The sequence below is a fragment of the Bradyrhizobium sp. BRP56 genome (assembly GCF_020194035.1).
GTDB classification, from domain to species: domain Bacteria; phylum Pseudomonadota; class Alphaproteobacteria; order Rhizobiales; family Xanthobacteraceae; genus Bradyrhizobium; species Bradyrhizobium australafricanum.
On the sequence record NZ_JADYVV010000070.1, the window covers coordinates 1 to 52,132 of the forward strand.

The following is a 52,132-nucleotide window of genomic DNA, read 5'->3' on the forward strand; positions in this document are numbered from 1 at the left end:
CCCCGTCAACAGAGTCGCCGACCTGCTCCCGTGGAATTGGAAGGCGACCCAACAGCCCAATGCGGCTGCTGCCTGAGGCGCCGCGGCAGACCGGCGCGACTGCCCGGGGTGCTGGCCGGATGCGTACTTTGCGCCTCGCATTGCGCCGAAATGAAAAGCTAGCCCTTGTGCTTCCATCGATCCCAGCGCCAAATAAGAGCGTCATGATGCGGCTTCGCGGAGAGAGAGGCAATACTGGTCTTTGTTATTCCTAGTTCGTCGAAAGACGGCTGCTTGGGAGCGCATTTCAGGTTGTAGGTCCCGGGTTCGATTGCGATCATTTGAGCATCGTATGCCCTATGATGGTTTGCACAGAGTATCAAACCGTTTCTGGGATCATCGGTCCCGTCGTGCTGGACATCAATGATGTGAGCGGCGTCCAGCAAGCGGAGCGCACGCACCTCGCACAGGCAACATGCGACGTCACCATAGTGACTAAGGACATCAAACTTGAACCCGGGATGGCGTTTGGACCGGTTTGTTGTCTTCTCCTCTTTGGTGCGTGGAGCGGTTAATAAAAAGGCACGCTGGTTATCTTGTTTGCTTTCCTGAGCTGGTCGTTGCTCGGCATACGTCAATTTGAACTGCTTCAGGATATCCTCGCAGGATTCGACCCAAGCCAGCTTCACATCGCGCAGTCCGGTAGACCGGTTTAGAATTGATAAAAATACCGGCAATGCAAACTCTTGGGCCGCCTTGGTTGCTGCAATCTCCGCAGCGTCACGTCCAGGCACTTCCGTTGTTGGGTAGTGATAAATTGCACCGTCCGCAAACAGATCGTCTTCGTAGATAGCTCCTGAATGAAGTAACCCAACGGTGACCCCATCGCGACTTCCTCCGACATTCTGTGTTTTGGCTTTGTCGACCCAGATGCCACGTCCCCCGTAAAAAATCTTAAGCTCATTTAGCAGCGCTGCCGATACCGAGGATGGCCCTCCCGCTGCGCTCAGTTTCGTCCACAACTCTTCGCGTCGTTCGCGCTCGCCTTCAACGGTCTTCGGTTGCTCTATCATTTCCTGAACAGTCCACTAAATGCGGTTTCGATAGCAGAAGCATTCAGAACTCTTCTTATGAGCAGCGTCAGCTAAACTCATTTCTCGATACGCTGAATGTCTACTCATCGTCCTCAACGAGAAGCCATGTCTTCTTCAAAGGGATCTCCGCTTGTATTTCCTTGGGCAGCTTTTCGTAATCGGCTTGAATGGCGCTTACGACATCACCTGAGTCCCAGAGCCGCACTTTGAAAAATAGTTGCCGCGCTTCTCTAACCACGGCGTTATTGAAACCGGACCATGACACGAGCAAGCCATAGTCCGCACCAAATCGCGGCATGACTCCCTGAAGCTCCCGAAGTACGCTTACGTCAGCAACGTTGCTTCCAGACTTTACCTGAACAGCAATTTTTGGATGATCAAACCCCATTGGGCCGCTGCCAGCAATAATATCCACTCCGCCGTCCGCCCCCGGTGGTGACACTTCGATCTTGTATCCCTGCGCCTGAAGAATTGCTCCAACGAGCCGGGCGAGATCATGACCCCTGAAGTTCTGCTGGATATGTCCCGCTATCTTGTCAGCTGCGGCTTGCTCTAGATCGAGAGGCTCTTCCGAAATTGATGAGTCCGTCTGCATACTCGTTCGAGGCACCGTAGCCTCGCGACCTAACACTAGCGACGAAAGGCGATCTTCGGCATTGTTCCTGGTGACACTAAACACGGTCAAGGTACTCCCCAGGGATGACAAGAGATCGGAGTCCACATCAGACCTCGGCAAGTCAGTCCTCGTCCATTCAACTCGACGCTGGTGACGAGCCCCTTGCGGCGCCTCGGGCACGTATTGGTAGGGTCCAACTATTCGGCCTATTGCGATCGCCGATCTCTGCTTAAGTGGAAGTGCGACCCAATCCCCTACTTGTATTCGGTCCTTAAAGGCCCAGAGCTCGCCGGTCCAGACGCGGATAGTCGCTACTGATTTGTCTGGCCGCAGTGTCTCTATGTGCCGTTGCAAGCTCTCCCGATCTGGAATCGTGCTTAGATCACCAAATTCATGCCAGCCAATTGCAACGATGTTGTTTTCGATGGCGTAATTCTCTGTTTCCCCGTGCCTTCCAGCACGCACGACCCAAAACGTCATTGTGAGAATTCCTTGCAATGTGACATCCACCAGCCTCTGTGGCATTTGGCAGGATCAAGCAGCGACAGACGTTGCTCTGAACAGGACAGCACTGCGAGCGTCTGATAGACGCCTCAAGCGCTCGAGTGACTCAGTATCCGTCGCTTGCAGCAATGGATCGCCGATCCAACACATCGCAAAATCGCGGAACAAGATATCGATGTTATAGGTAGGTATACTGTAAACATCGTTCGATTTGGATGCGGCAATCGCCACCGCCGACACCACGTGGATCTTTTCTTTGCTATAGAGAAACACCATACTCGCCGGAGTGATCGAAAGCATTTTTGCGCATTGTTCTCGCAACTCTTTCATCGCCCCATTGTTCATCCAGTCGCCATAGACAAGACGTTTCGCCTGAGCGAGAAAGCCTTTTTTCGCGACGTAGTCGCGGAGCTCAATATCGAGGCAGAAGACAATATCGGCTCCGTACCGGGTTTCTTCACTATCTCCACCTTGGGACGTGAGTTGTCGGGCTCTTAGTCGTACGCGCCCCTTCGCTTCGGGTGCAGTGTCGACTTGCCAACGGACGTTTTCAGTCTCGAAGCCAGTTAGAGATTCCTTAATGCGGCCCGTGAGCTGACCGGAGATTGGATTTTCGTGCACCGCATCGCCGCTAGCGATATCTTCTGCGACACGTGATACCGCTTCGGAAACCCGCTCTCCAAAAGCATTTACGTCATCAAACGAAAGCATTTTTGCACACTCGATATGGACGGCAGAAACTGCTAATTGGTCAGATTATTACGAAGGTGGCTCGGCATTTTTCCGATCACTAATCGTTTTCGTTCTGCATCCCAGAAGTAGTACATGCGAAACTGGTTGGCATTGTCGTAGCCATTGCCGTACTTGAAATGGTCGTAAAGGACTCGAGTGTCGTCGTTGCCGTACGGCACTGAGTACCCGGCTGTGCGTTTTGCTTCTTCCCGCTTAACGAAACAGGGCGTGTCTTCTACCCCGAGCTCACCAAGTTTTTCTGCGGCTAATCTGGCCGCTTCAAGAGAATTGGTCGTTCGAGCAGGAACAACATAATCCCGAATAATCTTCAAAGTGGCTTCGATTCTGCCTCGCATGCCGTCGTGGCCATTCTTCCTACAGTCCTTGATTGCCGCCGGATGAATGTAGAGGGCATCACCCAGAACCTCCTCAGCCCAATCCTCGAGGTCTTCGTAGGAGTCCAAGATACGTTCGGTGGGTTGCTTTTCCTCCTGTTCCGTTGTCTTGTTTTTCAAGGCATAGTCGAGAGCAGAATTCTTCGACTCAAGCCGAGCCACTTCTGATTTCAGTCGTTCAATTTCTGAGTCAAGTGCTCGGGTCCGCTCCTGCTCGCTGATGGCCAAGCCTTGCCAGGTGTCGCGATCCTCTTCGAGCTCCTCGATTTGGAGTTGGAGACCGTCAACGCGATTTACGCTCCGAGAGGTTGCTCCCCTGGTTTGGACGAGATCGCGCACCGCTGAAAATCTAGGAAACTCGGCAGCTGCGTTGGGACGTAAGAAGTCGAAGGGCAAGACCCTTCTGACGAGCTCTCGCCGAAGTTGGTCCTCCCGGACATTGTTTGGAAGCCAAAGCGGATGTCGGTATGGGTCCTCATTATCTTCGGCAAGCCCCGGCATATAGATGCGGGTTGCGCCGTTGAACACGGACATTCGCTTGCCCACCTCTCGGGTGAGAGCCCATGCGGTCGGCATTGGGAGATAAAAAAGATGGGCCGCACCTGCACAGTGGCGACCGAGGGTGTCGCTCGAGATCTGCACATTTCCGCTCTGATCTTCCGCGACAACAATTACTGGAAGCCGGCGGTCCGGGTTATAGACTAGGTCAAGAAAAGAGGAGAGATCCTCGATCACCAGTTGGTGGGGAGTTTCGGAGAGCTGCCAGCCATCTGCTTCAGCGGAAAGACTCTCCAGCACTCGTCGGACAGCGGTTGGCCTAGTTATTTCGAATTCAGGCGATTCCCCGCGTATGACGCAGGTCAACTGCGCACCGAATCGCGCAAGCTGTCCTTGTCGCTTCTCGACGAAGAACTCGGTAACCCATAGCCGAGGAAACTCTGGATCGGGATAGTCTGACCTAGCTGCCCAGATAGATCCATCTTTTGCCGTTAGTCGAACAGCTCGGGTTGGATTAGCCCCAAGTACATCGGTAACGTCAAAAGCCTGCCCTTCTAACGCTCCTTTTGGAAGTTTTATGCCCGCCCTTGTCCCCATCCATTGAGTTGACAGTCGGATGCATTCGTCGAAGGCCTTCTTGTCAGTCAGTTCGAACCACACTCGCGAAACTGACCGAATAGTGGCTGTGGAGCGCGGATAGCGCACTATGCTCGACGCTTCGCGTTTAGGCGGTACTTTTTCTCCCCCTTGCCCCATTTCACTTTCCTGCCCAAGCGAACGGATTGTCGTAGAGGATCCAGCATATGACCGAGGGGAATGCTGATTCGTCGGGTGCCCGATCTGTTCGAGGGAGGAGAATCGGACGATCTACTTACAGTTGTCAATACTACTGAGGTCCGGGCTGAAGGGTGAGCTGGTATTAGGCGTATAGGGGAAATGTACCACACCGAATGGCGAGTTTGCCGGCGGGAAAAGATTAGCTCCCTGAGTGACCCGTTTGGGAATCTTTATTTCCCGTCGAGCGTTCGCTCGTCGGCTGGCATTTGGACAACGGTGCCATCAGCGAAAACAGGTCGAAATCAGGCGCCCGTCCACTGGCCTTCTGAATGAACTTCGCTGGGTCTTCTGGATCAGCGAGCAGCGTCATGGCCTGCCCCCCGGAAGACGGCCTCAATCCGTTGCGTGTCAGGGTCGACGATCAGGCGCAGCTCGGATTAAGGACTGAAGCCTCGAGGCAATCTGAGCACTTGTTACGCTCCCACCAGAGATTGCCGACACGCGCATCGCGAATGTCGATCAGCCCTTCATGATCTTGTTCGCGACGGGATCAGTCGCGAGGAAGTGCTCCAAGAGGAAATCACGATCGTCGTCGGTCAGGGTCGCCAAGAACGCCACCTTCGCTTTCGAAAAGCTGATTCCGGGATGCTCGGCGAGCCACTTGTTAAAGCGTGCGATCATCGCTTCATTTCTGGCCTTGAGGTCGTCAGTCATTGTGCTCTTTCCTTTAAAACCTAGTCCAAGATAGTATTTGGCGCGTGCTGATGGTCAAGATTGCCCCTCTTTGCTGGCGCAAATAGGCTCTGTTTTGCAGCCATTTTCGAAGTAGGCGCTGCGCGTTCGTCTATGCGAGCAGCTTCGCGTCTGTGCACCCCTACGCGGTCCCTGACCGGTCATAAACAGGGTGGGTCGATGCCGAGGCGATAATCTGCTGCTCATACTTGAACGCATCCTTTGCGTCCGGAAGGACGATCCTCACGCGTCCATCCCGAAATCCGACAGAAAAATAGCGAAGCGATTGCTCAGGGGCGAGAGCGCGACGAGCGATGTAGTCTGCCACGTGCATAGCTTCGTTCCCAAACGCTTCTCGGGTTTTGTTAGCGATTTGCGCCAACCGGGGCTGCCCTCCTTGTGGCGCAACGCTCAATGTTGAGATCATCGATCTGAGATGAGCGGCAATCTTGGCCCGCAATTCGAAAACGTCCCGTTGGTTGGCGTTCTGAAGACGCTGCAGCAGACCTTTGATTTCGTCCCTGTTCTGCGAGAGTCTCTCTCTCCCAGACCGAAGTTTCTCTAATGTGGCGCGCGCTTGAGTGAGGCCTGCAGCGAGTTCGTCCTTACGCAATTGAAGCTCGCGCAATTTCGACGAAACAAAATCTGGAGGAGCGCCGGATTCCAAGAGTTGATAGGTCTTATCCATAAGCGCTGTTACACTGCTCAGTTCTCCTTCGAGAGAAGAAAGCTTTAGTGCTGCTTGCTTCTGCTCGCCCTGACCACCATCAGAATCGATCAAAGCGGCCAGCTCAATCTCGCTTACGAAAGCCAGGAACGATGCCTCAAAATCACTGTATCTCCACCGCTTCCCTTGGCATCCAAGCCGTCGTTTTGAGTTTGTGCAGACGAGATATCGATTGCCTTTCGGCCCGCTCCCCTTGTTGTCGTACGTCATCGATGCCCCGCAATATGCGCAGCTCGCAAGCCCCGAAAATAGATTGCTGAATCCCGTGCCCTTGCGACCGGCTCCGTTGCGCTGTCGCTGCGACTTTGCTTGGCGAGCGCGGTAGAACAGCTCTTCATTGATGATTGCCGGAAAGTAGTTCTTGATGGACTCACCTTCGCTGGTGCGCTTACCTTCCAGCCGAACGCCGGGCTGAAATTCGCCGATGACAGCACGGTTTGCCAGTATCTTAGCGATGTAAGACTGATGCCACCCGTCCGAGTCGTTGAACGTAGGCGTGTTCGACTGATTTAGACGATGCGCGATCTTGTAGATGCCGATCCCATTTGCGCTGTCGTTGAAAATCCGTCGAACGACCTCAACACGATCCGGGATTGGAGCGTAACCGCTTCTATCATCCGAGAGTCGAAGCCAGGCCGGACACCACTTCGTCATCGGCTTTAAGGTGGATGCCGCCGCCCTCTTGTTCTTCCATGCGGCAGAAAGACGCAGGCTCTTCGTCTGAGATTCCTCATGCGCTCGGCTCATAATCACGAGGGACATGATTAGGTCGCCCAAATCGGTCGTTCCTGCACGATAAACCCGATTGTCGGTGAGGGTGACGAGATTGATTCCCGCCTGGATGATACTGAGGAATAGCGACTGAGCCACGAGGACCTGCTCTCGACTCAGTCGGTCCAGCGATTCAACAATCAGGTATGAGCCGGGCTTGATGCGGCCAGACCGAACCGCTTCCAGGAACCGCCCGAGTGCACCCTCCCGAGCGTTCGCCCCCTTGAAAGCAGAAACGCCGATGTCCTCAAGCTCCCCGTCCTCGGCAAGTTCGAGTCCGTTAGCGTCGGCATAGGCTCGAGACGCCTCCAACTGACGCTTCCGGCCATGGCCCTTCTGCTGCAGGTCGGTTGATATTCTCAAATAAGAATAAGCTAATGATTTCAACATGTTCAATGTCGCAATAAATTTCTGCGACATTGGCCGATAGCAGAGCTGGGTTAATAGTCAACACCTCCGCGAACGCGGGCAATCCCGGCGCGACCTGCACCTGCACGTCGACCGCGCGGGCCTCGATCCCCTCGAATGCGACGGTGGAAACGCGCTGGACCATGCTGCCCCTATTCTTCCGCAATCGAAGGTAGCGGAACCGGGCGACAAGTGCAAGAACATTACAGGAACATTCGCGGCGCCAAGGGCTGGTCGCCCGGTACCAGTTCACGGCGCGGCGCATCCGCTTCCGGCCGGCGCGGAAGCGTCAGGCGTCGCTCGCGATGATGCGCGCCTCGCGCGATCGAACACAGCTCGCGTCGTCGACAACTGCAGGAATCATTTTCAAGAATCATTCCAGCACGACGAGCATCGCGCGCTTATTGTCGCAGCGCGCTGTCGATTTCCCTGCTGTTTCAGCGATCGCACACTGATCGCGCGCGCAGTCTCGATCTATTCCAACTGCCGAGGTCTGTACTCGCGAGCCCCGCGCTGTAGAGCCGGATCACAAATCCATCCAGGCTGACATCAGGGGCGCCTTCGCGTGATCGATCGACTTGCTTCGCATTCCACCCGTCAACATCCAGCGCTGCGAACGATCGGTCTGTGTACCGCCGCCGTCCTTGCCGCAGGAGTCACGATCGAACGTGCCGACGCGCAATCGGAACTGCCGCCGGTGAGCGTGGACGCGCCTCAGCAGCGCGCGGCAGCTGCGAATGCAAAACCGGTTCGTCGTCCGGTGACCGCACGCACGAGCCGCACCAACCGCGTGGCTCGATCCCAGCAAGCGACGCCGCTACCGGCGGCACGATCCGGTGCCGGCGCCGGCGAGCGCGCCGGCGGTCCGGTGGTCGGGTTCGTTGCCACACGTTCGGGCACGGCGACCAAGACCGACACGCCGCTCATCGAAATCCCGCAATCGATCTCGGTCGTCACGACGGACCAGATCAGGAGCCAGGGCGCGGAATCGGTGGGCGCGGCATTGCGCTACACCGCAGGCGTCAGCGGCGACGTGAATGGCGGCTCGGACACCCGCTTCGGCGGCCTGCAGATCCGCGGCTTCGACATGACGATGCCGGGCCTCTATCTCGACGGCCTGCGGCTGCCGAGCAGCAACTATGTGCACTTCCTCGGGCTCGATCCGTACGGAGCCGAGCGCCTCGAGGTCCTGAAGGGGCCATCGTCGGCGATGTTCGGCGGCAGCGGCACCGGCGGCATCCTCAACTATGTCAGCAAGCTGCCGACTGCACGCGAGTTCGGGGAAGTGTCGCTGTCGGGCGGCAGCTTCAACCGCTATCAGGGCGAGTTCGATATCGGCGGCCGCGCCAACAAGGAAGGGACGGTGCTGTGGCGCCTGACCGGCGTCGCGCGCGATGGTGAGACCCAGGTCGACTACACCAAGGACAATCGCGTCTTCATCGCGCCCGCCGTCACCGTGAAGCCGAACGAGGACACCACGATCACCTTCCTCGCGAACTACCAGAAGGAACGCACCGGCTGGGGCCTGCAATTCCTGCCGCCGTCCGGCACCGTCTGGGCCAATAACGGACGCTACATTCCGAACACCCGCTTCGTCGGCGAGCCCGGCTTCAACCAGTTCGACACCGAGCAATCGTCGGTCGGCTACATGCTGTCGCACGACATCAACGACGCGCTGACCTTCCGCCAGAACCTGCGTTACTCGTGGATGCACAACGAGCAGAAGAGCTTCTACGGCACCGGCTATGCATCGGCGGCCGACGAGGCCGCGGGCCTGCTGTCGCGCGGCGGCGCCGGCGGCAGCTCGACGATCGATTCCTTCGCGGTCGACAACCAGCTGCAGGGCAAGTTCGTCACCGGCCTGCTGAGCCACACGACGCTGTTCGGCGTCGATTACCGCAACACCTCGTTCCGCGACATGGCCTCGAGCTACAGCACCGGCAAGCTCAACGTCTTCGCGCCGGTCTATACCAACAGCTGGACCAACAACGGACCGTATGACGACACCGGCATCAAGCAGTCGCAGGCCGGCCTCTATCTGCAGGACCAGATCCGGCTCGGCCGGCTGTCGTTTCTGCTTGGCGGGCGGCAGGATTTCGTCACCACCGACCTCGACAACAATCTCGCGAAAACGTCGACGTCGACCGACGCCTCGGCATTCACCGGCCGCGCCGCCGTGATGTACAATTTCGACAACGGCATCGCGCCCTATTTCAGCTATTCGGAATCATTCCTGCCGGTGCTGAGCATCAACGCCGCCGGCGATCTGCTGAAGCCGGAGTCCGGCGTGCAGTACGAAGTCGGTGTCAAGTACCAGCCGGTCGGCATCAATGCGCTGATCACGCTGGCTGCGTTCGATCTGACCCGATCCAACGTCGTCACCTACGCGCCGCCGTTCTATTTCGCCGAGCAGACCGGCGAAGTCAGGTCGCGCGGCGTCGAGCTCGAAGGCACCGCGACGCTGGTCGAGGGCGTCAACATCCGTGGCGGCTATGCCTATGTCGACGCTGAAGTCACCAAGGATCCCGTCAATGTCGGCAAGGCGCCGACCACGGTGCCGCTCAATCGCTTCTCGCTGTGGGGCGATTACACCGTTCAGGGCGGGCCGCTCGCCGGCGTCCAGTTCGGGGCCGGCGTCCGCTATGTCGGATCGACGTTCGGCGACGACGCCAACACCTTCAAGGTGCCGGCGTCGACGGTCGTCGATGCGCTCGTCGCCTATACCAGGGACAATTATCGCCTCTCGCTCAACGTCACCAACCTCGCCGACACGCGCTACGTGGCAGCCTGCTACGGCAACACCAGCTGCTTCTACGCGGAGGGCCGCAAGGCGATCGCGAAGCTGACCTATCGCTGGTGATCACCCCACAACTTGCTGAAATCCCCATGAGACCCATCTTCGGACGACTGCATCGCTGGGCGGGCCTTCTCACCGCGGCCTTCCTGTTCTTCTCGGGCGTCACCGGCGCGATCATCTCGTGGGATCACGAGATCGACGATGTGCTCAATAGGAAGCTGTTCGAGGTGACGAGCTCCGGACCGGCGATCCCGTCGGTCGAGCTCGCCCGGCTGATCGAGCAGCGCGATCATCGCGCCCGCGTCGTCCACATGTTCATGACGGCGGAGAAAGGCGAGTCGCTGTGGTTCTTCGTGCTGCCGCGGATCGATCCGGCGACCGGCAAGCGCTACGCGCTCGACTACAACCAGGTCTTCCTCGATCCAAACACCGGCGCCGAGCTCGGACGCCGCTATTGGGGCGCGGTCTGGCCGGTGACCCGCGAAAACTTCGTCTCGTTCCTCTACAAGCTGCACTACACGATGCATATTCCCGAATTCTGGGGCAGCGATCGCTGGGGCATGCGCTTCCTCGGCGTCATCGCCGTTATCTGGACGATCGATTGTTTCGTCGGCTTCTACCTGACCCTGCCGTCGCGGCGGCGCGCCAGGGCGGAGCGGGCGGCGGCGATACCGGGCCCGCGCGGCAAGAGTTTCTGGACCCGCTGGGCACCGGCCTGGAAGATCAAGACCTCAGGCAGCGCCTATCGAATCAATTTCGACATTCATCGCGCCTTCAGCCTGTGGACCTGGGCCTTGCTGTTCGTGATCGCGTTCACGGCATTCTCGCTGAACCTCTATTTCGAGGTGTTCTCGCCGTTGATGAAGACCGTGTCCAACTACACGCCGACACCCTACGAGCAGCGGCCATACCGTCATCTCGACGATCCGATCGAGCCGAGGATGACCTATGCGGAGATCGCCGCGCGGGCCGCGGCCGACGGCAAGGCGCGCGGCTGGACCACACCGATCGGTTCGATCAATTATGGTCCGGCCCACGGCGTCTATGCGGTCGCATTCTTCGAGCCGGGCGACGAACATGGCGCCGCGGGAGTCGGGCCGGCGCAGCTTTACTACGACAGCGAGGACGGCCGTCCGCTCGGCGAGCGGCTGCCATGGGTCGGCACCGCGGCCGATGTGTTCGTGCAGATGCAGTTTCCGTTGCATTCCGGCCGGATCGCCGGCTTGCCCGGGCGCATCCTGATCTCGCTGATGGGATTGGTGGTCGCGGCGCTGTCGGTGACGGGCGTCGTGATCTGGTGGCGCAAACGTCGTGCGCGGATTGGCGCGCGAGAGACGATGCGCACACGCCCCGAGAACCGCCTTGCGCCGGCGGAATAGGCCGGGCGCCCCGTGGGCACCTTACTCCGGGCGGCAAATGCATTCGGGAGCGGCGGCGGCCGCTCCCGAGGCAGTCCGTCTTCCCAATCAGTCCGTCACAGGTTCATCTGCATCGGCTCTGGATAGTAGTGGAAGCCTTCGCCGACCTTGGCGACGTGGCCGTAGCCCGGCCAGGCGAAGTGATAGGACATCACGGCCGTCTTGTTCGCGGCCAGCATCTCCAGCAGCTTGACCCGCGACGCCGCCGCCTGCTTCGGATCGGTGTCGTAGGAGAACTCCATCCGCGGACGCTCCAGCAGCAGCACCGCGTGATGCGAGAGGTCGCCGAGGAAGGCGAAGGATTTGCCACCCGAGCTCACCATGAAGATGGTGTGGCCCACGGTGTGGCCGGGCGCGGCGATTGCCGTCACGCCGGGCAGGAATTCCTGGCCGTCCTTGAAGAACACGATGCGGTCGCGCACCGGCAGCAGGTTCTTGCGGGCATGCACGATGAAATCCTTCAACGGACTGCCCATCTTGCCTTCGTCGGTCCAGAACTCGAGATCGCTCTGCGCGATGTAGTATTGCGCATTCGGGAACAACGGCTTGTCGTTGGCGCCGACGATGCCGCCGATATGATCGATATGCGCGTGCGACAGCACGACGGCGTCGATGTCCTCCGGCTTGATGCCGGCTTCCTGCATGCTCTTCTGCTGCCGCCCGGTGGTCTTGCCGAACAGTTGCGACGTGCCCATGCCGGTGTCGAACAGGATCAGCTTGTCGCCGGTGTTGACGATCGGCGAATTCTGCTCGAGCACGACATTGTCGGGCGAGAGGAAGTTGTCGGAGAGCATCTTCTTCACCTCCTCCTTCGGCACACCGGTGAAGGTGCCGGAGGGATCGCCGAGCGGAAGCGGCCCGTCGGATACGACGGTCACTTCGGCTTCGCCGAGCATGAAGCGGTGCCAATAGGGTGTCTGCGTGCCGAGCTTCGGCGCGCGTGCCTGTGCGGTGCCCCCGATCAGGGTGCTGGCGCCGAGACCGGCACCGAGCGCGAGCAAGGATCGTCGTGAGACATTGAGCGTCATAACGTCTTCCTCCACATTTTTTATGAGATTTTCGCGTTGTTGCCCGCGCGTTGACCCGCCGCTTGACCTGACGCAGGCAAGCGGATGCTGCCCTCGCCCGCGCAAGCTGGCAAGAAGAATAAGGAGAACGCATGCGCGATCGAACGCTGGCTAAATTTCAGCCAGCTGTGCGGCGCACAAGGGAGGGTTATCTGGCGGCGCGCTTCTTCTCGATGGTATCCCAGATCATCGCAGCGACGTCGGGGCCATTGAGCCGTTGGATTGCGCGGATGCCGGTCGGCGAGGTGACGTTGATCTCGGTCAAATTGCCGTCGATCACGTCGAGGCCGACGAACATCAGACCAAGTTCGCGCAACGAGGGCCCAACGGCGGCGCAGATTTCGCGCTCGCGATCCGAGAGCTCGGTCGCCTTGGCCGCGCCGCCGCGCACCATGTTGGAGCGCAGATCGTCCGCTGCCGGCACGCGATTGACGGCGCCGGCGAACTCGCCATCCACCAGGATGATGCGCTTGTCGCCATGCTTCACCTCGGGGAGGAAGCGCTGGATCACCCAGGGCTCCTTGAAGGTGACCGAGAACATGTCGAACAGCGAGCCGAAATTCATGTCCTGCGGCATCACGCGGAAGACGGCGGCGCCGCCATGGCCGTGCAACGGCTTCATGACGACGGCGCCGTGCTGGTCGCGGAATGCGTTGATCTCGTCGAGATCGCGCGAGATCAGGGTTGGCGGCATCAGCTGCGGGAAGTTCATCACGAACAGCTTTTCCGGCGCGTTGCGTACGCTGGCCGGGTCGTTGACGACCAAGGTCTTCGGATGGATGCGCTCGAGCAAATGGGTCGAGGTGATGTAGGCGAGGTCGAACGGCGGATCCTGGCGCAGCAGCACGACGTCGAAGCCGTTGAGCGGCTCGCGCTTCGCCTCGCCCAGCGCGAAGTGATCGCCGACCTCGTCGCGCACGGTGAGAGGCTGCACCGGCGCCACCAGCTCTTCGCCGCGCAGCGACAGCTTGTCGGGCGTGTAGTAGGAAATGCCGTGGCCGCGCTTCTGCGCCTCGAGCAGCAGCGCAAAGGTCGAATCGCCGCGGATGTTGATGCGCGCGATGGGATCCATCTGGACGGCGATCTTCAATTTCATAAGCGTGTCCCGCGAGGTCTTGAGGTTAATTAGGGCTGGCGTCGAATGCCGCTAACAGATGGCGCGGCAGGCTCTTCGGCGCAATCAGCACGGCGTCGAATCTGAGATCGAATTCGGCATGTTCGGGATGCGCCATCAGCCAGGCCTGGGCGGCATTGATGATGCGCAGCTGCTGCCGCGGCGTCACCGCATAGGCGGCGTCGTCGAGGCTGGCACGGGCCTTGACCTCGACGAAGGCCAGCAAATTGCGCCGGCGCACCACGAGGTCGATCTCGCCAAAGGGGGTGCGGAAGCGTCGTGCCAGGATGCGATAGCCCTTGGCGATCAGAAGGGCTGCGGCGCGGCTCTCCGCCGAGATGCCGGTCCGGAACGCCGCGACGCGCTCCGGCGAGGCGCTGTCAGTCTTCGCCATTGCCGTCCCCGGTGGTCTTCGCAAGCTCGAGGGCGCGGGCATAGACCTCGCGGCGCGGCCGGCCCGACAGCTCGACTGCATGGGCGACCGCATCCTTGACGCTGCCGCGGGCGAGCTGCGCCCGCAGGAGATCGTCGAGCGTATCCTGGTCCATCACCCCGGCATCATCGGCCGGAGGTCCGATGACCAGCACGAACTCGCCGCGTGTTTCCAGCGCGTCCGCGCTTGCCGCCAGCTCGACGACCGGCGCGCGCGTGATCTCCTCGTGCAGCTTGGTCAGCTCGCGGCAGATCGCGGCATCGCGGCCGGCCATGATCGCGGCGAGATCGCGCAGCGTGTCCTGTACGCGATTGCCTGATTCGAACATCACGAGCGTCGAATCGACCCTCGCCAGCTCGTTGAGCCGGGCGCGACGCGCGTGCTCCTTGGCGGGTAAAAATCCCTCGAAGAAAAACCGATCGGTCGGCAATGCCGCGACCGACAACGCCGTCAGCACCGATGATGGCCCCGGCACCGCGATGACGGCATGCCCGGCGGCGCAGACGTCGCGCACCAGCTTGAAGCCGGGATCGGAGATCAGCGGCGTGCCGGCGTCCGAAACCAGCGCGATCGCGGCGCCCTGCGCCAGGCGCTCCAGGATTTTGGGGCGGGCCTGGGCCGCGTTGTGCTCGTGGTAGAGCGCGAGCTCGGCGGCGATCGCATAACGCTCGGTCAGCCGCCGGGTGATCCTCGTGTCCTCGCAGGCGATGACGTCGACACCGGCCAGCGTCTCCAGCGCGCGCAGGGTGATGTCGGCGAGATTTCCGATCGGGGTCGCGACCAGATGGAGCCCGGGTGCTGCCCTTGGCGCGGCCAATTGCTGGCCGCCGATCGAAAATGTTCTGGCCGCAGCGCCTGTCGTGGCATCCGAACTGTGGAGGGAACTGGCTTTTGCGCGCATAATGCCAATCTAGAGGGATGGCGGCGCTTGCGCCACATCCGCAAACGGCGGTGACGGAACGCTGACCGACGGGGGAAATGGAGGCCGCGGCAAGGGCGCCGCGGGGCCATAATCCTATTGTTTTAGTTAACTATTCGCCGACAATATGCCTGAATCCACCCGCCTCATCAGAGCTGGATGGAGTCCTGGCTGATCACGGTCGGCCAAGAGAAGAGAGACGATGGAAGGCCCGCATCACCGCAAGTCCCCGCCGTCGGGCACCACCCGGCGGACCGCGCTCGGCCTCATCGTGGGCGCGCCGCTGCTGACGGCCTGTTCCGGCGTGCAGCAAAGCTTGAGCCAGTTTTCCAGCCCGTTCGGGGGCAACCAGGAAGGCGGTCCTGCCGGCCCGCAGCAGCAGCCGCAGGCGGTCGGCACCGGGCAGGTCAAGATCGGGCTGATCCTGCCGCTTTCGGCGTCCGGCAATGCCGGGCTTGCCGCCCAGTCGATGCGGAACGCGGCCGAAATGGCGCTGGCGGAATTTCAGAACCCGAACATCCAGCTCCTGATCAAGGACGATGGCGGCAGCGCGCAGGGTGCATCGCAAGGTGCCCAGCAGGCACTGTCCGAAGGCGCCGAGATCATTCTGGGACCGCTGTTCGCAGGCTCGGTGCCGGCCGTCGCGCAACTGACGCGGCCGCGCGGAACCTCGGTGATCGCGTTCTCGACCGATTCGAGCGTGGCCGGGCGCGGCGTCTATCTGCTGAGCTTCCTGCCGGAGTCCGACATCAATCGCATCGTCGACTACTCCGCCGGGATCGGAAAGCGTTCGTTCGCCGCGATGGTGCCGGACAATGCCTATGGCAATGTGGTCGAGGCCGCGTTCAAGCAGGCGGTCGGCCGCAAGAACGGCCGCGTCGTCGCCTTCGAGAAATATGGCGCCGATCGCGCGACGCCGGCGCGAACCGTGGCGCAGGCGCTCGGCCAGGCCGACGCGCTGCTGATCGCCGACGATGGTGATTCGGTCGTCGCGACCGCCGATGCCTTGACCGCAGCCGGCGCCAATCTGCGCAATATCCAGCTGCTCGGCACCGGGCTGTGGGACAATCCGCGGGTGTTCGCGAGCCCCGTCTTGCAGGGCGGCCTCTACGCCGCGCCCGATCCGTCCGGCTTCCGCAGCTTCGCCGGCCGCTACCGCAGCAAATATGGCGGCGAGCCGGTGCGCACCGCAACGCTTGCCTATGATGCGGTGGCGCTGATGGCGGCGCTCGCGCGCACGCAAGGGGCGCAGCGCTTTGCGCCGGAGACGTTGACCAATCCGTCCGGCTTTGCCGGTATCGACGGTCTGTTCCGCTTCCGCTCCGACGGCACCAATGAGCGTGGCCTTGCGGTCATGAAGGTGGCCTCGGGCGGCAGCACGCCGGTCGCAGGCTCGCCGAAGAGTTTTGGCGCTTGATTTTCGTCGGGCGGTCAAGCTGCCTTGTCGAGCGCCGGCACCCGCCAGCTCCTTTGCATGGGGTTGTTTTCGATATTTTGGCAGCGTGCACCTAGAGCGTTTTCGAGCGAAGTGGATACCGGTTCGCGTGAAGAAAACGCGTCAAAACAAGAATCTAGAGCCCCGTTCCGATTCAATCGGAACGGGATAGGCTCTAGGCGGCGAGATCGGCGACGACCGCGTCGAGCACCGGGAATCCCGACTTGGTCACGCGGAGCCGTCCGTCGGCGTCGACGGCGATCGCGCCTTCCTCGCGCAGCAGGGCGATCCGGTGCGGGTCGAGCTGGCGACCGGAGAGCTTCGCATAGCGCTTGGGATCGATGCCCTCGGCGAGCCGCAATCCCATCAGCAGAAACTCGTCGGCGCGTTCTTCACTGTTGAGGCTGTCATCGCTGACGACGCCGTGACCGCGCTCCTCGACGTTCAACAGCCACGCCTCGGGGCGCCGCTCGGTTGCGGTCGCGTGCCTGACGCCATCGATGTCGAGCCGGCCATGTGCGCCAGGGCCGATGCCGGCATATTCCTCACCGCGCCAGTAGACGAGGTTGTGCTTGCACTCCGCGCCGGCGCGGGCGTGATTGGAGATCTCATAGGCCGGCAACCCTTCGCGGGCGCAGACCTCCTGCGTCACGTCGTAGAGCGCGCGCGCGGTCGCCTCATCCGGCGTCTGCAATTTGCCGGCGGCATGCAGTCCGAAGAACGGCGTGCCTTCCTCGATCGTGAGCTGGTAGAGCGACAGATGCTCGGCCGCTTCCGAGATCGCCTGCTTCAATTCATCGGCCCACATCCGCGGCGTCTGGTCGGGCCGCGCATAGATCAGATCGAACGAGTAACGGTCGAACGCGCTTCGCGCGATCGCGACCGCGTCGAGCGCCTCGCGCGCGGTGTGCAGGCGGCCTAGCGCCTTCAGCGAGGCGTCATCGAGCGCCTGCACGCCGAGCGAGACGCGGTTGACGCCGGCTGCGCGATAGCCGCGAAAGCGCGTCGCCTCGACGCTGGTCGGATTGGCCTCGAGCGTGACCTCGACATCGCGCGAGACCTGCCAGTGCTTGCCGATCGCATCGAGCACGGCGCCGACGGTCTGCGGCTGCATCAGCGACGGCGTGCCGCCGCCGAGGAAGATCGAGGACACCTGACGCCCCGGCACGCGCGCGGCCGTCGTCTCGATCTCGCGGGCGAACGCGCGCACGAAACGCTCCTCGTCGACGGGCGCATACCGCACGTGGCTGTTGAAATCACAATACGGGCATTTCGACAGGCAGAACGGCCAGTGCACATAGACGCCGAAGGCTTCTCGGTCAGCGTGGCTCAAGGCAGATCTCCGCGAGCTTCACGAAGGCGCGGGCGCGATGCGACAGGCCGAGCCCGAGCGGCGGCAGGCCGTGCTTCTCGATGCTGGTCATCTCGCCGAAGGTCCGCGTGTAGCCGTCCGGCAGGAAGGCCGGATCGTAGCCGAAGCCGGCAGTGCCGCGCGGCGGCCAGACCAGGGTTCCATCGGCGCGCGCCTCGACCTCCTCGAGATGATCGTCGGGCCAGGCCACGCACAACGCCGACACGAAGTGTGCCTTGCGCCGGTCCGGCGTGGTGGCGCCGCGTTCCTGCAGCAGCCGCTCGATCCGCGTCATCGCCGCCATGAAATCCTTGCCCTCGCCAGCCCAGCGCGCCGAGTAGATCCCGGGCGCGCCGTCGAGCGCGTCGACCACGAGGCCGGAATCGTCGGCGAAGGCTGGCAGTCCGGTCGCCTTCGCTGCCGCGATCGCCTTGATCGCCGCGTTGGCGCGAAAATTGTCTCCGGTCTCCTCGGGCTCGGCGAGGTCGAGCTCGCCGGCCGACACCACCTCCACGCCGTGCGGCGCCAGCAGTTCCCGCATCTCGGCAAGCTTGCCGGGATTATGGGTGGCGATGACGAGCCTTCCGGTGATTCGGCGGTGCATGACCAATCTGACTACGCCACCGCGATCTTTTGCAAGTCGACCAGACGCGCGACACCTTTGCGCGCCAGCGCCATCAGCGCCAGGAATTCACCTTCCGAGAACGGCGTCTTCTCGGCGGTGCCCTGCACCTCGATGATCCGGCCGTCCCCGGTCATGACGAAATTGGCGTCGGTGTCGGCTTCGGAATCCTCGGCATAGTCGAGATCGAGCACCGGCGTGCCCTGGTAGATGCCACAGGAGATCGCCGCCACATTGTCGCGCAACACATTGGTCTTCAGCATGTTGCGGGTCTTCATCCAGTTGATGCAGTCGGCCAGCGCCACCCAGGCACCGGTGATCGAGGCGGTGCGGGTGCCGCCGTCGGCCTGGATGACGTCGCAATCGACCGTGATCTGGCGCTCGCCGAGCGCCTCCAGATCGACGGCCGCGCGCAGCGAGCGGCCGATCAGCCGCTGGATCTCGACCGTCCGGCCGCCCTGCTTGCCGGCCGAGGCCTCGCGGCGGGTGCGCTCCAGGGTGGCACGCGGCAACATGCCGTATTCGGCGGTGACCCAGCCGCGGCCCTGGCCCTTCAGCCACGGCGGCAGCCGCTCTTCCAGCGTGGCGGTCACCAGCACATGGGTGTCGCCGAACTTCACCATGCAGGAACCCTCGGCATATTTGACGACGCCGCGTTCCAGCGACACGGGACGCAGTTCATCGGGTGCACGGCGGCTTGGCCGCATGAAATCCTCCAGAAATCCGAGAAAATTGGCTGGCCGTGCTTGTAGGAGCGGGAAGGGGCAGCGGCAAGGGTTTTCGGCCCCGGTATGGTCCGGTACGAGGGGACCGAATGCATGCTTGTCATCGGCCTCCCGGATCGACAAATTATGCAGTAATTGTGAGGGACTGGAGTGTGACTCACCACGATCCGATTGGCCTGATCGCGCCGCATGCCGGGCTCGCCCAGCTCAACGAGCGTTCGCGCGACATTTTTCGTCAAATCGTCGAAAGCTATCTCGCGACCGGCGAGCCGGTCGGTTCGCGCAACATTTCGCGCCTGATCGCATTACCGCTGTCGCCGGCCTCGGTCCGCAACGTGATGTCGGATCTCGAGCAACTCGGCCTGATCTATGCGCCGCACACCTCCGCCGGCCGGTTGCCGACCGAACTCGGGCTACGCTTCTTCGTCGACGCGCTGATGCAGGTCGGCGACCTCACCGAGGCCGAGCGTCAGTCGATCCAGACCCAGCTTGCGGCCGTCGGCCGCGCGCAATCCGTCGAGGCCGCGCTCGGCGAGGCCTTGACGCGGCTGTCGGGACTGACCCGCGCCGCGGCGGTGGTGCTGACGCAGAAGTCGAATGCACGGCTGAAGCATATCGAGTTCGTCCGGCTGGAGCCGGAAAAGGCGCTGGTCGTGTTGGTCGGCGAAGACGGCCAGGTCGAAAACCGCGTCCTGGCGCTGCCGCCGGGTGTTCCATCCTCGGCCCTGACCGAGGCGACGAATTTCCTCAATGCGCGGATTCGCGGCCGGACGCTGGCTGAAGCGCGGCTCGAGCTCGAGACGGCATTGACGCAAAACCGCGCCGAGCTCGATCAGCTCACGCAAAAGGTGGTCGCGGCGGGCATCGCGAGCTGGTCCGGCGGCGAGAACGAGGACCGCCAGCTGATCGTGCGCGGTCACGCCAATCTGCTGGAGGACCTGCATGCGCTCGACGACCTGGAGCGCATCAAGTCGCTGTTCGACGATCTCGAAACCAAGCGCGGCGTGATCGATCTGCTCGGCCGCGCCGAGCGCGGCGAGGGCGTGCGGATCTTCATCGGCTCGGAGAACAAGCTGTTCTCGCTGTCGGGTTCCTCGACCATCATCGCGCCCTACGGCGACGCCCAGGGCCGGATCGTGGGCGTCCTCGGCGTGATCGGACCGACGCGGCTGAACTATGCGCGGGTGATCCCGACCGTCGATTATGCCGCGCGCATCGTCAGCAAGATGCTGGGCGGCTGACCGGAGGGGCGATTTCGCTTTCATTTGACGGGTTTTCTTCACCCAAGCCGGAGATCCCGGTTCCCGAGACCGGTATGTTGCGCTTGATTTTCGCCGCCCAAAGCACGATATCCCGGCAAGCAATCCCCAAGATTTGAACCGACGCGAGTTTTCGAGAAGGCAAGCCATGACCGATCCGAACCGGGCCAATGACAACACCGAGAATTCGGCGCCGACGGGTGAGCCCGTGGTCTCGAAGCCCTACATCATGCCTGACGAGCCCGAGGCCGGATCGGCGGAGGCGCTGACCAAGGAACTCGCCGAGGCGCGCGACCGGACGCTGCGCACGCTGGCCGAGATGGAGAATCTCCGCCAGCGCACCCGCCGCGAGGTCGCCGACGCCAAGACCTACGGCATCACCGGCTTTGCCCGCGACGTGCTCGATATCGCCGACAACCTGCAGCGCGCGCTCGATGCGGTGCCGTCCGAAACCAAGGAAGCCGCCGATCCCGGCCTGAAGGCGCTGATCGAAGGTGTCGAGCTGACCGAACGTTCGCTGCTCAACGCGCTGGAGAAGAACGGCGTCAAGAAGTTCGACCCGATCGGCGAGAAGTTCGATCCGAACTTCCAGCAGGCCATGTTCGAGGTGCCTGATCCGTCGGTGCCGTCGGGCACCGTGGTGCAGGTCGTGCAGGCCGGTTACATGATCGGCGAGCGCATCCTGCGTCCGGCACTGGTCGGCGTCTCCAAGGGCGGCGCCAAGGCCGCCCCGACCGCCGACATCACCGCCTGATCCATCCCGATCCCGGCTGCGCGTTTGTGAGCTCGCGGATTGCGCGGGCTCACGGTCGCGGCTTCTCGTGTGCCTTCGGCCAATAGGTGCCGAAGCTCCAGAGATTTCCTTCCGGATCGCGGCAGGCGAAGTCGCGGCTGCCATAGTCGGTATCGCGCAGTTCCATCTCGATCTTGGCGCCGGCAGCCTTGACCTTCGCGTGCAGCGCGTCGGGATCGTCGACCGCGATATAGATCGAGTCGGTGCGGCGGTTGTCGAGGTCGCCGACCAGCCTGCCATATGCGTCGTCGCGGCTCTGGCCCAGCATCAGCATCGAGGAACCATAGGCGAGCTCGGCGTGATGGATGACGCCGCCATCGCGGTAGACGACGTGTTCGGTGAACCCAAGCACCGTCGTGAGCCAATTGGTCATCGCCTCGGCGTCCTTGCAGCGCAGGGTCGGGTAGATGCGGGGCGGTTCGATGTCGTGCGTCATGGTCGCTCACCTCCTTGGCTGACGGCGCCATCCTGCACGAGGCAACGCGGCGTCGGCTTGAAGGTTTGTTACCAGTCCGCCAGCCCGTCGCCGGCGTGAACCAGCCGGCGGTCGGTCAAGGCCTGGCGGCGCGCCCAGGCGGTTGGCGGTTCGCCTGCGAATTCGACGAACTCGCGGGCGAGATGGGCCTGGTCGGCATAGCCGCTTTCCGCCGCGATCCCCGCCCAGCCAAGCGCTGCGCCGCTTTGCGCCAGCCGGCTCGCCCGGTGAAACCGCATCATGCGCGCCAGCGATTTGGGGGCGAGGCCGAGTTCGGACCGAAACCGGCCAGCCAGATGCTTGCGGCTCCAGCCGATCTCGTCGGCCAATGCCGTGATGCTGATGGCACCGGTCGAACGCGCCAGTTTTCGATAGGCGAACGCGATTCGGGAGACGGCATGTGGCCGGCGCGGCGCAGCACGAACGCCTCGATCAGGTCGAAGCGGCGCTGCCAGCAGGTCACGGCGCCGAGTTGCTCGCGCAGACGACGGCCATCATGGCCGAGCACATCGTCGATATCGACCATGCGCCCGACCAGGTCGGTCACGGCGCCGCCGAAGAAGCTGTAGGCGCCAAGCGGGGTGAAATCGACCTGCACGCAGGCGGCGCGCCCGTCGGACTCGATGTAAACAGGCCCGGCATGCAGGCCGGCGGCGAAGCTGAGCTGACGATCGGCCGCACTGGGCTCGCGCGACAGCGCGATCAGGAACGGCGAGCCGAAACTGATGATCAGCGGGACGATCAGCGGCGCGGTCTGCCGCTGCGCGAACCGGCCTGTTGCGGTCTCGCGATAACCGGTGATCCGGACGATCAGGCCCGCGATGCGCGGCGATGGCAGGCGCTGCGCGAGATCGAATGCAACGGGTGACGCAGGCTCGGCCATGCGGATCTCGCGAGGCGGCGTCCTACGCGATATCCGAGGACTGGATGCGCTTGACGCCGGCCTTGGCCATGTCGTCCCAGGCCTTGGCGAGCGATCCCTGGGTGTCGATGCCGCGGCAGGCATCTTCCACCACATAGGTCTCGAAGCCGGCCTTGCGCGCATCGAGCGCGGTCCATGCCACGCAGAAATCGGTGGCGAGCCCGGCCACGAAAACCCGCTCGACGTTGCGCGCCTTCAGATACGCGGCGAGCCCGGTGGTGGTCTTGCCGTCGGCCTCGGTGAAGGCGGAGTAGCTGTCGACGTCCTTGTGAAAACCCTTGCGGATGATCAGCTCGGCGTGCGGGATCGCGAGTTCCTTCGACAGCGAGGCGCCGTCGGTACCCTGGACGCAGTGGTCGGGCCACAGCACCTGCTTGCCATAGGCAAGATCGACGATCTCGAACGGCTTCTTGCCGGAATGGGTCGAGGCAAAGGAGATGTGTCCGGGCGTGTGCCAGTCCTGCGTCATCACCACATTGGCAAAGCTCTTGGCGATCCGGTTGATCACTGGCACCACCTGCTCGCCGTCCTTCACGGCAAGGCTGCCGCCGGGCAGGAAGCAGTTCTGGACGTCGATCACGAGCAGCGCGGAGCCGTCGTCGGGCTTGATCGCAGCCGCCCAGAGATGTTTTGGAATTAGCGCCGCAAGCGCCAGCGTACCGAGCCCTGCAACAACCTGTCGTCGATCCGGCATCGCGCCCCTCCTCGCTTTGATAATTGCACGAGGAGGCTAGTTCCGTTCGGCGAACGACGAAAGTGGGATTTTTCCGACTGGAGCTGCGAGCGGCTGATCAGCCGCGCGGCTGGATGCCGTCGCGCACCGCGCGGAAGCGCGGGAAGGCCTTCTCCCAATCGGTGCGCGGGGAGCTACCGATAATGCGCATCGATGTTTGCGCGCCGAACCGCAGCCACTGCACGATGGTCACCGGGGTATTGTCCTTGCCGCTGACGGCGTCGATGCGCGTCTCGAAGCCGGGCTGGCCGTCGATCCGGATCGGTTCGGACATGGTGATCCGCCCGTCGCGCACGCCGGGGATCGTGGTGGCGATCTGCTGGGCGAAGCGACCGCGATCATCCGGTGTGGCCGGGGCCGAGCCGATGATGCCAAGCAGCATGAATGGCTTGGTCTCAAGGCCCTTCTCGTCGCCGTCGGCCATCAGCAGCGCCGCGCCCGGCGCCAGCATGCGGACATTCTTGAAGCTGCTGAGCTCGGTGACCTTGAACGGCATCATGCCGAGCTGTTCGTCGACCGGCACCTCGTTGCGGATCTGGGCGGTGGCGAACATCTGCCGCACGGCGTCGTCGGTGTAGATCTTGCTCGCGTTCTCCGGCACCTGCACCGCGACATAGCCTGAGAAGGTCGGTCCCGGCAGGATCATGGAATAGCGCCGCACATTGGTGGTGCCGTCACGCGCGCTCTCCACGGTGTAATAGGCGAGGCCGGCCGGCGTCTCGAGGCTCTCCGGCTTGATGTTTCCGCTGCCGGCCGGGTTGGCCTTGAAGGCGCTCACGACCTCGTTGTAGGCGTCCGCGGGCAGATCGGCGATCAAGACCTTCACGCCCTGGTCCTCGGTCTCGAAGCCGATGAACGACTTGGCGCGGTTGAGGCCCACCAGCGGCTTCATCCCGACATGCGCGCCCGGCGGAAACACCACGTCGGCGGCAAAGCCACGACAGGTGGCAGCAAGCAGCAAGGCAACCGCAACGAGAAGTCGAAAAGGCGTCATGGGGGATCTACCGGTTTTGCTTGGTGGCCGCGCAACGGGGCCGGTGCAGGGCTGGATGGCCTCTTTCAGTCGGACCGCTTTTAGCGGTTTTGATGACCCTGCAACAGGCCGCCAAAGCCGCGCTCCGGGCCTGCAGGCCCGATTCCATGGGCTTTTCGTCCCGATTGGCTGGCACTTTCCAGTTTCCCGACGTTTCCGACGATCGGCCACCAGCGGCCAAACAGCGCGCCCTCGGCCTGCGCCCGCTTCCGCATACGACGTTTGTGAGTGTTCACTCAACAGCGCGGACGTCTCGTGGCGGATGTTCGCGGTCGACGGCGTGCCGCATCATTGCCGATTTGTTAACTTGGATCGGGCTTGAACCGGCGCTGCAGCCGGGCTGACACAATCTTTCAAACGTCAGTCTTTTCAGGCCTCAACGTTGCGTCCAGTCCTTGCGGGCAGGACCCTCTCTCCTATATCAGGCTCACCGTCGCAATATCGCGAGTATGTGAACGTCTGGGGGTTCGGTACGGAGCGCCGTCAGGGCCCAACCAACCTGCCGTAGCAAAGAGGATATCAAAACCATGGGTAAGGTCATTGGGATCGACCTCGGCACCACGAATTCGTGCGTCGCCGTAATGGATGGCAAGAACGCCAAGGTGATCGAGAATGCCGAGGGCATGCGAACGACGCCGTCGATCGTTGCTTTCACTGACGATGGCGAGCGCCTCGTCGGCCAGCCGGCGAAGCGCCAGGCGGTGACCAATCCCGAGCGTACGTTCTTCGCGGTGAAGCGCCTCATTGGCCGCCGCTATGACGACCCGATGGTCGAGAAGGACAAGAAGCTCGTTCCCTACAAGATCGTCAAGGCATCGAACGGCGACGCCTGGGTCGAAGCCGATGGCAAGACCTATTCGCCCTCGCAGGTCTCGGCCTTCATTCTGCAGAAGATGAAGGAGACCGCTGAGGCGCATCTCGGCCAGAAGGTCGAGCAGGCCGTCATCACGGTTCCCGCCTATTTCAACGACGCGCAGCGTCAGGCCACCAAGGACGCCGGCAAGATCGCCGGCCTCGAAGTGCTGCGCATCATCAACGAGCCGACGGCTGCCGCGCTCGCCTACGGTCTCGACAAGTCGAAGTCCGGCACGATCGCCGTGTACGACCTCGGCGGCGGCACCTTCGACGTCTCGATCCTCGAGATCGGCGACGGCGTGTTCGAGGTGAAGTCGACCAACGGCGACACCTTCCTCGGCGGTGAAGATTTCGACATGCGCCTGGTCGGCTATCTCGCCGACGAATTCCAGAAGGAGCAGGGCATCAACCTGCGCAACGACAAGCTTGCCCTGCAGCGCCTGAAGGAGGCTGCGGAGAAGGCCAAGATCGAGCTGTCGTCGACCACGCAGACCGAAATCAACCTGCCGTTCATCACGGCTGACCAGACCGGTCCGAAGCATCTGACGATGAAGCTGACCCGCGCCAAGTTCGAGGCGCTAGTGGCCGATCTCGTCGAGAAGACCATCGAGCCGTGCCGCAAGGCGCTGAAGGATGCCGGCCTGACCGCCGGTGAGATCGGCGAAGTGGTGCTGGTCGGCGGCATGACCCGCATGCCGAAGATCCAGGAAGTCGTGAAGCAGTTCTTCGGCAAGGAGCCGCACAAGGGCGTCAATCCCGACGAGGTCGTCGCGATCGGCGCTGCGATCCAGGCCGGCGTGCTGCAGGGCGACGTCAAGGACGTGCTGCTGCTCGACGTGACCCCGCTGTCGCTGGGCATCGAGACGCTGGGCGGTGTGTTCACCCGCATCATCGACCGCAACACCACGATCCCGACCAAGAAGAGCCAGGTGTTCTCGACCGCCGAAGACAATCAGGGCGCTGTCACCATCCGGGTCTTCCAGGGCGAGCGTGAAATGGCGGCCGACAACAAGATGCTCGGCCAGTTCGACCTGATGGGTATTCCGCCGGCTCCGCGCGGCATGCCGCAGATCGAGGTGACCTTCGACATCGACGCCAACGGTATCGTCAACGTCTCGGCCAAGGACAAGGCGACCGGCAAGGAACAGCAGATCCGGATCCAGGCATCCGGCGGTCTGTCCGAAGCCGACATCGACAAGATGGTCAAGGACGCCGAGGTCAACGCGGCCGAGGACAAGAAGCGCCGCGAGGCTGTCGACGCCAAGAATCATGCCGACGGTCTGGTTCACTCGACCGAGAAGGCTCTGGCCGAACACGGTTCGAAGATCGCCGACACCGAGCGCCGCGCGATCGAAGACGCCGTCAGCGACCTCAAGGAAGCGCTGAAGGGCGACGACGCCGAGGCGATCAAGGCCAAGACCAACACGCTGGCGCAGGCTTCGATGAAGCTCGGCGAGGCCATGTACAAGCAGCAGGCCGAGGCCGATGCGGCCAAGGACGCTGCTAAGGATGACGTTGTCGACGCGGAGTTCACCGAGGTCGACGACGACAAGAACAGCAAGAAGTCTGCTTAAGCGGATTTGCGATCATGACCCTCACACCAATGAGCACGCGCCGCGTCTCGGAGGAGTGGGGGTCATTTTTCTTTAAGGCGATCGCTGCATCTTCCAGACAGGCGCAATCCTTTACGCAATCCTTGGCGCAATCTTTGGCGATCGCGATGAACTTCGGACGGAATTGAAGGATGTCCACCAAGCGCTGCTACTACGAGACCCTCGAGGTTGAGCGGAACGCGGACGAGACCAAGCTGAAATCGGCTTTCCGCAAGCTCGCGATGAAATGGCATCCGGACAAGAATCCGGGCGACGCCACCAGCGAAGTCCGGTTCAAGGAAATCAACGAAGCCTATGAGGTGCTGAAGGACGGCGACAAGCGCGCCGCCTATGACCGCTTCGGTCATGCCGCTTTCGAGCAGGGCATGGGCGGCGGCGGTCCCGGCTTCGGCGCCGGCTTCGCCTCATCCTTCTCCGACATTTTCGAAGACCTGTTCGGCATGGCCGGGCAGCGCCGCGGCGGTGGCCGCGAGCGCGGCGCCGACCTGCGCTACAACATGGAGATCACGCTCGAGGAGGCCTTCCAGGGCAAGACCGCGCAGATCGAGATCCCGGTCTCGGTCACCTGCGAATCCTGCTCGGGCACCGGCGCCAAGGCCGGTACCAAGCCGAAGACGTGCTCACATTGCGGCGGCGCCGGCCGTATCCGGCAGGCCCAGGGCTTCTTCACGCTGGAGCGGACCTGTCCCGGCTGTCAGGGCCGCGGCCAGATGATCGAGGATGCCTGCACCTCCTGCGCCGGTTCCGGCCGGGTGACGCGCGAGCGCACGCTGTCGGTCAACATTCCCCCGGGCGTCGAGGACGGCACCCGCATTCGTCTCGCCGGCGAAGGCGAGGCCGGTGTCCGCGGCGGACCGCCCGGCGACCTCTACATCTTCCTGTCGCTGACCACGCACCAGTTCTTCCAGCGCGACGGCGCCGACCTGCACTGCCGCGTGCCGATCTCGATGGTGACCGCAGCGCTCGGTGGCGAATTCGAAGTGCCGACCATCGACAAGGGCAAGACCAAGGTGAAGGTGCCGGCCGGCACCCAGTCCAGCCGGCGATTCCGCATCGCATCAAAGGGTATGCCGGTGCTCCGTTCGCGCCAGACCGGCGACATGTATGTCCAGGTCGTGGTCGAAACGCCGCAGAATCTGACCAAGAAGCAGCAAGAACTGCTGATGGAGTTCGAAAAGCTGTCGTCCGGCGCAACCCAGCCGGAGGCAGCGGGTTTCTTCTCTAAGGTCAAGGACTTCTTTGGCAATCGCTCCGTCTAGCCGCAGTCGTTATGCTTGACCGTAACGACTTCGACCTATACGTCTTTGTGACTGTTTTCTGACAACCGCTCGATTGTGCGGTCCCCGCCTGGTAGCGACATGCCTTTGCAATCGTCCGTGCGTGCGTCGAAGAAGCCCCTCCGTCTCGACGACGAGGTTCGATTTCTCCGTTCATGGATGGAGAAGCCGCTGCATATGGGCGCGGTGATGCCGTCTGGGCGGCTGCTCGCGCGCACGATGGCGCAATATGTCGATCCCGACGCCGAGGGGCCGGTCGTCGAACTTGGACCGGGCACCGGGGCGATCACCAACGCGCTGATCGAGCACGGCGTGGATCAGAAGCGTCTCGTCCTGGTGGAATACAATCCCGGCTTCTGCGCCTTGCTGCGCGAACGCTATCCGCACGCCAGGGTCGTCCAGGGGGATGCCTATACGCTGCGCGATACGCTGTGGGAGGTGCTGAAATCTCCCGCCTCGGCCGTGGTCTCCGGCCTGCCGCTCGTCACCAAGCCGATGCTGACCCGCCTGAGGCTGGTCCGTGACGCCTTCCTGGCGCTCGCACCCGGCGCGCCGTTCATTCAGTTCACCTATTCGGTGGTGCCTCCGATTCCGAAGTCGCTGCCGGGCGTGTCCACAGAGGCCTCCGAGCGGATCTGGATGAACCTTCCGCCCGCGCGGGTCTGGGTGTATCGCAAGGGCTGACCACCCGACGCCGTCGCGCCGGGCGTGCGCCTTACCTGCGATTTCAAAATGTCCGCGCTGAAAATCCTCGTGATCCCCGGATCGCTTCGGTCAGGCTCGCTCAATGCGAAGCTGGCTGCCGTGCTGGCGCACGAACTGGCGCAATCCGGCGCCGACGTCACCCGCATCTCGCTCGGCGATTTTCCGCTGCCGATCTATGACGGCGACCTGCAGGCGAAATCCGGCGTGCCGCAGCATGCCGTGAATCTGAAGCGGATGATCGGCGTCCATCATGGCGTGCTGATCGTGACGCCGGAATACAACTCCTCGGTGCCGGCGCTGGTGAAGAACACGATCGACTGGGTGAGCCGCGTGCAGGATCCGCATGAGGTGCGAGGTCAGGTGTTCCACGGCCGCGCGTTCGCGATTTCAGCCGCATCCGGCAACCGGCTCGGCGGCACCCGCGCGCTGGCTGCGCTGCGCCTGATCCTGACGGCGTGCCGCGCCACCGTGATCCCAAACCAGCTCGCGCTGTCATTTGCCGAGCAGGCCTATGACGATATGGATCATCTGAAGCACCAAGCCGACATCGACGCGATGCAGGCGCTGGTGCGGCAGCTGATCGACCATTCCCAACGCATGATGTGAGGTGACATGCAGCCAGCCAGGATCGCTCCAAGAGACCGGTTGATCGTGGCGCTCGATCTGCCGTCCGTCGCCAGCGCCGAGGCGATGATCGACCGGCTCGGCGATGCCGTCACCTTCTACAAGATCGGCTATCAGCTCGGTTATGCCGGCGGCCTCATCCTGGCGAAGCAGCTTGCAGGCAGCGGCAAGAAGGTCTTCCTCGATCTGAAGCTGCACGACATCGGCAACACCGTCGCGCGCGGGGTCGAAAGCGTCGCCGGGCTCGGCGCGACCTTTCTCACCGTGCATGCCTACCCGCAGACCATGAAGGCCGCGGTCGAGGCCCGCGCCGGCTCCGGCCTGAAGATCCTCGCGGTGACGGTGCTGACCTCCTACGACGACACCGACCTGCATGCGGCGGGCTATCGCCTCAACGTCTCCGATCTCGTCGAAGCGCGCGCCAGGCAGGCGCAGGCGCTTGGTGTCGACGGGCTCGTCAGCTCGCCCGAGGAGGCCGCCGCCTTGCGCAAGATCGTCGGCGATCAGATGAACCTGGTGACCCCGGGCATCCGCCCCGCAGGCTCGGCGACCGGCGACCAGAAGCGCATCATGACGCCGGCTCGCGCCATTGCCGCCGGCGCCGACTATCTCGTGGTCGGACGTCCGGTGATGGAAGCCGCCGACCCGAAGGCATCAGCCGAAGCCATTCACGCCGAAATCGCCCAGGCGCTCGCCTGAACAACAAGAGGGAGAACAGAGATGGCGAAGGGATACTGGATTGGACGCGTCGACGTTCACAATGAGGAAGGCTACAAGCCCTACATGGCGGCCAACCCCGCCATCTTCCAGAAATTCGGCGGCAAGTTCATCGTTCGCGGTGGCAAGTTCACCGGCGTGGAGGGCCAGAGCCGCTCCCGCAATGTCGTGATCGAATTCCCCGATTACGCGACCGCGCTCGCTTGCTACCAATCGCCGGAATACCAAGCCAACATCAAGGTGCGGCAGCCGCATTCGATCGCCGACCTCATCATCATCGAGGGGCACGACAGCCCATAGTCCCGCGCATCGGGTAGCCGGTTCGGTTGCCGGAACAGCCTTGGCTCGCTATATCGCGTGGAGAGGTGAGCCATGGCTGACATGCGTTTGATCGTTGCGGGAGCCGGCGGCCGGATGGGCCGCACGCTGACCCGGGTGATTTCCGAAACCCCGGGGGCGGTGCTGGTCGGCGCGCTGGAAGCGCCGGGCTCGGAACTGCTCGGCAAGGACGCCGGCGTGCTCGCCGGCCTCCCCGCCAATGACGTCAAGCTGTCGGCCGATCTGTGGTCGATGTCGGCCGGCGCCGACGGCATCCTGGATTTCACCGTGCCGGCCGCGACCATCGCCAACGTCGCGATCGCGGCCGAGCGCGGCCTCGTTCACGTCATCGGCACCACCGGGATGTCGCCGTCCGACGATGCGGTGATCCGCAGCGTGACCAACCGCGCCATCGTGGTGAAGTCAGGCAATATGAGCCTCGGTGTCAATCTGCTCGCCGCGCTCGTCAAGCGCGTCGCGCAATCGCTCGACCAGAGCTTTGACATCGAAATTCTGGAGATGCACCACAAGTCCAAGATCGATGCGCCGTCGGGCACTGCCTTGATGCTCGGTGAAGCCGCGGCCGCGGGACGCGGAATCGCGCTCGATCAGCATTCGGCGCGCGGCCGCGATGGCCTCACCGGTGCGCGGCGCGCGGGCGATATCGGCTTTGCCTCGTTGCGCGGCGGCACTGCGGCCGGCGATCACAGCGTGATCTTTGCCGGCCCCTCCGAGCGCATCACGCTCTCGCACCATGCAGAGGATCGCGCGCTGTTCGCGCAGGGCGCGCTGAAGGCAGCGTTGTGGGCGCATGGCAAGAAGCCCGGCATGTATTCGATGGCCGACGTCCTCGGATTGAGCGACTGACACCGCTCGACGGAATGAAATCCAGCTAAGCGAAAACGGAATCTGAAATGAGTGATCGTCTCCTTGTGCTCGTTCGTCACGGTCAGAGCGACTGGAATCTGAAGAACCTGTTCACCGGGTGGAAGGACCCTGATCTCACCGAGCAGGGCGTCAACGAAGCGAACGAGGCCGGCCGCAAGCTGAAGGCGCAGGGCCTGTCGTTCGATGTCGCGTTCACCTCCGATCTTACCCGTGCGCAGCACACGCTGAAGCTGATGCTGGAGCAGATCGGCCAGACCGGATTGCCGACCACGAAGAATCTCGCGCTCAATGAACGCGATTACGGCGATCTCTCCGGCCTCAACAAGGACGACGCTCGCAAGAAGTGGGGCGAGGATCAGGTTCTGATCTGGCGCCGTTCCTACGACGTGCCGCCGCCCGGCGGTGAAAGCCTGAAGGATACGCTGGCGCGCACGCTGCCTTATTACGTGCAGGAGATCCTGCCCGGCGTGCTGCGCGGCCAGCGCACGCTGATCGCCGCCCACGGCAATTCGCTGCGCGCGCTGATCATGGTGCTGGAGAAGCTGACGCCGGAGCAGATCCTCAAGCGCGAACTCGCCACCGGCGCGCCGGTGGTCTATCGGCTCAATGCCGATTCCACCGTTGCGTCCAAGGTCGATCTCGCGGGGTAGGCTGAAGCAATCAATTCGCTCGTCCCGTCATCCTGAGGAGCGCGCCCTTGCGCGCGTCTCGAAGGATGCACGGCCACCAGCCGGGCCGTCGACCCTTCGAGACGCGCTTCGCGCTCCTCAGGGTGACGGGTAACGGTTGCTTAGTGCAATCCCACCTGGCCGGCTTCCCAGCCCAGCATCGCCTGCTTGCGGGTGATGCCCCAGTGATAGCCGGTCAGCGCGCCGCTCTTGCCGAGTGCGCGATGGCAGGGCACCACGAACGACACCGGATTGCGGCCGACAGCGGCGCCGACCGCGCGCGAGGCTTTCGGGCTGTTGATCTTGCAGGCGATGTCGGAATAGCTGACCGCGCGGCCCATCGGGACCTTGAGCAGCGTCTCCCACACCCGCACCTCGAAGTCGGTGCCGATCAAGACGACGCGCAGCGGCTGGTCCGCCCGCCACAACCCTGTATCGAACACGCGCTGCGCCAGCGCGGCGGTGCCGTCGGTGTCCTCGACATAGGTCGCGTTCGGCCAGCGCCGCTTCATGTCGGCGAATGCGGTCTGCTCGTCGCCGTGATCGGCGAAGGCAAGCCCCGCAAGCCCGCGATCCGTTGCGATCACGATCGCGGTGCCGAACGGCGAGGGATGGAAGCCGTAGCGCAGCGTCATGCCGCCTGCGCCGGTCTTCCATTCGCCCGGCGACATCGCCTCATGCGTGACGAACAGGTCGTGCAGCCGTCCCGGCCCTGACAGGCCGGAGTCGAGTGCCGCGTCGAGCACGCTGGCGGAATCGCGCAGCAGGTTCTTGGCGTGATCCAGGGTCAGCGCCTGCATGAAGGCCTTCGGCGTCAGCCCGGCCCAGCGGCGGAACAGATGGTGCAATTCATCCGGCGTGACGGCGGCGGCATCGGCCATTGCTTCGATGGTCGGCTGTGTGCGCCAATGCTCCGAGATGAACGCGATGGCGCGCCGAACCGAGTCATAGTCGCGCAGCGCGGCGCTCTGGAGGCCCGGCTTGGCCAGGCGCTGATCGTGTATGGCGAGTGTCATCATGGTCTCTGATTTAGGAGCCATGGCGCCTCCAAACCACCCGATTTCCGACAAGCATGATCCGGAAAAGTGGGGACCGGTTTTCCGACGAGATCATGCTCGAATAAGACCTAGCGGATGGGGTTGTAAGTCGGGCCGCGTTTCGCGGCATTGAGCGCCGCCGTCAAAGCCTTGGAGAAGCTAGCCTTTTCGTCCGGTCCGAGGAAGCTGCCAACGCTGACCCGGCGGCCCCGGGAGACCAGATAAAGCCGCTCGATGCCGAACTCCTCATGCGAGATCTGCTCGAACCGCACCCAGAGCGGATTGAGCACCCATTCCGCCACATGGCCGCGATGGCTGATCCTGCGCACCCTCAGTTCCGACGCCGTGACGGTGATCTCCTCGCTCGCCTTGGCGGTGCGGAAATTGACCTTGAACGCCCAATAGATCACCAGCGCGTCGAGGCCGAAGAAGCCGAAGATCGGCCAGGCGCCGAGCCACCAGAACACCGCGCCGGCAATGAAGCTGACCACGGTGACGAACGACATCAGCACGATAAAGCCGGTGCGATTCAGCGAGCGGTGCGGCGTCAGTAATGCCGAGAACAGTTTGGGCTCGGCCTCAGCGACATCAGCCGCGAGGTCATTGGCCCTGAGGTCTTCGCCCGGATCAAAGTCGTTGCCTGCGGTCATGACGTATCAGTATATCCGGTTCATGGCCAAAATCATCCGCTCTCAACGCGCCAGCACATCAAGCGTTCGTTCCGCACCGAAGAAGAAGCCTGCGAAAGCGGCAAGGCTGCTGCCCAAACGCGGGGCAAAGAAGGCGGCCAAGAAGGCCGCCAAGCGAACCGTAAAGCCGAAGCCATGGACATCGGAGGAGGTCTACGAGGCTTTCGACCGGTTCCGCAAAGCCAATCCCGAGCCCAAGGGCGAGCTCGAGCACCTCAACCCCTACACGCTGCTGGTTGCGGTGGTGCTGTCGGCGCAGGCGACCGACGCCGGCGTCAACAAGGCGACGCGAGCGCTGTTCGCGGTCGCCGACACGCCGGAGAAGATGCTTGAGCTCGGCGAGGACAGGGTGCGCGACTACATCAAGACCATCGGGCTCTATCGCAACAAGGCCAAGAACGTCATCGCGCTGTCGCAGAAGCTGATCGCCGAGTTCGGCGGCGAGGTGCCGCGCACGCGCGCTGAAATCGAATCGTTGCCCGGCGCCGGCCGCAAGACCGCGAATGTCGTGCTCAACATGGCGTTCGGCGAGCACACGATGGCGGTCGACACCCATGTGTTTCGCGTCGGCAACCGCACCGGGCTCGCGCCCGGCAAGACCCCGCTCGAGGTCGAGTTGGGATTGGAGAAGGTGATCCCGACCGAGTTCATGCTGCACGCCCATCACTGGCTGATCCTGCATGGCCGCTACACCTGCCTCGCTCGCGGTCCACGTTGCGACGTATGTCTGATCAACGATCTCTGCCGGTGGCCGGAAAAGACCGTCTGAGGCATGATCGTCGTCATGTGCTAATAGGTTCGTCCGGCGTTTGTACGCGTGCTTGAGGAGTGTGGTGTGGCAGAGCAGGTTGAAGATGGTCCGTCACCCGCCAGCCAGACCGCGACTGCAGCGGCGCCTGCCAAGCCGCAACCTTCGGCAAGCGGCTTCTGGAGCCGTTTCGCGATTCCGCTGTTTGCCGTGCTCGTCGCGCTGGTGTTCGTCGCGGTGGCGACCAGTCGCTGGGATGCCTGGGTTGGCAGCGCCACGATCCAGACCACCAATGATGCCTATGTGCGCGCCGAATTGACCCAGCTCTCCAGCCGCGTGTCCGGCGAGGTGCTCACCGTCGCCGTCTCCGATTTCCAGCGCGTCAAGGCCGGCGATCTCTTGGTGCAGATCGATCCCGCCGATTACCAGGCGCAGGTGGCGCAGGCCGAGGCCGGCGTGGTCGGTGCGCAGGCCGTGCTGGACAACCTCAACAACCAGGTCGAGCTGCAATATGCGACCATCGCGCAGGCCGAAGCTGCGCGGCTGTCCGCGGAGGCGCAGCAGACCCTGGCACGCCAGGAGGAAGAGCGTCAGCAGTCGCTGTCGCAAACCGACGCGGGCACGCGGCAGCGGCTCGAGCAGGCGACCGCATCCTACGCCAAGGCGGAGGCCGACGTGCGCGCCAGCCGCGCCGTCATCGCGGCGCAGCGCCATCAGCTCGAGGTCCTGCAAGGTACCAAGAAGCAGCGTGCCGCCGACCTCGACGCCGCCAAGGCGCTGCTGGCATCGGCCAAGCTCAAGCTTGGCTACACCAAGATCGTCGCGCCGTTCGACGGCGTCACCGGCGAGCGCCAGGTGCAGCCGGGCGACTACGTCAACATCGGCGCCAATCTGATCAATGTCGTGCCGCTGCCGAACGTCTATGTGATCGCCAACTACAAGGAGACCCAGCTGACCAACGTCAAGCCGGGCCAGCCGGTCGAGGTCACCGTGGATACGTTCGCGGGCCAAAAGCTGCGCGGCGTCGTCGAGCGTATCGCACCGGCGAGCGGATCGCAATTCGCGCTGCTGCCGCCCGATAACGCCACCGGCAATTTCACCAAGGTGGTGCAGCGCATTCCGGTGCGGATTCAGTTCGACAAGGGCCAGCCATTGCTCGAGCGCCTGCTGCCGGGCATGTCGGTCGTCACGCGGATCGACATCGGCGAGGCGGTCGCCAATGGCGGAAAGTGATGACCGCGACCGTGGTCCGGTCTCGCGCGGCGACGTTGCGCGCTATCCGCTGTTCGCGGTCGTCGCCGTGCTGCTCGGCGCGTTCCTGGCGAATTTCGACAGCCGACTGACCTCGGTCGGCCTGCCCGATCTGCGCGGCGCGTTCTCGCTCAGCTTCGACGAGGGTGCCTGGCTCTCGACGGCTGCCATCGGCTCGCAGATCTTCGTCGCGCCTGCGGTGGCCTGGCTTGCCACCGTGTTCGGCCTGCGCCGCGTGCTCGGCATTCCGAGCCTGGTCTATGCCGTGGTCTCGCTGACCATTCCGTTCGTGCGCGACTACACGACGCTGATCGCGCTCAGCATCGCCCACGGCATGCTGCTCGGCACCTTCGTGCCGGCGACGCTGATGATCATCCTGCGCAATTTGCCGATCCGATGGTGGCTGCCGGCGATCGCGATGTACTCGATCCGCGTCGGCTTCGCGCTCGACTCGTCAAGCTCGCTGGTCGGTTTCTATGTCGAGCACCTCGGCTGGCAGTGGCTGTATTGGCAGGGCGTGGTGATCGCGCCGCTGATGGGGCTGATGGTGTATCTCGGCACTCCGAAAGAACCCGTCAATCGCGACCTGCTGCACCATGCCGATTGGGGCGGCATGCTGCTGCTCGGCGCCGGGGTGTCGATGGTCTATGCCGGGCTCGATCAGGGCAACCGGTTGGACTGGCTGTCGTCGGGCACAGTGATGGCGCTCTTGATCGGCGGCGGGCTGCTGATCGTCGCCTTCATGATCAACGAAATGATCGCGCGCCGGCCGTGGGCGCATTTCAACGTGCTGTTCTCGCGCAACATCGGGCTCTCGCTGGTCGTCATCCTGCTGTACACACTGACCAGCCTGTCGAATTCGTCGCTGGTGCCGAACTTCCTCGGCACCGTCGGCGCGCTGCGGCCGGAGCAGTCGGGCGTGCTGCTGTTCACCTACGGCGCGCTGCCGATGTTCGTGCTGGTGCCGATCTCGATCCTGCTGCTGCGCCACCTCGATCCGCGCATCGTCGTGGTGCTCGGCTTCTCGGCGTTCGCGGCCGCCAATCTCTGGGGCACGCAGCTGAGCCACGTCTGGGCGCGCGAGGACTTCGTCGGCATCGTCCTGCTCACATCGATCGGGCAGGCGTTCACGCTGCTGCCGATCATCATCATGGCGCTGTCGAATTCCGATCCGTCGCGGGCGACGGCGTTCGCGGCCTATATCCAGATCATGCGCCTCGGCGGCGCCGAGATCGGCGTCGCGCTGATGGGGACCTGGCTGCGGGTCCGCGAGCAGATCCATTCGAACTATCTCGGACAGCACGTCCAGAACGGCGATATCGACGTCGTGAACCTGCTCAAGCGACTGGCAGGTGAATTTTTCGGCCACGGCATCGGGACAGCGACCGGGCGCGCCGTCGGCACGCTGGCGGCGCTGGTGCAGCGCGAGGCCAACACGCTCGCCTATATCGACGGCTTCTGGCTGTGCTTCTGGCTCGCGATCCTGGCGCTGGTCCTGGTCGCCTTCATCACGCGCGCGCCGCAGGGCCCGTTGTCGCCGGCGCCGCTTGGCTTGGTGAAGAGCGTGATGCGCAGGCTGGGCGCCACCGCTTCCTGATTTGCGAAGAGGCGGCGCGGATATCGCCGCTGGGTCAATTTATAGTGAATACGGCGCTCGCGCTATGTCGCAGGCGTGTTGAAATATTTTGCTCATCGCGCGGTTCCAAGAGCGGGGGAATTGGAGCCACGATGATCGAGATGAAGCAGACGGCCGCGCTTGTTTCCCTGGCGACGGCGGTTCCACCGCATCTATTCCATCAGGGACAGGTCCTGCAGGCCGCGCGCAATCTCCTCGCCGACCGCTATGCCGAATTCGAGACGCTCTCCAGCCTGTTCGCCAACACCGGCATCCAGCATCGCTACGGCGTCAAGCCGATCGAATGGTATCTCGAACGGCGCGGCTGGCCGGAGCGAACGCTGGCGTTCCTGGAGGGCGCGGAGACGCTGTACGTCGACGTGGCCCGCAAGGCGATTGCGCGCGCCGACCTGACCTGCAGGGACATCGATATCGTGGTCACGGTGTGCTCGACGGGGATAGCCACGCCGACGCTGGAGGCGCGCGTCGCCGGCAAGCTCGGTCTGCGGACGGATGTGTCGCGCGTGCCGGTGTTCGGCCTGGGCTGCGCGGGCGGCGTGTCCGGCCTGTCGATCGCGGCGCGGCTGGCCGAAGCGCGGCCGGGGGTGAACGTGCTGCTGGTTGCGCTCGAGCTCTGCACGCTCGCGGTCCGGCATGACGAGCTCACCAAGGCAAATATCGTTGCGGCCAGCCTGTTCGGCGATGGCGCGGCCGCGATCGTGCTGCGCGCCGGCGACGGTGGTGCGACACGGATCGAGGCGACGGGCGAAAAGCTGTGGCCGGATACGCTCGACATCATGGGCTGGACGGTCGATCCGGAAGGATTCGGCGTGGTCTTCCAGCGAACCATTCCGGATTTCGTCCGCGACCATGTTGGGCCGGCCGTCGCCGAAATCCTGGCGCGGATGCAGCTGACCGCCGATGATATCGACCGCTTCCTCTGCCATCCCGGCGGCGCCAAGGTCATTGCCGCGCTGGAGCGGGCACTCGCGCTCGATCAGGGCACGCTCGATCACGAACGCGACGTCATCGCGGCTTGCGGCAACATGTCGGGCCCGACGGTTCTCTTTGTTCTCGAACGAGCCTGCGCCAAGGGATTGCCGCCGCGCTCGCTGCTCACGGCGCTCGGGCCGGGCTTCACGCTCAGCTGCGTTGCGCTCAGGCACGCGGCGTGAGCTTCGCGTCGGTCATCCTCGCGCTGGTCACGCTGCAGCGTCTCGGCGAACTCGTGCTGTCACGTCGCAACACCGAGCGGCTTCTCGCACGAGGCGCGGTCGAGGTCGGCGCCAATCACTACCCGCTCATTGTCCTGGTTCACGCCGGCTGGCTGACCGCGCTGTGGATCTGGGGCCGCGACCAGGACGTCAATCTGGCCGCGCTGGCGGGTTTCCTGGTGCTGCAAGGCTTGCGGATATGGATCCTCGTCGCGCTGGGGCCGCGATGGACCACGCGAATCGTCGTGCTGCCGGGCGCGCCGCTGGTCGCATCCGGGCCGTACCGATATTTCCCGCATCCAAACTACGCCGTCGTGGTCGGTGAAATCGCGCTGCTACCCCTCGCGCTGCACCTGCCGCGATTGGCGCTGATCTTTACTCTCCTCAATCTCGCGGTGCTTGCGGTCCGGATTCGGGTCGAGAACCGCGCGCTCTCCGTTTCCGACTGGCCACGCACAAGCACGCCATGAGCAAGGCGGATCACCGAACCGACGGCCCATCGGCCGCAACCTGGGCCGGCTTCCTCCTGATGTGCTTCGGCATGTTCATGGCGATTCTCGACATCCAGGTCGTCGCAACCTCGTTGCCGACGATCCAGCGCGCGCTTGCGATCTCGCCGGCGGCGATGAGCTGGATCCAGACCGCCTATCTGATCGCGGAAGTCATCGCGATCCCGCTGACCGGCCTGCTCACGCATGCGCTGTCATTGCGGTGGCTGTTCGCGCTTGCGGTGAGCCTGTTCACTGTCGCGTCCGTCGGCTGCGCCCTCAGCGGCGGTTTTGCGGCGCTGCTGGCGTTTCGCGTGCTGCAGGGATTTTCCGGCGGCGTCCTGATCCCCGCAGTGTTCTCCGCCGTGTTCACGCTGTTTCCGGCGCGGCTTCATCCGGTGGCCACCACGATCGGCGGCGTCGTCGCGGTGCTCGCGCCGACCGTCGGACCCGTCGTCGGCGGCTGGATCACGCAGACCTGGTCGTGGCCATGGCTGTTCCTGATCAATCTGGTTCCGGGAACGGTGGCAGCCTCGGTCACGCCGTTGCTGCTTCCGAAGGAAGGCGTGCAGCTTCGCGCGTTCTCCAGGCTGGATAAATGGTCGCTTGTCCTGCTCGCAGCGACACTCGCAAGCTTCATGATTGGTCTGAAGGAAGCGCCGCAACGCGGTTGGGCCTCGATGCCTTGCCTCGGCCTGCTCATCGGAAGCATTGCCGGGTTGGCGCTGCTGATCCGGCGCACGCTCCGCGCGACCTACCCGATCGCGCAATTGACGCTCTTCAAGCGGCGTCCGTTCGCGATCGGTTGCGCACTGAGCTTTTGCCTCGGCATTGCCCTGTATGGATCGACCTATCTGATGCCGGTCTTCCTCGGTTTCGTCCGCCGCCATGACGCCTTCGAGATCGGCACGATCATGCTGGTCACGGGGGTTGCGCAGCTCGTCGCCGCGCCGCTTGCGGCGAGCCTGGAAAGCCGCGTCGGCGCGCGGCGGTTGACCGGTGCGGGCTTCGCCTTGTTCGCGCTCGGCCTCGGCTGGAGCGCCATTCAGCCGCGCACGGCGGATTTTGGCGAGATGTTCTGGCCGCAGGTCGTGCGCGGCGTCGCGATCATGTTCTGTCTGCTGCCGCCGACGCGCATTGCGCTGGGCGCGCTGCCGGAGGCGGAAATTGCCGACGCCAGCGGACTGTTCAATCTGATGCGCAACCTGGGCGGCGCGGGCGAAGCCCGATCTATGGCGAGGATTTCCGCGTGCGCCTGCTGGCGGGGGATGTCACCGCGGCGCAGGCGATCGGGCTCGATCCGAAGTTGCTGATCGACCGGCCGCCGGGTCTGCCGGACGATGCCACGGTGGCGTTCATCCGGCCGTTGGTCGAACGGGCCTCGCTCGCACTCACCGCGAACGAGGCATGGGCGATGCTCGCCTGCGTGGCGATCGTCGGACTGCTGCTCGTGCCCTTCGCAAGCGATCGGGTGCCGACATCGCTGCCCGAGCTTCCGGATAACACTTAGACCGAGGACACGTTGGTTCGCCGCGCCGGTTCGATCAGCTCGCGCCGCGGGCCCGACAGCCGCTTGTACATATGCACCATGAAGGCCATGCCGAACAGCGGCGTCGCCAGATTGACGATCGGGATCGAGACGAAGGCCGCGATGAACAGGCCCGCGGTAAAGACTGTCGCCGCGTTCTCCTTACGCATCGCCTTGGCGTCATCAGGCGAGCGGAACCGCATCGCCGCAAGCTCGAAATACTCGCGGCCGAGCAGCCAGGCGGTCGCGAGGAAGAAGATGATGAAGCCCGCGCCCGCGAACAGCACGAACGGCAGCGCGACCAGATAGACCAGGATCGTCAGCAGCGCGGTCTTGACGCCCTCGATCGTCGCGAGCGTGACCGGCAGCGCCACCCCGGGATGATCGGCCGGATAATGCTCGCGCTCGACATGGTCGGCGACGTCGTCGACAAACAGGCTCGCCACCAGCGAGGTGATCGCGGGCATCAGGAAGATGCCGCCGAGCACGACGCCAAGGCCCGCCGAGATCGAGACGATCCAGGACAGCACGTGCAGCGTGGAATGGAAGCTGGGGCCGAGCATGCCTTCGGCCCAGACCTCGCCGGTGTCGGCAAACCAGCTCAGCAGCCGCTGCAATCCGATCGCCAGCACGGTGATCAGCACCAGCGCGAGCCCGATCGAGCGCCACAGGATCGAGCGCATCGGCGGCGACAGGATTTGCGAAAGCGCCTTGACGGCGGCGGCGAACATGACTGGGTTACCTCTGCACAAATGACCCGCGAGAGGTAGACACCCAATATGGCTTCGGCAAGTGCCGTTTGTGCCGCGGTGCGAGCGTTTTCGAGTGAATTGCTCTAGGCGTCGAGCGGCCTGCCGCGGACGTTCGGTCCCCAGACACCGATGGCAATGATCACGATGACCATCGCCGCGGTGATCAGCCCGAACACGCCGCCGACGCCGGCCTCCTTCAGCATGAACGCCACGATGAAGCCGGAGAAGGTCGCGCTGAGCCGGCTCATCGAATAGACGAGGCCCGCGGCGCGCGCCCGGATCGCGGTCGGGAACACCTCGGTCTGGTAGGCGTGATAGGCGTAGGACAGCGTCATGTTGGCCCCCGTCACTAGCACGCCGCTGGCGATCAGCAGCACCGGCTCGGTGAGCTGCGAGAAGGCGAGGCCGAACACCGAGATCGCCGCGGCCGCGCCGCAGATGATCCATTTGCGCTCGAAGCGGTCGGCGAAGGTTGCGGCCAGGAGCGGCGCGAGCGGATAGGCGAAGGCGATGATGAAGGAATATTGCAGGCTCTTGGTGACGTTGATGCCCTTTTGCACCAGCAGCGCCGGAACCCAGTTGGAGAAGCCGTAGACGCCGAACGCCTGGCAGAGATTGAAGATCATGAACAGCACGACGAGCGAGACGTAGGGCGGCCTGAACAGGTCGGCATAGCCGGTCTCGGCCGGCGCACGTGCCGGCACCATCGCCGCCGTGGCAGCGGGGCGCGGCGCAGCCGCAGGCGATGCGGCCTCGAGTGTTCGCATGATCTGCTCGGCCTCGGCGGCGCGGCCATGGCGGGCCAGCCAGAGCGGGCTTTCCGGAACGTAGAGCCGCAGCACCCAGATGATCATGCTGGCGGCGGCGCCGATCAGCACCACCCAGCGCCAGCCGTCGATGCCGTGAGGCGAGAGCGGCACCAGCCACCAAGCAAGTGCGGCGACAACAGGCACTGCCGACAGCATCACCGCCTGGTTGATCGCAAACGCCCGGCCGCGCATCCAGCTCGGCACCAGCTCGGTGATGTAGGCGTCGATGGTGATGACCTCGATGCCGATCCCGATCCCGGCGATGAATCGCCACAGCAGCAGGCCGCCGGGTGTGGTCTGGCACGCCATGATCACGGATGCTGCGCTGTAGAACAGCAGCGACCAGGTGAAGACCGCCTTGCGCCCGAAGCGATCGGCGAGGAAGCCGAGGCAGAACGTGCCGACGAACAGGCCGGCGAAGGTCGCCGCGACGAAGGCGCCGATCCCGGAGAAGCCGAAGAACGCCTGCGTCGTCGTGGTCATCAATCCGCTGCGGGCAAGGCCCGGCGCGATATAGCCAGTGAAGAACAGGTCGTAGATTTCGAAGCAGCCGCCGAGCGAAAGCAAGATCACCAGCCGCCAGACATACAAGGAGGTGGGCAGCGCCTCGAGCCGTCGCGAAATCTCGTCGGGTCCGCTTGTCGTGTTGGCGAGATCGGCGACCGAGCCGAGTTCGACGGCGCTCATGATGGTCCTCCCCGAATGGTGCAACGGCCGCCCTTCTTGCGAAGGCGTGCCGGTCGCGCATGTTTGGCAACCGGAAGCCAGAAATCCAGACGAACATATCGAAGGAATCGTTCGATATTTTCGAACTCTGGGGGAAGGGTTGCTTTGATTCACCTGTCAAACAGCTTGTTCAACTGTCGTCCCTGCGAAAGCAGGGACCCATACTCCGCGGCGGGTATCATGAAAGGGACTCGTCGTCCCATTGGTGCGCAACTTTGCGGTTCGGTGGTTATGGGTCCCTGCTCCCGTGCGCAATTGCGCACTAGGCAGGGACGACACCGAACCTGCTATGCAACCACTGGGTCATACATTCAGATCAGCAGCGTTGCTTCCCAGGCGCCGCGGCCCACCTGGTCTGCGATCAGGGCGCGGATCAGGCGGCACATCTCCTCCATGACGTAAGTCATCGGGCGATTGCGCAAGCGGCAAAGATAGAGCGTGCGGGTCAGTTTTGGTTCGATGACTTCGCGCGCGACCAGCAGTCGTGCCTTCAACGGCTCGCTGACGAAATGCGTCGTCGCGATCGTGCAGCCCAAGCCCGCGGTCAGCGCGCCGATCATGCCGCTGGTCGAGTTGAGATGCATGATCGCATTGGCCTCGAGCCGCTTCAGCAGCACGGGGTCATCCAGCAGCGCGCGCGCCGATAGTCCGTACCGCAGAAGGATCAGCGGCAGCCGCGTCACCTCCTCGAAGGGAATCGGCGTTTTCTTGCCGATCAGCTTCTCGGTGCCGACGCAGAACATCTGTTCCTCCAGCATCGGCTCGGCGATCAGGTCCTTTTCCGACGGCGGGTTGTAGACCAGCGCGAGGTCGACCTCGGAACTCAGCAGATGCAGCAGCGTCGCGCCGGAGAGACTCTCGGTGAGCGACAGCTTCAGGTTCGGATATTTCGTCAGCACGGTGCGCATCAGCGGCACGCCGATCGCCTTCATCCCGGAATTGGCCATGCCGATCGAGATGTCGCCGGCGATCACGCTGGCGCCTTCCTTGATCTCGCGCTCGGCCGCCGCCATCGCGCGCAGGATGATGCGGGCATGTTCATAGAGCCGCTCGCCCGCCGCGGTCGGTTCCATGCCGCGCGGCTTGCGCTCGAACAGCGGCGTCGCGAATTCCGCCTCGAGATTGGCGATGTGGTGGCTGAGCGCGGATTGCGCGACGTTGGCCTGGTCCGCGGCCCGCGACAGGTTGCGCTGCTCGTAAACTGCGATGAAATAGCGAAGCTGGCGCGAATCCATGACGGTTCAGCGTTCTAGAACCACGAATACACTATTCGACAGATTATATTTTTCAGATAGCGTGCGGAAGCCTAACCTGCGCCGATCACAAAGCGTTTTCGAGCGGGGCCTTCCCGCACTTGATGCGGGATGGGGACCGGTTCGCGTGAAGAAACGCGTCAGAACAAGAGCGCAACGAGCACGGAGAAACCGATGACCGGGAACGGACTGCCGCTGGAAGGTGTGAGGGTCGTCGAGATGACCCACATGGTGATGGGGCCGACCTGCGGCATGATCCTGGCGCAACTCGGCGCCGAGGTGATCAAGGTCGAACCGCCCGCCGGCGACAAGACCCGTTCGCTCGGCGGCATGGGGGTGTCGTTCTTCCCGCTGTTCAACCGCGGCAAGCGCAGCGTCGTGCTCGACTTCGCCAAGCCCGAGGACCGCGACACGATGCACCGGCTGCTCGCCAGCGCCGACGTGTTCCTGGAGAATTTCCGCGATGGTCAGCTCGACAAGCAGGGGCTCGGCGCCGAGGAGCTTCGCCAAAAATATCCGCAGCTGATCATCGCCGGCCACAAGGGCTTTCTCTCCGGCCCCTACGATCATCGCCCGGCGCTCGACGAAGTCGTGCAGATGATGTCGGGGCTCGCGGCGATGACCGGCACGCGCGACAAGCCGCAGCGCGTCGGGTCCTCCGCCAACGACATCATGGGCGGCATGTTCGGGGTGATCTCGATCCTCGCCGCGCTCTATCAGAAGCGTGGCGGCAACAAAGGCGGCGCCGACATCCGCATCGGCCTGTTCGAGAACTGCCTGTTCCTGGTCGCCCAGCACATGGTCGAGTACGAGATGACCGGACGCAAGCCGCGCTCGATGCCGGAACGCGAGCATGCCTGGCCGATCTACGACATCTTCGATACCGCCGGCGGCGATCGCATCTTCATCGGCGTCGTCACCGAAGGTCATTGGCAGAGCTTCTGCCGCGAGTTCGGCCTCACGGAATTCGCTGACGATCCGACGCTGCGTTCGACCACGGACCGCATCATGGCGCGTGACCGGATCATTCCGCGCGTTGCCGCGGTGATCAAGGACTGGAACGTGGCGGACCTCTCGGCGAGGCTCGATGCGCTCAATATCTGCTTCTCGCCGATCAACCGGCCGGAGGATCTGCTCGGGGATCCGCATGTGCTGCGTCCCGGCGGGCTGGTCAACAACGTGAACGCCGACGGCAAGCCGTTCCGCGTCCCCGCGCTGCCGCTCGAATGGAACGGCCGCAATATCGGCGAAGGTCTGAAGGTGCCGGTGCTCGGCGCCGATACCGAAGCGGTGCGCGCCGAGCTCGCACAACAGACAATTTCATCAACCGGAAACGCTGCGTGAGGCTGACATGACCCGCGTCCACGATATCTATCCGAGCGACAAGGTGAGCCTGCGCGAAGTCGGCCTGCGCGACGGCCTGCAGCTCGTGAAGACGTTCCCGTCGACCGCGGCGAAACAGCGCTGGGTGCGCGACGAATACGCCGCCGGCGTCCGGCATTTCGAGGTCGGCTCGTTCCTGCCGGCCAAGACCTTCCCGCAATTCGTCGATGTCCGCGACGTGGTCGCCACCATCGCCGCGCTGCCCGGGGCGCATGGCATTGCGCTGGCGCTGAACGAGCGCGGCGTCAACGAGGCGCTGGCCTCCGGCGTCGGTGAGATCGCCTCGGTGGTGTCGGCGACCGAGGAGCACAGCCAGGCCAATGCCAACCGCTCGCGCGAATCGGCGATCGGGAACATCAAGCGGCTCTGCGAGCTGCGCGATGCCAGCGCGCACAAGCCGCTGGTCAATGCCGCGATCTCGATGGCACTGGGCTGCTCGATTGTCGGTCCGGTCGATCCAAACGAAGTGCTGCGCCTCACCGAGAAGCTCTACGAGGTCGGCGTCGACATGGTCGCGATTGCGGACACGGTGGGTTATGCCGGGCCGAAGCAGGTCGGCGAACTGACGCGGGGCGCGGTGAAGATCGCGGGATCGAAGCCGGTGTGCGTGCATCTGCATGACACCCGCGGCATGGGCATCGCGAATGCTTCCGCCGCGCTCGACGAGGGCGCCCGCGTGCTCGACGGCTCGCTCGGCGGCCTCGGCGGCTGCCCGTTCGCGCCGGGAGCCACCGGCAATGTCGTGTTCGAGGACCTCGTCTTTCTCTGCGAGAGCAAGGGATTTCCGACCGGCATCGATCTCGATCGCCTGGTCGAGGTGCGCGCGATCCTGAAATCGGAGATGCCGAACGAGGCGCTCTATGGTGGCCTCGCCCGCGCCGGCCTGCCGCGTGGCACCAAGGCGAGGGCGGCATAGCGTATTCGTTGCGTAGCCCGGATGGAGCGAAGCGAAATCCGGGGCCTTGCGCCCGCGGACGGAGCTTCCCGGATTTCGCTGCGCTCCATCCGGGCTACGAGACGACACGCTCTCAATCGTGCCCGTGCCCCCGCTTGCGCGGCTTCTTCTCCGGAGCGGTCGGGATCATCACGACGCGACCGTAACGCACACCGCGCTCGGCGATGATGTGATCGGCGAGATGCCGGACCTCGCTGCTGGCGCCCTTCAGCGCCGTCACCTCCATGCAGCTGTCGTCGTCGAGATGCACATGCAGCGTCGCCAGCGACAGGTCGTGATGGCCGTGGAAATTCTGCACCAGCCGCTTTGACAGGTCGCGCGCGGCGTGATCGTAGACATAGACCAGCGCCGCGACGCATTGCCCTGACGGCGTGTTCTCCGCGCTCTGCTGCAAGCCGGCGCGTGCGAGATCGCGGATGATCTCGGAGCGGTTTTGATAGCCGCGCGCCTCGGCGGCGGCGTCGATCTCCGCGAGCAGATCATCCTCGATGGTGATGGTGATACGTTGCATGGATTATCCGTGGTGGCTCGATTGCCTGGCGGTATGACATTTTTCTTGTAACGTCATACTGTGCTTGCTAGCGTCGCTTTGCCGGGGTTGGTTGGACTGGTGCGGTCGTCGCGTGACTGTAACAGGTATCATGCGGGGGCATGGGCGTTGCGTCGTACTGCATGGCGGATATTTCCCGCCGCCGCCTCCATTGCAGCTTTCGCGCCGGCCGCCGAAGCGCAGACGGTCGCCACCGTGCCCGGCCAGTTGCCGCCGGTGACTGTGACGTCGCCGGACCAGGCGCCACCCAGGCACGCCAGACCGTCCCAGCGTCCGCGCCAAGTCGCCGGCGGCGGCCGCAAGCCCGTAGCGCTCCAACCGAGCCAGCCCACCGCTGCGAGCGACGGAATCACCGGCGGCTCGGCGACCGTGTCCGCGTCCGATCTGCAACCGACCGCCGCCAGCGCGCGGCAGATCAGCGGCGACGAGGTGAATGCGCGGCCGGTCTCGCGCGTCGGCGAAGTTCTGGAGGCGGTGCCAGGCCTGATCATCACCCAGCATTCCGGCGAGGGCAAAGCCAATCAATATTTTCTGCGCGGCTTCAATCTCGATCACGGCACTGACCTCGCCATCACCGTCGACGGCATGCCGGTCAACATGCCGACCCATGGTCATGGCCAGGGCTATGCTGACATCAATTTCCTGATCCCGGAGCTGATCCGGTCGATGGACGTCCGCAAGGGTCCATACTACGCGGACAAGGGCGACTTCGCTTCCGCCGGCGCGGTCGACATCAATTATCTGAACGCGCTGCCGAAGAACATCGCCGAGCTGACGGTTGGCAGCTTCGGCTATCAGCGCGCGATGGCAGCCAGCTCGGCCAAGGCCGGCGACGGCACGCTGCTCGCAGCCTTCGAGGCCAACAAATACAATGGCCCATGGGACGTGCCCGACGACATTCGCAAGCTGAACGGCGTACTGCGCTACAGCCAGGGCACCGCGACCGACGGCTTCTCGCTGACCGCGATGGCCTATTCCAATGGCTGGAATTCGACCGACCAGGTCGCGCAACGTGCGATCGACCAGGGCCTGATCGGCCGTTATGGCACGCTCGATCCGACCGATGGCGGCACCGCCAGCCGCTTCAGCCTGTCCGGCAATTGGGCGCAGTCCAGCGACTACGGGCAGAGCAAGCTCAACGCCTTTGTGATCCGCTCCTCGCTGCAGCTTGACAACAACTTCACCTATTTCCTCGACGACCCCGTCAACGGCGACCAGTTCAGCCAGACCGACAGGCGCACCGTCTATGGCCTCGACGCCAGCCATGCCTTCGACCTTCGTTTCGCCGGCGTCGATACGCAGACCCGGGTCGGCGTGCAGACCCGCTACGACGACATCAATGTCGGCCTGTTCAAGACCGTGCAGCGCGAGATCCTGTCCACCGTGCGCAACGACCAGGTGCAGGAGGGCAGCGTCGCGCTGTGGGCCGATACCACCGCGCGTTGGACCGACTGGCTGCGCACCACGGTCGGCATCCGCGAGGATTATTTCGCCGGCCATGTGCTGAGCGACACGCCGCAGAATTCCGGCAACGCGCAGGCGGCGATGACGAGCCCGAAGGCCGGCATCGTGCTCGGCCCCTGGTCCAGGACCGAGTTCTACGGCAATGCCGGCTTCGGCCTGCATTCCAACGACATCCGCGGCGCGACCATCACCGTCGATCCCAATGACAAGGTCACGCCGCTCGATCGCGTGCCGCTGCTGGTGCGCTCGAAGGGCGCCGAGCTCGGCGTCCGCACCAAGGCGATCGACGGCCTCACTTCGTCGCTATCGGTGTTTGTGCTCGACTTCGATTCCGAGCTGCTGTTCGTCGGCGATGCCGGCACCACCGAGCCGAGCCGGCCGAGCCGGAGAGTCGGCGTCGAGTGGACCAACCAGTACAAGCTCCTGCCGTGGGTGAGCCTCGATTTCGACCTCGCCTATACCCGCGCCCGCTTCACGGATGACGATCCGGTCGGCAATTTCATTCCGGGTGCGCCGGCGTGGATCGCCAGTGGCGGCGTCACCTTCGGCCGCGAGACCGGCTGGTTCGGCGGCCTGCGCGCCCGCTATTTCGGCCCGCGCCCGCTGATCGAGGATGACAGCGTGCGCTCGTTGTCGTCGTTCATCGTCAACGCCCGCGCCGGCTACAAATTCGACAACGGGATGCGGCTGCAGCTCGACGTCCTCAATCTCTTCAACGCGCAAACCAACCAGATCGAATACTACTATCTGTCGCGGCTGCCGGGCGAACCGATCGACGGCGTCGCCGAGCGCCATGTGCATCCTGCCGAGCCGCTTGCCGTCCGGCTGACGCTTGCGGCAACATTCTGATCGTCACACCGGCGCGCGATTTTCTGCGGTCATTTCCGCAGCCGGAAGCGCCGTCTCTTCGTCAGTCGCTTCAGGAACAAGCGGCGGCGACTTACGTTCTGGAAACACACCGAATTCGCCCGCCACCTCCTGGAGCGGCTTCTGCTTGTCGGCCCAGTGCAGGGCCGTGTAGTCGAAACCGTGCACGATGGTGGGTTTGACGACTTCGAAATAGGGCGAGATGTCGAAGTCGCGCGGCATGTAGAGCGAGGAATCGCGGATATGCAGGATCTCGCGGCGCGCCTTGCGGCTGGCGGCGCGCGTGATCTTGGGCAGGATCGGATAGCGCACGGCGTCGAACGCCTGCGCGATCAGCGCCGAGCAGATGATCTTGGTCGGATCGCCGGAGCCGAACGCGATCATGCGGCGGCGCCAGCGCTGCGGGATCGGCAGCGGAAACAGATAGCGCGCGAGATCGACGATGTTCTTGGTGTCGTAGCCGAAGCCGATGCGGTTGATGGCGTAGCGGCACACCGTGGTGCGGTCCTCGAACGACAGGCCGACCGGACGGCAGAGGCGGGTGTGGTAAGCGAGATATTTCGACAGCGGCGCGGAGGTCACGCCTTCGCCGATATTGGCCTCGATCAGCACATGCTGTTCGCCGTCAGGCTCGAACGCGCCGTCGATCGGTCCGACAAACAGCGCGGCGTGCGACCAGGTCGACTGCGTGAGGTATTTGATGATGCCGGAAATCCGGTTGTTGCCTTCGACCAGCAGCACGTCGCCGGGCTGCATGATGCTCCGCAGATGGTCCGGGTCGCTCGGCGTGAACGGCTCGTAGCCGGGGACTTCCTTCTGCAGGTACCCCGCGATCCATTTACCGACGGTATCGAGCATTACGCCCATGGATTCCCCCCAGCGGTTCTATGACCGCTTGTGTTTCACTTAATCATGGTCGCAAGCTGTTGCAATTTAGTTCATGCCATCGGCGGATCAATCATGATTGATTTACCATGATGGTTGCTGCAGTCGGTGAGATGCGGCACAGTTCGCGAAGCGTTCCCGTTCTCCGCAAGTCCCCGGAAACCATGCCAGAAGCTATGTCATGACAGTGACCCGCCGCGATTTCCTGTCGGCGTCCGCAGCTTTCGCGCTGGTGCCTGCGCTGGGCGGCCGGGTTCTTGCCGCGCAGCCGCCGCCGCGCGAGGCCGACATCGTCGTGATCGGCGCGGGTGCCGCAGGCATTGCCGCGGCGCGACGGATCGTTGCCGCCAACCGCAAGGTGATCGTGGTGGAGGCGGCTGGCCAGGTCGGCGGTCGCTGCCAGACCGACGCGTCGACATTCGGTGTGCCGTTCGACCGCGGCGCGCGCTGGATGCACAATCCCGAGACCAATCCGATGATCCGGCTGGCCCGCTCCGCGGGCCTCGACATCGTCACGGCGCCTGCGGGGCAGAAGATTCGCATCGGCCGGCGCTACGCCCGTCCCGGCGAGACCGAGGAGTTCTTGGCGGCGCTGGTGCGCGCCAATCGCGCGATCGACGACGCTGCGCGCAAGGCCGATATCGCCTGCGCCGCTGCCATGCCGAAGGACCTCGGCGATTGGGCCGGCACTGCGGAATTCCTGCTCGGGCCCAATTTCTGCGGCAAGGATCTGAAGGATCTTTCCGCCGTCGACAAGGTGCGCGCGCAGGATCGCAACACCGCGATCGCCTGCCGGCAGGGGCTCGGGGCGCTGATCGCAAAGCTCGGTGAGGGACTGCCGCTGGCGCTGTCGACGCCGGCGCAGCGTATCCTGTGGAGCAATCGCGACGTCATGGTCGAGACGCCCTCCGGCAAGATCACCGCGCGTGCCGCCATCGTCACGGTGTCGAGCAACGTGCTTGCGAGCGGCAACATCAAATTCGCGCCGGAGTTTCCGAAGCGGCCGCTCGATGCCGCCGCCAAGCTCAGCCTCGGCAGCTACGATCGCATCGCGCTGCATATCCCGGGCAATCCGCTCGGGCTGTCGCGCGATGACGTCATCATCGAGCAGAGCAATTCGACCAAGACGGCGCTGCTCTACGGCAATATCGCAGGCTCCTCGCTGTGCACGATCGACGTCGCAGGCTCGTTCGGCCGCGACCTGTCGGCGCAGGGCGAGCAGGCGATGTCGGCTTTCGCGGTGGAATGGCTGACCAAGCTCTATGGCAGCGAGGTCGGCGCCGCCGTCAAGAAGACCAATGCGACGCGCTGGAATGCACAGCCCTTCATCATGGGCGCGATGTCGGCCGCTGCGCCCGGCGCACAATTCTCGCGCCGCATCCTGGCCGAGCCGATCGGCGCCATGTATCTCGCGGGCGAGGCCACCCATGAAACGCTGTGGGGCACGATCGACGGCGCCTGGGATAGCGGCGAGCGCGCCGCCGACGCCGCGCTGCGCAGGATCGGCGGGGTGAAGGAAGCGACACCGGCGCCCGCAGCGCCCGCCGCAAAACACAAGCGCCGCACGTCGCCTCGCTCCGGGGCGATGAATTGATGGCTGGGTGAGGTGACGGTTGAGCGCGGCCGGCCTTACCGTCGTGTGTGCGATGATTTGATTTGGTGGCGAGTGCTGCCGCACAACAGATGTCGTCCCTGCGAAAGCAGGGACCCATACGTCGCAGCAGACGTTGTGATCGGGACTCGTCGTTCACCATCGTGCAGCAATAACCATTCGTGGTTATGGGTCCCTGCGTTCGTGTTTGGTCCCTGCTGATTGGTTTGATGGAATCGGTGTAGAACGAGGCGTGGCCTTTGTCAGGGAGCACCTCGGGTCATGGAACTGAGCCTGCACGCGAACGCCACGACGACGCCGAAGACGCGCGCC

Annotated in this window: 49 protein-coding genes and 2 pseudogenes; 24 read left to right on the plus strand and 27 right to left on the minus strand. The window is 63.7% G+C overall.

The genetic code is table 11. The features are described 5' to 3' along the window. Positions 1-158: 158 nt before the first annotated feature. From I6F38_RS34835 to I6F38_RS34870, 8 genes and pseudogenes are all read right to left on the minus strand, one after another. Complete coding sequence (locus tag I6F38_RS34835; protein ID WP_225163609.1) at positions 159-1,052, minus strand: HNH endonuclease; 894 nt, start codon at positions 1,050-1,052, stop codon at positions 159-161. A gap of 100 nt (positions 1,053-1,152) precedes the next feature. Continuing rightward, positions 1,153-1,668: a restriction endonuclease gene (locus I6F38_RS34840; protein ID WP_225163610.1), complete on the minus strand. Its 516-nt coding sequence runs from the start codon at positions 1,666-1,668 to the stop codon at positions 1,153-1,155. 555 nt (positions 1,669-2,223) lie between these two features. Beyond that, a complete protein-coding gene (locus I6F38_RS34845) occupies positions 2,224-2,904 on the minus strand; it encodes a hypothetical protein (protein ID WP_225163611.1) in 681 nt (226 codons plus the stop codon). A 32-nt stretch (positions 2,905-2,936) separates the two neighbouring features. Next, positions 2,937-4,574 carry a hypothetical protein gene (locus I6F38_RS34850; RefSeq protein ID WP_225163612.1) on the minus strand — a complete coding sequence of 546 codons (1,638 nt, stop codon included), beginning with the start codon at positions 4,572-4,574 and terminating at the stop codon, positions 2,937-2,939. 220 nt (positions 4,575-4,794) lie between these two features. Beyond that, complete coding sequence (locus I6F38_RS34855; protein ID WP_225163613.1) at positions 4,795-4,965, minus strand: hypothetical protein; 171 nt, start codon at positions 4,963-4,965, stop codon at positions 4,795-4,797. A gap of 149 nt (positions 4,966-5,114) precedes the next feature. Further along, positions 5,115-5,309 carry a hypothetical protein gene (locus tag I6F38_RS34860; protein ID WP_225163614.1) on the minus strand — a complete coding sequence of 65 codons (195 nt, stop codon included), beginning with the start codon at positions 5,307-5,309 and terminating at the stop codon, positions 5,115-5,117. Positions 5,310-5,469: 160 nt separating this feature from the next. Next, complete coding sequence (locus tag I6F38_RS34865; RefSeq protein ID WP_225163615.1) at positions 5,470-7,245, minus strand: recombinase family protein; 1,776 nt, start codon at positions 7,243-7,245, stop codon at positions 5,470-5,472. Between the two features lie 31 nt (positions 7,246-7,276). Beyond that, positions 7,277-7,378: pseudogene (locus tag I6F38_RS34870) on the minus strand (ATP-binding protein); the annotation flags it as partial. 723 nt (positions 7,379-8,101) lie between these two features. Here I6F38_RS34870 and I6F38_RS34875 point away from each other — a divergent pair. Beyond that, complete coding sequence (locus I6F38_RS34875) at positions 8,102-10,093, plus strand: TonB-dependent siderophore receptor (protein ID WP_225163640.1); 1,992 nt, start codon at positions 8,102-8,104, stop codon at positions 10,091-10,093. Positions 10,094-10,119: 26 nt separating this feature from the next. Next, a complete protein-coding gene (gene fsrB / locus I6F38_RS34880; RefSeq protein ID WP_225163616.1) occupies positions 10,120-11,409 on the plus strand; it encodes a siderophore utilization protein FsrB in 1,290 nt (429 codons plus the stop codon). Between the two features lie 95 nt (positions 11,410-11,504). Here fsrB and I6F38_RS34885 read toward each other — a convergent pair whose 3' ends face one another. The 4 genes from I6F38_RS34885 to rsmI all read right to left on the minus strand — a co-directional run bounded on the left by I6F38_RS34885 (position 11,505) and on the right by rsmI (position 14,963). Next, positions 11,505-12,476, minus strand: coding sequence for an MBL fold metallo-hydrolase (locus I6F38_RS34885; RefSeq protein WP_225163617.1), 972 nt, complete (start codon positions 12,474-12,476; stop codon positions 11,505-11,507). Between the two features lie 187 nt (positions 12,477-12,663). Continuing rightward, complete coding sequence (gshB, locus tag I6F38_RS34890; protein WP_225163618.1) at positions 12,664-13,611, minus strand: glutathione synthase; 948 nt, start codon at positions 13,609-13,611, stop codon at positions 12,664-12,666. 25 nt (positions 13,612-13,636) lie between these two features. After that, complete coding sequence (locus tag I6F38_RS34895; protein ID WP_038382707.1) at positions 13,637-14,023, minus strand: YraN family protein; 387 nt, start codon at positions 14,021-14,023, stop codon at positions 13,637-13,639. Then, positions 14,010-14,963: a 16S rRNA (cytidine(1402)-2'-O)-methyltransferase gene (rsmI, locus tag I6F38_RS34900; RefSeq protein WP_225163619.1), complete on the minus strand. Its 954-nt coding sequence runs from the start codon at positions 14,961-14,963 to the stop codon at positions 14,010-14,012. The genes I6F38_RS34895 and rsmI overlap by 14 nt, the downstream gene beginning before the upstream one ends. A 220-nt stretch (positions 14,964-15,183) precedes the next feature. Between rsmI and I6F38_RS34905 the strand changes: the two genes are divergently transcribed. Beyond that, complete coding sequence (locus I6F38_RS34905) at positions 15,184-16,398, plus strand: penicillin-binding protein activator (protein WP_225163620.1); 1,215 nt, start codon at positions 15,184-15,186, stop codon at positions 16,396-16,398. Positions 16,399-16,591: 193 nt separating this feature from the next. On the opposite strand, the gene hemW is transcribed toward I6F38_RS34905, so the two are convergent. From hemW to rph, 3 genes are read right to left on the minus strand one after another with little or no spacing between them, the layout of a single operon-like run. Next, the gene (hemW, locus tag I6F38_RS34910; RefSeq protein WP_225163621.1) at positions 16,592-17,749 is read right to left on the minus strand and encodes a radical SAM family heme chaperone HemW; all 1,158 of its coding nucleotides are present in this window, start codon (positions 17,747-17,749) and stop codon (positions 16,592-16,594) included. Continuing rightward, a complete protein-coding gene (gene rdgB / locus I6F38_RS34915; RefSeq protein ID WP_225163622.1) occupies positions 17,736-18,371 on the minus strand; it encodes an RdgB/HAM1 family non-canonical purine NTP pyrophosphatase in 636 nt (211 codons plus the stop codon). Before rdgB ends, hemW begins: the two co-directional genes overlap by 14 nt. An 11-nt stretch (positions 18,372-18,382) precedes the next feature. After that, positions 18,383-19,096 carry a ribonuclease PH gene (gene rph, locus I6F38_RS34920; RefSeq protein WP_016841497.1) on the minus strand — a complete coding sequence of 238 codons (714 nt, stop codon included), beginning with the start codon at positions 19,094-19,096 and terminating at the stop codon, positions 18,383-18,385. A gap of 170 nt (positions 19,097-19,266) precedes the next feature. Between rph and hrcA the strand changes: the two genes are divergently transcribed. Together hrcA and grpE are read left to right on the plus strand one after the other, a co-directional pair. After that, a complete protein-coding gene (gene hrcA / locus I6F38_RS34925) occupies positions 19,267-20,355 on the plus strand; it encodes a heat-inducible transcriptional repressor HrcA (RefSeq protein WP_016841498.1) in 1,089 nt (362 codons plus the stop codon). A 166-nt stretch (positions 20,356-20,521) separates the two neighbouring features. Beyond that, positions 20,522-21,127 (plus strand): nucleotide exchange factor GrpE, encoded by a 606-nt coding sequence (gene grpE, locus I6F38_RS34930; protein WP_225163623.1) that lies wholly within the window; start codon positions 20,522-20,524, stop codon positions 21,125-21,127. Positions 21,128-21,176: 49 nt separating this feature from the next. Here the strand turns inward: grpE and I6F38_RS34935 are convergent, their stop codons facing one another. The 5 genes from I6F38_RS34935 to I6F38_RS34950 all read right to left on the minus strand — a co-directional run bounded on the left by I6F38_RS34935 (position 21,177) and on the right by I6F38_RS34950 (position 24,290). Then, positions 21,177-21,602: a VOC family protein gene (locus tag I6F38_RS34935; protein ID WP_028341762.1), complete on the minus strand. Its 426-nt coding sequence runs from the start codon at positions 21,600-21,602 to the stop codon at positions 21,177-21,179. Positions 21,603-21,670: 68 nt separating this feature from the next. Beyond that, positions 21,671-21,970 carry a helix-turn-helix domain-containing protein gene (locus I6F38_RS44295; protein WP_346657159.1) on the minus strand — a complete coding sequence of 100 codons (300 nt, stop codon included), beginning with the start codon at positions 21,968-21,970 and terminating at the stop codon, positions 21,671-21,673. Continuing rightward, on the minus strand, positions 21,880-22,524 hold the full coding sequence (locus tag I6F38_RS34940; RefSeq protein WP_346657160.1) for a hypothetical protein: 645 nt from the start codon (positions 22,522-22,524) through the stop codon (positions 21,880-21,882). Before I6F38_RS34940 ends, I6F38_RS44295 begins: the two co-directional genes overlap by 91 nt. Before the next feature lie 22 nt (positions 22,525-22,546). Next, positions 22,547-23,257 carry a bifunctional nicotinamidase/pyrazinamidase gene (gene pncA, locus I6F38_RS34945; protein WP_225163624.1) on the minus strand — a complete coding sequence of 237 codons (711 nt, stop codon included), beginning with the start codon at positions 23,255-23,257 and terminating at the stop codon, positions 22,547-22,549. A gap of 97 nt (positions 23,258-23,354) precedes the next feature. Beyond that, positions 23,355-24,290: a hypothetical protein gene (locus tag I6F38_RS34950; RefSeq protein ID WP_225163625.1), complete on the minus strand. Its 936-nt coding sequence runs from the start codon at positions 24,288-24,290 to the stop codon at positions 23,355-23,357. Between the two features lie 566 nt (positions 24,291-24,856). On the opposite strand from I6F38_RS34950, the gene dnaK reads away from it, so the two are divergent. The 9 genes from dnaK to I6F38_RS34995 all read left to right on the plus strand — a co-directional run bounded on the left by dnaK (position 24,857) and on the right by I6F38_RS34995 (position 31,976). Next, complete coding sequence (gene dnaK, locus I6F38_RS34955; RefSeq protein ID WP_026192053.1) at positions 24,857-26,758, plus strand: molecular chaperone DnaK; 1,902 nt, start codon at positions 24,857-24,859, stop codon at positions 26,756-26,758. Between the two features lie 14 nt (positions 26,759-26,772). Further along, on the plus strand, positions 26,773-26,925 hold the full coding sequence (locus tag I6F38_RS34960) for a hypothetical protein (protein ID WP_176936801.1): 153 nt from the start codon (positions 26,773-26,775) through the stop codon (positions 26,923-26,925). Positions 26,926-26,928: 3 nt separating this feature from the next. Next, positions 26,929-28,056 carry a molecular chaperone DnaJ gene (gene dnaJ, locus I6F38_RS34965; RefSeq protein WP_057020359.1) on the plus strand — a complete coding sequence of 376 codons (1,128 nt, stop codon included), beginning with the start codon at positions 26,929-26,931 and terminating at the stop codon, positions 28,054-28,056. A 99-nt stretch (positions 28,057-28,155) separates the two neighbouring features. Next, on the plus strand, positions 28,156-28,758 hold the full coding sequence (locus I6F38_RS34970; RefSeq protein WP_026192052.1) for an rRNA adenine N-6-methyltransferase family protein: 603 nt from the start codon (positions 28,156-28,158) through the stop codon (positions 28,756-28,758). A gap of 48 nt (positions 28,759-28,806) precedes the next feature. After that, a complete protein-coding gene (locus I6F38_RS34975; protein ID WP_225163626.1) occupies positions 28,807-29,385 on the plus strand; it encodes an NAD(P)H-dependent oxidoreductase in 579 nt (192 codons plus the stop codon). Positions 29,386-29,391: 6 nt separating this feature from the next. Beyond that, positions 29,392-30,102 carry an orotidine-5'-phosphate decarboxylase gene (gene pyrF / locus I6F38_RS34980; RefSeq protein WP_225163627.1) on the plus strand — a complete coding sequence of 237 codons (711 nt, stop codon included), beginning with the start codon at positions 29,392-29,394 and terminating at the stop codon, positions 30,100-30,102. Positions 30,103-30,123: 21 nt separating this feature from the next. After that, positions 30,124-30,420 carry a DUF1330 domain-containing protein gene (locus I6F38_RS34985; protein WP_057020363.1) on the plus strand — a complete coding sequence of 99 codons (297 nt, stop codon included), beginning with the start codon at positions 30,124-30,126 and terminating at the stop codon, positions 30,418-30,420. A 72-nt stretch (positions 30,421-30,492) separates the two neighbouring features. Then, positions 30,493-31,305, plus strand: coding sequence for a 4-hydroxy-tetrahydrodipicolinate reductase (gene dapB, locus I6F38_RS34990; RefSeq protein WP_016841511.1), 813 nt, complete (start codon positions 30,493-30,495; stop codon positions 31,303-31,305). Positions 31,306-31,352: 47 nt separating this feature from the next. After that, complete coding sequence (locus I6F38_RS34995) at positions 31,353-31,976, plus strand: 2,3-bisphosphoglycerate-dependent phosphoglycerate mutase (RefSeq protein ID WP_028341753.1); 624 nt, start codon at positions 31,353-31,355, stop codon at positions 31,974-31,976. A gap of 140 nt (positions 31,977-32,116) precedes the next feature. Here I6F38_RS34995 and I6F38_RS35000 read toward each other — a convergent pair whose 3' ends face one another. Both I6F38_RS35000 and I6F38_RS35005 read right to left on the minus strand, forming a co-directional pair. Beyond that, positions 32,117-33,013: a bifunctional helix-turn-helix domain-containing protein/methylated-DNA--[protein]-cysteine S-methyltransferase gene (locus I6F38_RS35000; protein WP_225163641.1), complete on the minus strand. Its 897-nt coding sequence runs from the start codon at positions 33,011-33,013 to the stop codon at positions 32,117-32,119. A gap of 107 nt (positions 33,014-33,120) precedes the next feature. Continuing rightward, a complete protein-coding gene (locus I6F38_RS35005) occupies positions 33,121-33,681 on the minus strand; it encodes a DUF2244 domain-containing protein (RefSeq protein ID WP_225163628.1) in 561 nt (186 codons plus the stop codon). A 22-nt stretch (positions 33,682-33,703) separates the two neighbouring features. Here I6F38_RS35005 and nth point away from each other — a divergent pair, with 22 nt between their 5' ends. From nth to I6F38_RS35035, 6 genes and pseudogenes are all read left to right on the plus strand, one after another. Beyond that, positions 33,704-34,489 (plus strand): endonuclease III, encoded by a 786-nt coding sequence (gene nth / locus I6F38_RS35010; RefSeq protein ID WP_050383613.1) that lies wholly within the window; start codon positions 33,704-33,706, stop codon positions 34,487-34,489. A 66-nt stretch (positions 34,490-34,555) separates the two neighbouring features. Then, the gene (locus I6F38_RS35015; protein WP_225163629.1) at positions 34,556-35,701 is read left to right on the plus strand and encodes an HlyD family secretion protein; all 1,146 of its coding nucleotides are present in this window, start codon (positions 34,556-34,558) and stop codon (positions 35,699-35,701) included. Then, a complete protein-coding gene (locus I6F38_RS35020) occupies positions 35,688-37,316 on the plus strand; it encodes an MFS transporter (protein WP_225163630.1) in 1,629 nt (542 codons plus the stop codon). The genes I6F38_RS35015 and I6F38_RS35020 overlap by 14 nt, the downstream gene beginning before the upstream one ends. Before the next feature lie 140 nt (positions 37,317-37,456). Further along, the gene (locus tag I6F38_RS35025; RefSeq protein WP_225163642.1) at positions 37,457-38,509 is read left to right on the plus strand and encodes a type III polyketide synthase; all 1,053 of its coding nucleotides are present in this window, start codon (positions 37,457-37,459) and stop codon (positions 38,507-38,509) included. After that, the gene (locus tag I6F38_RS35030) at positions 38,506-39,018 is read left to right on the plus strand and encodes an isoprenylcysteine carboxylmethyltransferase family protein (protein WP_225163631.1); all 513 of its coding nucleotides are present in this window, start codon (positions 38,506-38,508) and stop codon (positions 39,016-39,018) included. Before I6F38_RS35025 ends, I6F38_RS35030 begins: the two co-directional genes overlap by 4 nt. A 59-nt stretch (positions 39,019-39,077) precedes the next feature. Next, positions 39,078-40,546 (plus strand): annotated as a pseudogene (locus I6F38_RS35035) (DHA2 family efflux MFS transporter permease subunit). On the opposite strand, the gene I6F38_RS35040 reads toward I6F38_RS35035, so the two are convergent. The 3 genes from I6F38_RS35040 to I6F38_RS35050 all read right to left on the minus strand — a co-directional run bounded on the left by I6F38_RS35040 (position 40,543) and on the right by I6F38_RS35050 (position 44,086). After that, positions 40,543-41,295 (minus strand): sulfate transporter family protein, encoded by a 753-nt coding sequence (locus tag I6F38_RS35040; protein WP_225163632.1) that lies wholly within the window; start codon positions 41,293-41,295, stop codon positions 40,543-40,545. The pseudogene I6F38_RS35035 and the gene I6F38_RS35040 overlap by 4 nt on opposite strands. 104 nt (positions 41,296-41,399) lie before the next feature. Further along, positions 41,400-42,812, minus strand: a complete 1,413-nt coding sequence (locus I6F38_RS35045) for an MFS transporter (RefSeq protein WP_225163633.1) — start codon at positions 42,810-42,812, stop codon at positions 41,400-41,402. Positions 42,813-43,162: 350 nt separating this feature from the next. After that, entirely contained in the window at positions 43,163-44,086 is a 924-nt protein-coding gene (locus I6F38_RS35050; RefSeq protein WP_225163634.1) for a LysR family transcriptional regulator, read from the minus strand. A gap of 192 nt (positions 44,087-44,278) precedes the next feature. On the opposite strand from I6F38_RS35050, the gene I6F38_RS35055 reads away from it, so the two are divergent. After that, complete coding sequence (locus I6F38_RS35055; RefSeq protein WP_225163635.1) at positions 44,279-45,448, plus strand: CoA transferase; 1,170 nt, start codon at positions 44,279-44,281, stop codon at positions 45,446-45,448. 7 nt (positions 45,449-45,455) lie between these two features. Further along, positions 45,456-46,403 carry a hydroxymethylglutaryl-CoA lyase gene (locus tag I6F38_RS35060; RefSeq protein ID WP_225163636.1) on the plus strand — a complete coding sequence of 316 codons (948 nt, stop codon included), beginning with the start codon at positions 45,456-45,458 and terminating at the stop codon, positions 46,401-46,403. Positions 46,404-46,515: 112 nt separating this feature from the next. On the opposite strand, the gene nikR is transcribed toward I6F38_RS35060, so the two are convergent. Continuing rightward, positions 46,516-46,953, minus strand: a complete 438-nt coding sequence (gene nikR / locus I6F38_RS35065) for a nickel-responsive transcriptional regulator NikR (protein ID WP_225163637.1) — start codon at positions 46,951-46,953, stop codon at positions 46,516-46,518. A 261-nt stretch (positions 46,954-47,214) separates the two neighbouring features. On the opposite strand from nikR, the gene I6F38_RS35070 reads away from it, so the two are divergent. Further along, entirely contained in the window at positions 47,215-49,305 is a 2,091-nt protein-coding gene (locus tag I6F38_RS35070; RefSeq protein ID WP_225163643.1) for a TonB-dependent receptor, read from the plus strand. 3 nt (positions 49,306-49,308) lie between these two features. Here I6F38_RS35070 and I6F38_RS35075 read toward each other — a convergent pair whose 3' ends face one another. After that, positions 49,309-50,190, minus strand: a complete 882-nt coding sequence (locus I6F38_RS35075; protein ID WP_225163638.1) for a YiiX/YebB-like N1pC/P60 family cysteine hydrolase — start codon at positions 50,188-50,190, stop codon at positions 49,309-49,311. 199 nt (positions 50,191-50,389) lie between these two features. Between I6F38_RS35075 and I6F38_RS35080 the strand changes: the two genes are divergently transcribed. Beyond that, positions 50,390-51,802: an NAD(P)/FAD-dependent oxidoreductase gene (locus tag I6F38_RS35080; RefSeq protein WP_225163639.1), complete on the plus strand. Its 1,413-nt coding sequence runs from the start codon at positions 50,390-50,392 to the stop codon at positions 51,800-51,802. Positions 51,803-52,132: the final 330 nt, after the last annotated feature.

What these genes read in the sequence shown, in the direction of transcription:
- I6F38_RS35025 (WP_225163642.1), top strand. Translation starts at nt 37,457, where the DNA reads ATGAAGCAGACGGCCGCGCTTGTTTCCCTGGCGACGGCGGTTCCACCG.
- dnaK (WP_026192053.1), top strand. Translation starts at nt 24,857, where the DNA reads ATGGGTAAGGTCATTGGGATCGACCTCGGCACCACGAATTCGTGCGTC.
- pncA (WP_225163624.1), bottom strand. Translation starts at nt 23,257, where the DNA reads ATGCCGGATCGACGACAGGTTGTTGCAGGGCTCGGTACGCTGGCGCTT.
- I6F38_RS35075 (WP_225163638.1), bottom strand. Translation starts at nt 50,190, where the DNA reads ATGGGCGTAATGCTCGATACCGTCGGTAAATGGATCGCGGGGTACCTG.
- fsrB (WP_225163616.1), top strand. Translation starts at nt 10,120, where the DNA reads ATGAGACCCATCTTCGGACGACTGCATCGCTGGGCGGGCCTTCTCACC.
- I6F38_RS34960 (WP_176936801.1), top strand. Translation starts at nt 26,773, where the DNA reads ATGACCCTCACACCAATGAGCACGCGCCGCGTCTCGGAGGAGTGGGGG.
- grpE (WP_225163623.1), top strand. Translation starts at nt 20,522, where the DNA reads ATGACCGATCCGAACCGGGCCAATGACAACACCGAGAATTCGGCGCCG.
- I6F38_RS35000 (WP_225163641.1), bottom strand. Translation starts at nt 33,013, where the DNA reads ATGATGACACTCGCCATACACGATCAGCGCCTGGCCAAGCCGGGCCTC.
- rdgB (WP_225163622.1), bottom strand. Translation starts at nt 18,371, where the DNA reads ATGCACCGCCGAATCACCGGAAGGCTCGTCATCGCCACCCATAATCCC.
- I6F38_RS35055 (WP_225163635.1), top strand. Translation starts at nt 44,279, where the DNA reads ATGACCGGGAACGGACTGCCGCTGGAAGGTGTGAGGGTCGTCGAGATG.
- nth (WP_050383613.1), top strand. Translation starts at nt 33,704, where the DNA reads ATGGCCAAAATCATCCGCTCTCAACGCGCCAGCACATCAAGCGTTCGT.
- gshB (WP_225163618.1), bottom strand. Translation starts at nt 13,611, where the DNA reads ATGAAATTGAAGATCGCCGTCCAGATGGATCCCATCGCGCGCATCAAC.
- I6F38_RS35080 (WP_225163639.1), top strand. Translation starts at nt 50,390, where the DNA reads ATGACAGTGACCCGCCGCGATTTCCTGTCGGCGTCCGCAGCTTTCGCG.
- I6F38_RS34845 (WP_225163611.1), bottom strand. Translation starts at nt 2,904, where the DNA reads ATGCTTTCGTTTGATGACGTAAATGCTTTTGGAGAGCGGGTTTCCGAA.
- I6F38_RS34935 (WP_028341762.1), bottom strand. Translation starts at nt 21,602, where the DNA reads ATGACGCACGACATCGAACCGCCCCGCATCTACCCGACCCTGCGCTGC.
- pyrF (WP_225163627.1), top strand. Translation starts at nt 29,392, where the DNA reads ATGCAGCCAGCCAGGATCGCTCCAAGAGACCGGTTGATCGTGGCGCTC.
- rph (WP_016841497.1), bottom strand. Translation starts at nt 19,096, where the DNA reads ATGCGGCCAAGCCGCCGTGCACCCGATGAACTGCGTCCCGTGTCGCTG.
- I6F38_RS34940 (WP_346657160.1), bottom strand. Translation starts at nt 22,524, where the DNA reads ATGGCCGAGCCTGCGTCACCCGTTGCATTCGATCTCGCGCAGCGCCTG.
- dapB (WP_016841511.1), top strand. Translation starts at nt 30,493, where the DNA reads ATGGCTGACATGCGTTTGATCGTTGCGGGAGCCGGCGGCCGGATGGGC.
- I6F38_RS34985 (WP_057020363.1), top strand. Translation starts at nt 30,124, where the DNA reads ATGGCGAAGGGATACTGGATTGGACGCGTCGACGTTCACAATGAGGAA.
- I6F38_RS34835 (WP_225163609.1), bottom strand. Translation starts at nt 1,052, where the DNA reads ATGATAGAGCAACCGAAGACCGTTGAAGGCGAGCGCGAACGACGCGAA.
- I6F38_RS34950 (WP_225163625.1), bottom strand. Translation starts at nt 24,290, where the DNA reads ATGACGCCTTTTCGACTTCTCGTTGCGGTTGCCTTGCTGCTTGCTGCC.
- I6F38_RS35020 (WP_225163630.1), top strand. Translation starts at nt 35,688, where the DNA reads ATGGCGGAAAGTGATGACCGCGACCGTGGTCCGGTCTCGCGCGGCGAC.
- nikR (WP_225163637.1), bottom strand. Translation starts at nt 46,953, where the DNA reads ATGCAACGTATCACCATCACCATCGAGGATGATCTGCTCGCGGAGATC.
- rsmI (WP_225163619.1), bottom strand. Translation starts at nt 14,963, where the DNA reads ATGCGCGCAAAAGCCAGTTCCCTCCACAGTTCGGATGCCACGACAGGC.
- I6F38_RS34850 (WP_225163612.1), bottom strand. Translation starts at nt 4,574, where the DNA reads ATGGGGCAAGGGGGAGAAAAAGTACCGCCTAAACGCGAAGCGTCGAGC.
- I6F38_RS35040 (WP_225163632.1), bottom strand. Translation starts at nt 41,295, where the DNA reads ATGTTCGCCGCCGCCGTCAAGGCGCTTTCGCAAATCCTGTCGCCGCCG.
- I6F38_RS35045 (WP_225163633.1), bottom strand. Translation starts at nt 42,812, where the DNA reads ATGAGCGCCGTCGAACTCGGCTCGGTCGCCGATCTCGCCAACACGACA.
- I6F38_RS35060 (WP_225163636.1), top strand. Translation starts at nt 45,456, where the DNA reads ATGACCCGCGTCCACGATATCTATCCGAGCGACAAGGTGAGCCTGCGC.
- I6F38_RS35005 (WP_225163628.1), bottom strand. Translation starts at nt 33,681, where the DNA reads ATGACCGCAGGCAACGACTTTGATCCGGGCGAAGACCTCAGGGCCAAT.
- I6F38_RS34865 (WP_225163615.1), bottom strand. Translation starts at nt 7,245, where the DNA reads ATGTCGCAGAAATTTATTGCGACATTGAACATGTTGAAATCATTAGCT.
- dnaJ (WP_057020359.1), top strand. Translation starts at nt 26,929, where the DNA reads ATGTCCACCAAGCGCTGCTACTACGAGACCCTCGAGGTTGAGCGGAAC.
- I6F38_RS35050 (WP_225163634.1), bottom strand. Translation starts at nt 44,086, where the DNA reads ATGGATTCGCGCCAGCTTCGCTATTTCATCGCAGTTTACGAGCAGCGC.
- I6F38_RS34970 (WP_026192052.1), top strand. Translation starts at nt 28,156, where the DNA reads ATGCCTTTGCAATCGTCCGTGCGTGCGTCGAAGAAGCCCCTCCGTCTC.
- I6F38_RS34975 (WP_225163626.1), top strand. Translation starts at nt 28,807, where the DNA reads ATGTCCGCGCTGAAAATCCTCGTGATCCCCGGATCGCTTCGGTCAGGC.
- I6F38_RS34895 (WP_038382707.1), bottom strand. Translation starts at nt 14,023, where the DNA reads ATGGCGAAGACTGACAGCGCCTCGCCGGAGCGCGTCGCGGCGTTCCGG.
- I6F38_RS34905 (WP_225163620.1), top strand. Translation starts at nt 15,184, where the DNA reads ATGGAAGGCCCGCATCACCGCAAGTCCCCGCCGTCGGGCACCACCCGG.
- I6F38_RS34885 (WP_225163617.1), bottom strand. Translation starts at nt 12,476, where the DNA reads ATGACGCTCAATGTCTCACGACGATCCTTGCTCGCGCTCGGTGCCGGT.
- I6F38_RS34840 (WP_225163610.1), bottom strand. Translation starts at nt 1,668, where the DNA reads ATGCAGACGGACTCATCAATTTCGGAAGAGCCTCTCGATCTAGAGCAA.
- I6F38_RS34995 (WP_028341753.1), top strand. Translation starts at nt 31,353, where the DNA reads ATGAGTGATCGTCTCCTTGTGCTCGTTCGTCACGGTCAGAGCGACTGG.
- I6F38_RS34860 (WP_225163614.1), bottom strand. Translation starts at nt 5,309, where the DNA reads ATGACTGACGACCTCAAGGCCAGAAATGAAGCGATGATCGCACGCTTT.
- I6F38_RS34855 (WP_225163613.1), bottom strand. Translation starts at nt 4,965, where the DNA reads ATGACGCTGCTCGCTGATCCAGAAGACCCAGCGAAGTTCATTCAGAAG.